Raw genomic sequence first — 57671 nt, 5'->3', positions numbered from 1 at the left:
CAGCTCGGTGCCGGACGGACGCATGGGAGAAACCGCGACCCCCTGGATGGTGGCCTCGGGGGCCAGATCGGCGACGGAAGACCTGATCGATTCGTAGGCTGCCGTAACAGCGTCCGCATCCCGCAACATCAATTTGACGCCGCCGACCTCGGTCTTATGGGCAATATCTTCAGAGGCCACCTTCAGCACCACGGGGTAGCCCAGGTCTTCGGCGACGGCGACAGCCTGTTCGGCCGAGCCCACGATGGTCGCCGGAACGTAAGGCACCCCGTGCTCACGCAGGAAGTCCCCGGTTTCGATTTCGGTCCACGTTTCCGTCCCGGAGGGTTTGGCGATGGCCGGCGCCTCGGGGAGCACGGGGTCGGAGGCCAGTTCTGCGGTGCGCTTCCCCCACCAGGCGCTGCGGGCCACGGCCGGGATGCCCCGGTCGAAGGAGTCGGAGGCGTGGGGGTAGCCGTATTCGGTCGCGAAGGCCCGCCCGAATTCGGTGACCTCGGTGGGCAGGAAGCTCATCGGGATCACCGGTTTGGGTGAGGAGGTGAGCTGGGCGAGCAGCGTGTCCTGAGTGGCCCTGCCCATATCTGCCATCATCTGGTTGGCCGGCCAGGAGGCGTTGATCACGACGAAGTCGAAGTTGGGGTCGTCGATGAAGCATTGGTTGGCCTTGGTCAGGATGGAGGGATCCACTGAAATGTATCCGGTGGTGTCCATGGGGTTGTTGACCGTCGAATATTCGGGCAGGCCGGCGTCGTGCAGTGCCTGGACGGTGGACGCCGAGGGGGCGGGCAGCTGGAGGCCGAGCGCTTCGGACTTATCGGCGATGAGGGCGCACATGGCGCCGGAGCCGGTGACCACGCCCATCCGGTTGCCGTCCACGGCACCGTAGGATTCGATGATCCCCGCGGTGGCAATCAGGTCCTCGATGTTCTCCACCCGGATCACCCCGAACTGCCGGCAGGCGGCATCGATCACGCTGTCGTCTCCGACCAGGGAGCCGGTATGGGCGGCGGCGACGCGGGCCGAGGCCTCGGAGCGTCCGGCTTTGAAGACCACTACCGGTTTGCCGGCCTTTCGGGCCCGTGCGGCGACGTCGAGGAACTGCGCGGGATTGGTGATTTGTTCGAGATAGGCGGCGATGACCGTGGTGTTCTCGTCATCGACCAGCAGGTCCATCACGTCGATGGCCGAGACCATTGCCTCGTTGCCAACCGTCACCGCGGTGGAGCAGCCCACCCCGCGTGAGGCCATATAGGGCAACAGGTAGATGGCCAGGGCACCTGACTGGCTGGCGATCCCGACACCACCGGAAATCATGGGCATCTGGGTCATATGGCTGAAAGCGGCGACCTTGGCATGCGCGTTGATGAAGCCGAGGTTATTGGGTCCCAGGATCAGCTGGTCTGCCGCCCTGGCCCGTTCGACCAGGCTGTCCTGCAATGCCTTGCCTTCGGCGCCGGCCTCGCTGAGCCCGGCGGCGAGCATCACGAGGTTGCGGATGCCCTTGAGCCGGGCGTCCTCCAAGATGGTCTCCAATGATTTGGTGCCGGTGAGCACGATGGCCAGATCGGGGGCAGTCGGCAGCTCGGCGATCGAGGTGTAGGAGGATTGTCCGTGGCATTCCTCGCCGCGGCGGTTGACCAGGTAGAGCTCACCGTCGAAGCCACCGGAGATGAGGTTGGTGTAGGTGAATTGTGACCAGGCTGACTTGCTGTTGGCGCCCACGATCACCACGGATCGTGGCTGGAGCAATTCGTGCAGTCGGTCGGTGGCGAGGGTTCTCACGTTCTGAGTATCGCGCGTCATCGTTGTCATGCGAAGGGTATCCTTTCGGGAATGGCTTGAGGTCTGGAGTCCTGCGGGGCGGTTTAGCCGCGCGGCAGGCCCAGGATGCGTTCGGCAATGACATTGAGCTGGATTTCCACGGTGCCCCCGCCGAGCAGCACCTGGGGGACGTCGAGTTGACGGGTCACCGCGCCGGCCGGGGCGTTGGCGAAGAGCATGGCCGGCCCGGCCAGGGCGGTCACCAAACTGGCTGCCTCGCGGGTCAGTCGGGCCTGGGCGACCTTGGCCAATGAGGAACCAACTCCCGGGTCGCTTCCATTGACCTGGCGCAGGGTTTCGCGCAGGTTCAGCGCGCCGATGGCCGAGCTGCTGGCCACGATCTTGCCCAGGGCGGTGAAGGCTTCGCGTTCGGTACCGATGTAGCCGTCTTCGCTGATCAGCTCGCGCATCGCGTCTTCGGTTCCTGCCGAGACGCCGGCGGAGATCTGGGTCCGTTCGTTCTGCAAGGTGGTGGCGGTGATGCGCCATCCCTGCCCCGGCTCCCCCAGCAGGTACTCATCGGGGACGAAGACCGCATCGAGGAAGACCTCGTTGAATTCCGAGGCGCCGGTGGGTTGCATCAGTGGGCGGACGTCGACGCCCGTGCTGCGCATATCAACCAGGAAGTAGCTCAGCCCCTTGTGTTTGCGCACCTCGGTATCGGTCCGGGCCAGGCAAATGCCCCAGTCCGCTTCGTGGGCCCCCGAGGTCCAGACCTTCTGTCCCTTCAGCTCCCAGCCGCCGTCGACGCGGGTGGCCCGGGTGGATAGTCCTGCCAGGTCGGAGCCGGCGCCGGGTTCGGAGAAGAGCTGGCACCAGGCCAGTTCCCCACGCAGGGTCGGCAGGGCGAACTGTTCCTTGATGGCCTCGGTGCCGTAGGCCAGGATCGTGGGCATCGCCCATTCCCCGATCACCGAGGTGGGCTGGACCAGGCCACGGCGGGCATATTCCTGCCCGATGACGACCTGTTCTGCCGGGGTGGCGCCGAGCCCGTAGGGGGCGGGCCAGTGTGGGGCGGCGAGCCCGTTCTCGGCTAGGAAGTTTCGTTGGGAGCCACGGGAGTACCAGCGGCCGCCGTCGTGCTCGTTGTCCAGTTGCGCCGCTTCATCGAGAAGTGCCCCGATGCGCGTGCGGAAGGCCGGGTCTTCGTCGGGGAGCACGATATCGATCTGCCGGTCGGCATCCAAGGCGGTGCGGCCCAGGGCTGCGACACTGTCGGCCACCGGGGCCACTTGTGCCGCGAGGCTCATGGCGCGGCGCCAGTAGAGGTGTGCGTCGTGCTCCCAGGTGAAGCCGATGCCACCAAAAATGGTGACGGCCTCGGTGATCGCCTCGACGGCGGGGACGATGGCCGACTGGATGGCCGATCCTGCGGCCAGGGCCTGCTGGGTACGGTCCTGGTCGAGTGAGACCACTGCCGACCAGGCGGCGGCGGTGGCCAGTTCGGAGGAAATGAGCAGGTTCGCGCATTTGTGCTTAATGGCCTGGAAGGAGCCGATGGGCTGGTCGAACTGTTCGCGGATTTTGGCGTAGTCGGTGGTGGCTTCCACCGCCCACCGCATGAGGCCAGACGCCTCTGCGGCGAGCAGGGCCGCCTTCAGGGCATCGACGTAGCTGGCCTCCAGTCCCTCGAGGATGGCTTCGTGCCCGATGGCCAGGCCGTCCAGCTCCAGGATTCCCGCATCGCGGGTGAGGTCCGAGGACGCTGCCACACGCTTGGTCAGACCGGCTGCCTGGGCATCGACCAGGGCGAAGCGGGTCACGTCCTCGGAGGTGAACCCGATGACCAGCTGTTCGGCGGAGAGCAACGAGGCGACGCCGATGCTGCCGCTGAGGAGCCAGCCCTCGGCCGAGGCGGCGACGGTCACGGCGGCGGTGGGCATCACCAGGGCGCCGGTGGCCCCATCGGCGAAGAGGTCCAGACCACTCGTGGAGGCCTTGCACTCGGTGGCCCCGGCCACGGCGGAGCTGGCGAGCACGGTGGAAACCAACGGGCCAGGGACGAGGCGGTGGCCGAATTCCTCCACCACGATCGCCGTGTCGGCCACGCTTCCGCCCTGGCCGCCACGTTCTTCGCTGATGTGCAGGGCGTGGAGTCCGTTATCCACGAGTTCGGCCCAGTGGTCGGGCCGGCCACCCGCGGCATAGGCCTGGAGGTGTTCGCGGGTTTCGAGGATATCGGCGAAGCGTTCGGCGAAGTCGGAGACTGCGGAGGCTAGGTCGGTGTGCTCTTCGGTGAGGGAAAGTGGCATCTGTTCACTCCAAAATCACGGACGATGCACTCCCCTGCGACGGGGAGGATCGTCGAGCTGTGCTTCAATAACTGAAACTAGACTCTAGTTTAATTTAGTGAGCCACGCAACACCCCCTCGATGCCCCTGCCTGCGGGGAGAATCGGTGGCAGTCGTGGAGATGTTTCCTGCCCGGGCCGCGACCACGCGATGTCGCCGAGCAGCCATCCCGGCGGTCACAACAAAAAGCAGGGCCCCCTCTGGAAAAAGTTCCAGAGGGGGCCCTGCTGTGATGCTGCTTGGTCCTCGAGGCGACTTAGAGTCGAGGACGCCTATCGCGTGGCTTCCACGGGCGTGGAGGGGTCTTGACGTTGGATGGAAGTGCCGTTTCAATCCGGTCGTCCACCTGCTCGCCGAAGCGCTCATCGAAGTTGTCCGTGAGCTCGTCGGTCACGCCTTCGCCGACCTCGCGGGCCAGCTCACGCCGACGCTGGCGACGTTCGGCCCGCAGGAGCACCTGATGTTCGGCGTTCAGGGCCTTGAAGGTGGCCAGGCACATCCCGATGATCACGATGCTGACCGGCAGCGCGGTGAGGATGGACGCCGTCTGGAGGGCGCCCAGACCCCCGGCCAACAGCAGCGCGATGGCGACGAGGCCTTCGAGGGACGCCCAGAGCACACGGCTCCACTTGGGCGGATCGGTATCTCCGCCGGAAGCCAGCATGTCGATCACCAGCGACCCCGAGTCCGAGGAGGTCACGAAGAAGATCGTCACCAGCAACACGGCGATGACCGACAACACCCCACCCAGCGGCAACTGGCTGAGCATGTTGAACAGGACATTCTCCGAGACGATGCCTTCCTTCTCGTCGAACAGTCCGCCGTTCATATCGTCCCAGGCGGCCTGGATGGCCGTTCCGCCCATGATGGAGAACCAGATGAAGCTGACGATGGTCGGAACCGCCAGGACGCCGAGGACGAATTCGCGCACGGTCCGGCCACGGGAGATCCGGGCGATGAAGACACCGACGAAGGGTGCCCAGGACATCCACCAACCCCAGTAGAAGATGGTCCAGTCGCCCAGCCACTCCTGACCAGCTGCACCGGTGTAGGTCGCGGTGTCGAGGGTCATGCCCAGGATGTTCTGCAGGTAGTAGCCCAGCGAGGAGATCAGGTCGCGGAAGATGAACAGGGTCGGGCCGAGCAGCAGGACGGAGATCATGAAGACCCCGGCCAAGCCCAGGTTGATGTTCGAAAGCCACTTAATGCCCTTGCCGACGCCGCTGACGGCGGAGACGAGCGCGAAGAGGGTGATGATGATGATCAACACCACCAACAACGTGTTGTTCACTTCACCGACAACGCCCATATGGGACAGTCCGGCTGAGATCTGCTGGACGCCCAGTCCGAGTGACGTCGCGATGCCGAACAGGGTGCCGACCACGGCGATCACGTCGATCGTGTCGCCGAGCCCGCCCTTGACCTTGTCCCCTAGCAGGGGTTCCAGGGTCCAGCGGATGGAGATCGGGAATCCTCGACGGTGGATGGCATAGGCCATGGCCAGACCGACGACTGCGTAGATGGCCCAGGCATGCAACCCCCAGTGCATGAAGGTCTGTCCCATGGCGGCCCGAGCAAGATCCGCCTCGTCCCCGGTCACGCCGGGTTTGGGGTTCACGAAGAAGGTCAGCGGTTCGGCGGCGCCCCAGAACACGAGGCCAATGCCCATGCCTGCGGCGAAGAGCATGGCGAACCATGACAGCAGGCCGAATTCTGCCTTCTCGTCGTCCTTGCCGAGCTTGATGTTGCCGTAGCGGCTCAAGCCCATCCAGATCGCGAAGGCCACGAAGGCTCCGACCACCAACATGTAGTAGGGGGCCAGGCCCTCCACCACTGCAGACTGCATATTGCCGAAGACCTTCGACGTGCCATCGGGGGCAATCATCGCCACGGCGACCAGCGCCACGATGACGGCTAGTGCGGGCCAGAAGACGCGCGGTGCGGGGATAATGGGCTTCTTCGCCTCCGTCGGGGAGGCACGCCTCTGGTCTAGATTCTCACCGCTGATTTCCGGTGGGGTGCTCATGACAGTCCTCAAATACGGGGTAGGGGGTACGAGTAAGTCCGTTGACCCACTTTACTGACAAGGCATCCACTGTCAATTTGCCGGTCTCTTCCCCCGGACCCGTCATCGGCGGCATCCCCGCTCGGCGGCGTGACGTCGCGGGCCTCCCCCACCACCGCCCGTCAAGCGGTTGACTAGCGCCTATTCACTCCGCGGCGGGCTCTTCGTACTTCGGGAAAATCGGCCTCGGGGCAGGCAGTTCGGCCCCCGGTTCAATGGCCGAGTCATAGGCGGCGAACGTGCGTGCCGCTCCCCCTGATTGGCCCAGGACGTCCAGCAGCTGGCTCCCCGCGGTGGGCATCACCGGCTGCACCAGCAAGGCGACCTTCCGCAGGATTTCCAACGTCACATACAGGACGGTTTCCATCCGGGCGGTATCCGTTTTGCGCAGCACCCAGGGCGCATTTTCTGCGAAATAGGCGTTCGTATCCCCCAGCACATGCCATACGGCCTCGAGCCCCTTGCTGAACTCCTGGCGATCGTAAGCGCCGCGGGACAGCTCCAGCAGTGCCTCGGCGTCGTCCAGTAGTTCCCTGTCGGCGTCGGTGAAGTCGCCCGGGGTGGGGACGAGTCCCCCACAGTTCTTGGCGACCATGGACAGGGAGCGTTGGGCCAGGTTGCCGAGGTTATTGGCCAGATCCGAATTCATCCGGGCGACGATCGCGTCGTGGCTGTAGTTTCCGTCGGCGCCGAAGGGGACTTCGCGCAGCAGGAAGTACCGCGTCTGGTCCAGACCGTAGTTTTCCACCCAGTCGGCGGGGGCCACGGTATTGCCCAAGGACTTGGACATCTTCACGCCGTTGTTGTGCAGGTGGCCGTGGATCATGATCCGGCGTGGCAATTCCAGCCCGGCGGACATCAGGAAGGCCGGCCAGTAGATGGCGTGGAAGCGGGAAATGTCCTTGCCAATGACGTGCAGGTCGGCGGGCCAGTATTTACGGAAGGAGGCCGAATCGGTGTCCGGGAAACCTACCCCGGTCAGGTAGTTGGTCAGCGCGTCCACCCACACGTACATCACGTGGGCCGGGTTTCCGGGTACGGGGATCCCCCAGTCGAAGGAGGTGCGTGAGACCGAGAGGTCGTTCAGCCCACCCTCAACGAAACGGATGACCTCGTTGAACCGGTAGTGCGGTGCCCCGAAGTCGGGCTGGTCGCGATAGAGATCCAGCAGTTTGTCCTGGTAGGCGGAGAGGCGGAAGAAATAGGATTCCTCTTCGGTCCAGATCACCTCGGTATCGGATTCGGTGGCGTACCGGATGCCGTCCTCGCGGACCTCGGTCTCGTCCTGACCGTAGAAGGCTTCGTCGCGCACCGAGTACCAGCCGGCGTACTTATCGAGGTAGATATCGCCGCGTTCCTCCATGCGCTTCCAGATGGCCTGGGCGGCTTCGAGGTGGTCCACGTCGGTGGTGCGGATGAACCGGTCGTAGCTGATCCCCAGTTCGTCCTGCGCCTCCTGGAAGACGTCCGAGTTGCGCTGGGCGAGCTGGCGGGGCGTGATGCCTTCCTTCTCGGCGGTCTGCAACATCTTCTGGCCGTGTTCGTCCGTACCGGTCAGGAAGAAGACGTCACCCCCGTCCAGGCGCTTGAAACGCGCCATGGCGTCCGTGGCAATGAACTCGTAGGCATGGCCGATATGCGGGTCGCCATTGGGGTACGAGATGGCCGTGGTGATGTAGAACGGGGTCTGATCCTGAGTTGAAGTCACCCCAGAAATCTACCGCACCACGGAGCTCGGGCGCCCATCGACGCTGTAGTAACCGGACTCATCGGCCCCGGCAAGCCCATCCGCAGCTTGCGACGCAGGGCGTGGGGTGCACCGACCATGCCGATGCCCCCCACGCCCTGCGGCGGGTTGATGCTGCGCGTGAATTACTCGGAGAGGTCTACTTCGCGGGCCGTGGTAGCGCTAATCGAATCCCTGACCTCATCCAGGACCCCGGCCGGCAGGGAGGAATCCACGGCGAGCACTGCCAGGGCCGGGCCGCCTTCCTCATTGCGGGAGACCTGCATGGCGGCGATGTTGACCCCGTGCTGGCCCAAGGTGCTGCCCAAGGTGCCGATGACCCCTGCCCGGTCCTGGTAGATCAACACGATCATGTGTTCGGCGATCGGGATCTCGAGTTCGTACCCGCCAATTCCGACCAGCTTCTCGATCTGCTTCGGCCCCGTCAGGGTGCCGGTCACCGAAATCTGCTGGCCGTCGGACAGGGCGCCCTTGAGGGTCAACGCGTTACGGTATTCGGGTGATTCGGTGGTGGTGACCAGCCGGGTGGAGATCCCGCGCTGTTCGGCCAGCACGGGGGCGTTCACATAGGAGACCTGGTCGGAGACGATATCCCGGAAGACGCCCTTCAGTGCCGAGAGTTCCAGGACCTTGACGTCGAGTTCGGCGATCTCCCCGGCCACCTCGACGTCCAGGGAGGTGAGCGAATCCACGGTTAGCGCGGTGAAGATGCGTCCGAGCTTCTCGATCAGCGGGATGCCGGGGCGGACCTGTTCGTCGATGACGCCGCCGGCGACGTTGACCGCGTCGGGGACGAGTTCTCCCGAGAGCGCCTGGCGAACCGATTTGGCGACCGAGACGCCCGCCTTTTCCTGGGCTTCCGCGGTGGAGGCTCCGAGGTGGGGGGTGACAGTGACGTTGTCGAAGTCGAAGAACGGAAGGTCGGTGCTGGGTTCTGAGACGTATACATCCACCCCGGCGCCGGCGATCTGGCCCTCTTTCAGCGCGGTATACAGGGCGTCCTCGTCGATCAGGCCGCCACGGGCGACGTTGACGACGTAGGCGCTGTCCTTCATTTTGCCGAAGGCCTCGGCACCGAGCATGCCCAGGGTTTCGGGGGTTTTGGGCATGTGGATGGTCACGAAGTCCGAGGTCGCCAGCAGTTCCTCGAGTTCAAGCAGGCGCACCCCCATCTGCTGGGCGCGGGCGCTGGTGACGTAGGGGTCATAGGCGACCACATCCATGCCGAAGCCCTGCAGCCTCGCCGCCACGAGGGCGCCGATGCGGCCCAAACCGATGATGCCTGCGGTCTTCTCATAGAGTTCGACGCCGGTGTAGGCCGAACGCTTCCAGGCACCGGATTTCAGCGAGGCGTTGGCCGCGGGGATCCTGCGGGCCAGCGAAACAATATGCCCGACGGTGAGTTCTGCAGCCGAGATGATATTTGAGGTCGGGGCGTTCACGACCATGACACCGGCCTGGGTGGCGGCCTTGATGTCCACGTTATCCAGTCCGACGCCGGCGCGGGCGATCACCTTGAGCTTGGTCGCGGCGGCGATGGCCTCGGCGTCGACCTGGGTGGCTGAACGAACCAGGATCGCCTCGGCGTCCACGATGGCCTCCAGCAGCTGGGTTCGATCGGAACCATCGGTGCTGCGGATCTCAAAGTCCGGGCCCAACGCCTGGACGGTGGCGGGCGAGAGTTCTTCGGCCAAGAGGACGACGGGCTTGGTTTCTGACACGGAGGTGGCACCTTTGCGATCGACGGATGCGGATCGGGGCCGGGTCGTTCGGTCCCGAAGGTCCAGATTATCGTCAGGGGCCTCCCCTGCCCGTGTGCAAGTGCGGATATTACGATCAGCGATGCCCGGGCCGGCGAATATGACGTGACGCTTCCCACACATGACCAGAAAAGGCGATCGCCCGCCCCGTCGGAACGGGACGGGCGATCGCCGTCGTGCTGTGGGTGCGCCGGGCGCTGTCGATCTAGCGGGCGGTGACGCCGTCGGTGTAGTCGTCGTCGGTCTGGATCCAGGAGAACAGCTTGCGCAGGTCCCGGCCGGTGGACTCGATCGGGTGATCCTCGCCCTTCTTGCGCAGCTCAAGGAATTCCTTCCCGCCGGCTGCCTGGTCATCCATGAAGCGCTTGGCGAAGGAGCCGTTCTGCACGTCGGCGAGGACGGCCTTCATGTTTTCCTTCACTTCGGGGGTGATCACCCGCGGGCCGGAAACGTAGTCGCCGTATTCGGCGGTGTCGGAAACGGACCAGCGCTGCTTGGCGATGCCGCCTTCGACCATCAGGTCGACGATGAGCTTGAGCTCGTGGAGGACCTCGAAGTAGGCGATCTCGGGCTTGTAGCCGGCTTCGGTCAGAACCTCGAAGCCGTACTGCACCAGCTGCGAGGCGCCACCGCAGAGCACTGCCTGCTCGCCGAAGAGGTCGGTTTCGGTTTCCTCGGTGAACGTGGTCTCAATGACGCCGGCGCGGGTTCCGCCGATGCCCTTGGCATAGGACAGGGCCAGTTCCTTGGCCTTCCCCGAGGGGTTCTGCTCCACGGCGATGAGATCCGGGACGCCACGGCCTGCTTCGAATTCGCGACGGACGATATGGCCCGGGCCCTTGGGGGCGACCATGGCAACGTCGACATCTGCCGGCGGCTGGATGTAGCCGAAGCGGATGTTGAAGCCGTGCCCGAAGAACAGTGCGTCGCCGGCCACCAGGTTCGAGGCGATCTCGTCCTGGTAGACCTTGGACTGGATCTGATCCGGTGCCAGGAGCATGATCACATCTGCTTCGGCTGCCGCCTCGGCGACCCCCACGACCCGCAGGCCCTCTGCCTCGGCCTTGGCGCGGGAGGCTGATCCTTCGCGCAGGCCGACGCGGACGTCGACGCCGGAATCGCGCAGGCTCAGCGCGTGGGCGTGGCCCTGCGAGCCGTAGCCGATCACGGCCACCTTGCGGCCCTGGATGATCGAAAGGTCTGCGTCGTCGTCGTAGTACATGTCGGTCACGGTGATAACTCCTTGGTGCTATTCGGTATCTGAGTCTGGAAGTATTTTGTTGCTGTTCAGGCGGAGACCGCACGCAGGGCGCGGTCCGACATCGATTTGGAACCGCGGCCGATGGCCAGGGTGCCGGATTGAACGATTTCGCGGACCCCGAAGGGTTCCAGGACGGCCAACAGCGCATCGAGTTTATCCGGGGTGCCGGTGGCCTCGATGACCACTGAGTCCGTGGCCACGTCCACGATGGAGGCCCGGAAGAGGTCCGCCGCCTGGGTGACTTGCAGCCGGGTGGCTGCGTCGGCACGCACCTTGACCAGGATGTGGTCGCGCTGCACCGAGGAATCGGGGGTCAGTTCAACGATTTTGATGACGTTGATCAGCTTATTGAGCTGCTTGGTCACCTGCTCGAGGAGGTCTCCTTCGGCGTCGACCACGACGGTCACCCGAGACATCCCGGGCACTTCGGTGGGGCCGACGGCCAATGAGTTGATGTTGAACGCCCTGCGGGCGAACAGGCCGGCCACGCGGGTCAGGACGCCGGGGACGTCCTCCACGAGCACTGAAAGGGTATGGCGTGCCATGGTCCTAGTCCTCCTCTTCCCATTCGGGGGTCATGCCGCGGGCGATCTGGATCGCATCATTGCTCACGCCGGTGGGGACCATCGGCCACACCATGGCGTCGGCACTGACGACGAAGTCGATCACGACCGGACGGTCATTGATTTCCAGCGCCTGCTGGATCGTGGCGTCGATGTCCTCATCGCGTTCGCAGCGCAACCCCACGCAACCGTAGGCGTCGGCGAGTTTGACGAAATCGGGCACCCGCGCCGTTCCGTGACCGGTGTTCAGGTCGGTGCTGGAGTAGCGGCCGTCGTAGAACAGGGCCTGCCATTGGCGGACCATGCCCAGGGAGGAGTTGTTGATGACCGCCACCTTGATCGGGATCTTGTTGATCACGCAGGTCGCCAGTTCCTGGTTGGTCATCTGGAAGCAGCCGTCGCCGTCGATGGCCCAGACCACGCGGTCGGGGTTGCCGACCTTCGCGCCCATGGCCGCCGGGACGGCGTAGCCCATCGTTCCCAGGCCACCGGAGTTCAGCCACTGGTGGGGGCGTTCGTATTTCACGAACTGTGCCGCCCACATCTGGTGCTGGCCGACCCCTGCCGCGTAGACGCCTTCGGGCCCGGTCAGGGCACCGATGCGTTCGATGACCCGTTGCGGTGCGGTGAGGCCGTCCTCGGTTTCGGTGAAGCCGATCGGGTAGGTCTTGCGCAACCGGTCCAGGGTCGACCACCACTGGGTCAGATCCGGGTGGCCGTCGCTGGCGAACCGTGCCCGGCAGGCTTCGGTCAGCTCGGGCAGGATCTCCTTGACCGAGCCGACGATCGGAACATCGGCGGTGCGGTTCTTGGAGATTTCGGCGGGGTCGATATCGGCGTGGATGACCTTGGCATACGGGGCGAAGGTGGACAGCACCCCGGTGACGCGGTCATCGAACCGGGCGCCGAGGGTGATCAGCAGGTCAGACTGCTGCAGGGCCGTGACCGCCGAGACCGAACCGTGCATGCCGGGCATCCCCACGTGCAGGTCATGCGAGTCGGGGAAGCCGCCGCGGGCCTGCAGGGTGGTGGCCACCGGGGCACCGACCAGTTCGGCCAGCTCGATGAGCTCGGCCGAGGCATGGCCCTTGATGATGCCGCCGCCGACGTAGAAGGCCGGGCGTTGGGAGGCGCCGATCAGCTTGGCGGCCTCGCGGACCTGCTTGGCATGACCACGCACGACGGTGCGGTAGCCCGGCAGGTCAATCTTTGGCGGCCAGGAGAAATCTGCCTTGCCCTGCTGGGCGTCCTTGGTGATGTCCACCAGGACCGGCCCCGGCCGTCCCGTGGCGGCGATATGGAAGGCTTCGGCCATCACCCGCGGGATATCGGCGGCCTTGGTCACCAAGAAGGAGTGCTTGGTGATCGGCATGGTGATGCCGACGATGTCCGCCTCCTGGAAGGCGTCCGTGCCGATGAAGGCCGAATGCACCTGTCCGGTAATGGCGACCATGGGGACCGAGTCCATATGGGCGTCGGCAATGGCGGTGACGAGGTTGGTGGCGCCGGGGCCGGAGGTGACGATGCATACCCCGACTTCCCCGGTGACCATGGCGTAGCCCTGTGCCGCGTGGCCTGCGCCCTGTTCATGGCGGACCAGGACATGGTTGAGCCTGGTCGAGTCCATCAGTGGGTCGTAGGTGGGCAGGATAGCCCCTCCCGGCAACCCGAAGACGTCCTTGACGCCCAGTTCTTCCAGCGAGCGGACGATGGCTTGTGAGCCAGTCATCTCAGTGGGTGCCACGGTGTTATTCGGACCCTGGACAGGGTTCGAGGCATCCACGGTGGAAGAGACAGGAGCATGATCCTTGGCACGGCCGGCGGCCTGGGCCACCAGTGACGGACTGATGGGTGTTCCGTTACTCATCGGATATTCCTTCTCTTCTCTAGTTCTGCGCATAAAAATACCCCGCTGGCCATCATGGCTTCAGAGGGGTTCGCGCGTCACCGTGTCCTACAAACGAGGCTTAGGCTCCGCGCTTGGTAACTAGTAGGACTTCGGTTCGGATCTGCATGTCTTCAGTTTCCCCGGTGCTGCGGGGGCTGTCAACGAAACCCACTGCCTGTCTCAATATGTGGACGCGACGTCCAGTCCGTGGACACGTCCGGTGGCCGGACGTCGCATCCCGTTGCCTTAGTTAGCCACAGTAGGCTCCCGTGCTGGCGGACTTCACGAGCTTGGCGTATTTGCCCAGCACGCCGGTGGTGAACTTGGCCGGCAGCGGCTCCCAGCCTTCACGGCGGGATGCCAGTTCCGCTTCGTCGACCAACAGGTCGAAGGAGCGGGCGGCAATGTCCACGCGGATCCTGTCCCCGTCCTTGACGAAGGCGATGGGGCCGGCGTCCACGGCTTCGGGTGCCACGTGCCCGATGCACAGGCCGGTCGTCCCTCCGGAGAACCGTCCGTCGGTCAGGAGCAGTACGTCCTTGCCCAGTCCTGCCCCCTTGATGGCTCCGGTAATGGCGAGCATCTCGCGCATCCCGGGTCCACCCTTGGGCCCTTCATAGCGGATGACGACGACGTCGCCAGCCTTGATCTCACCCTGATCCAGCGCGTCCAGGGCACCCTGTTCGCGCTCGAAGACGCGGGCGCTGCCCTCGAAGACGTCAGCGTCGAATCCGGCACTCTTGACGACCGCACCCTCGGGAGCCATCGACCCCATGAGCACGGTGATCCCGCCGGTGGCGTGGATGGGGTTGTCCAGCGCGCGCAGGACGTGTCCATCCAGTGCCGGGGGCTCAATATCGGCCAGGTTCTCGGCCACGGTTTTACCGGTAACTGTCAGGCAGTCCCCGTGGATCAGGCCCGCGTCGAGCAGTGCCTTCATGACCACCGGAACGCCGCCGATCTTATCGACGTCGTACATCACGTATTCGCCGAAGGGCTTCAGGTCCCCCAGGTGCGGGATCTGATCGCCGATGCGGTTGAAGTCCTCGAGCTTGAGGTCAACGTTTGCTTCGCGGGCGATGGCGAGCAGGTGGAGCACGGCGTTGGTGGAGCCGCCGAAGGCCATGGTCACGGCGATCGCGTTCTCGAAGGCCTTGCGGGTCATGATGTCGCGGGCGGTGATGCCCTTGCGCAGCATGTTCACCACGGCTTCGCCGGATTTGCGCGCGAACATATCGCGGCGGCGGTCCGCCGAGGGCGGGGCTGCGGAGCCGGGCAGGGACATGCCCAGTGCCTCGCCGATGCAGGCCATCGTGTTGGCGGTGTACATGCCGCCGCAGGCTCCTTCGCCCGGGCAGATGGCCCGTTCGATGGTGTCCAGATCCTTTTCGCTCATCTTCCCTGCAGCACAGGCCCCAACGGCTTCGAAGGCGTCAATGAGAGTGACTTCCTTCTCCGTGCCGTCCTCGAGTTTGGCGGTGCCGGGCATGATCGATCCGGCGTAGACGAAGACGCTGGCCAAATCGAGCCGTGCCGCGGCCATCAACATGCCGGGTAGGGACTTATCGCAGCCGGCCAGCAGGACCGATCCGTCGATGCGTTCGGCCATCATGACTGTTTCCACCGAGTCGGCGATAACCTCACGCGAGACGAGAGAGAAATGCATGCCCTCGTGGCCCATGGAGATGCCGTCGGAAACCGAAATGGTGCCGAACTGCATGGGGAAGCCGCCACCTGAGTGGACACCTTCTTTGGAGGCCTGCGCCAACCGGTTCAGGGAGAGGTTGCAGGGAGTAATTTCGTTCCACGAGCTGGCCACGCCAATTTGCGGCTTGGCGAAGTCGTCGTCTCCCATGCCGACCGCGCGGAACATTCCGCGGGCCGGGGCCGCATGGATGCCGTCGGTGACGGCGCGGCTGCGTGGCTTGATGTCTATGGTGCTGTCCTGGCTCATAAACCAGAGTCTAGAACTCCCCGGCAAACGCAACGAACCCGTGACCTGCTTTTGAAACATTTGCCCTGAACTATCAGTCCATTCCCTTTAGGATGGACGGCATGGGGAAAACAGACAGTGACGTCAGCGCGCCCGAGACGACGGAAGACTCGACGCTCAAGGCCCATCTGCACCGCGCCTTCGATCAGCAGATCCCTAATTTCGGTAGCTACAACCTCGTCTATGCGACGGGGCGTGCCGGTGAAGGCGGCAAATATATTGTCGGATACCGGCGCGAGCCGATGGAAATCCTGGTTGCCCCCTTGCATGCAGGGACCTTGGCTGCCCTTGAACCAGCCGTGGCGATCAACCTGACCAACCTCAGTCATTTGGCCGAGGATCGTGCCGGTGGCCACGAGGTGGGGACCAGCACCGGCCGCGTCTACCGCTTCGAAGTCGCCCCGGAAACGACAGTCGATGCCCCGCCAGCTGCAACCAGCGCCCCGGGTGCCCGCGTCAGGCTCCAACAGCACCACGATGCCGAAGATTTCTCAGCATTTTTCGATGAGTTCCTGACCCTTTTGGACGGGTTCGGTGAGCCGGAGAACGTCGAGAGCGACCAATAGTCACAGCCCTGACTACCCAATGGCCCTCGGATATCCACACGGAATTTGCGCCTGCGGGCCGCAGACCATACGTTGAAAGCTCGAACTATCGTATTGCCATTAGCCGAAGGAAAAGGGCGGTGCCATAGCGGCCTTGACGGACTTCTCCCAAGGCTTCACGACGTCAAGTACTGGGGCACCATGTTTCAAGAGCACGAAGGCAGAAAATCCCTGACCGAACTGGATCACCCCCGCAGTTCCAGAAGTGTTCCCGTGGCATCTCAGTCTGGCGACAAGCACTTTTCTGGCGCCACCACGGCATGCTCGCTTGAGCGCATCCTCGGTCTACTCGAGGTGCTGGGGTTCGAAATCGATCAGTTCATGCGTTTTAATGCACGGCCCGACGACAAGGATGACGAAGTTGCCTTGTCCTGGATGCATACAGCGATGGAAGACATGTCGGCCACCCTCGTTGGCGTCTCAGCAGATCCGCATCATCGCAACGAAGCCTGATTCACCAGCTGCCGACGTCGCTGCATTTCGCGCCTGAGCGCCCTATCAGCCCTGCTGGATCGGCGCCCTCCCCTGGCTAGAGCGACGAGGCGCCACACCTGCGCTAAGCATCCGACGTGTCTTCGCAGGTCACCATCAGTTGATTCTTTTAGTGCTGGATCGCCTCGAACACGGAGTTGTGGATAACTATTCAACACGGTTGATTTTCGGGTTAGGGTGCTTTTACGCCCGTTTTCATTGTCGAACCCGGAGGCCTCATGCCGGTCACGATCGCAAGAAAGACGCTCAGCAGATTCGCCGTTGGAGCAGCCATCGCCATCGCCCTCAGCGCTTGCTCGCCCACAGACGGCGCAGAAACCACGGCTTCCGGAGACGACGAGTCCTCCTCATCCCCAGCCACACAGTCAACAGGTGATAAGGACAGCAGCACTGCTGCCTCCCCCACGACGAAGTCCTCCTCGGCAACTCCGATAGCCGCAAGCTCCGATGGCCCCGCCAAGAATTGGCCCGTGCCAAAAATGCCTGCAAAGGCCAAGAAGCACGACCTTGAGGGCGCAGCCGAATTCACCAAGTACTACTTCGAACTTATCGAATACACCTCGGTGACCAACGAGTCGAAACCCATCAGCAAGGTTTCCTCCTCGGACTGCGAACTATGCGACGAGGCCATTATCGAACCTGCAAAACACAACAAGGAAAAGGGCGGCTGGAACACGGGCGGCGCGTTCGATCTTTCAATCAGCTCTGCTCAAAAGGAGGGACCAGATGAAGTCTGGGTCTCCTTCACATACTTGCAAGCAGGAGGCCAAGTTTACGATCCAGACAAAACCGTACGGACGACTCTCGAGGAAACCTCAACGCCCGTCGTCGGTTCCTTCTTTTTGGGATGGAAAGATGGATGGCGCGTCAACTCGGTGGAGTTCCCTGAATCATGAGCGTCCAACAATGAACACCAAAGTCGGTTGTTTTCGCCCCGTTCGGGCCATTATTTTTGCGTTCGCGCTGGCACTAGTATTCGGCGGGAACGCTGCCTTCGGCGCCCCTCAGTCAAGACAACCTAATGATGACTCTGGGGCGATAATTGGATTCGAGAATCGGCATGCTACAGCGACAAAAGACGCGTCTATCGCTCCTCGAAAACGCCACCAAAACAAGGTGGGGAGTACGCGTAAGACCGACGTTTTGCCAAATACACCACCAAAAGGACGTGCTGGTGGAGCTAAGAAATCAACGGCAAAGGCTCCTTCGAACTCTATGAAATACAGAGTCTCGTATTCGACTACCTGCGCCCTACAGCTTGGTGGCAATGGAAGCTGCAAGACATTTGATGAAGCTCCATGCCCTGACAATCAACCGCTGAAAGTCCGCACTATTCGGACCCCGGCCGGCGCACTCGTATCCCGGGACACCTATTGCAAGACGGAGCCTCCACCGCAAGCACCCGAAGGTTCACCTGCGAAACCAGAAGATCTTCAGCGCGCAGTCCAGGAGCAAAGGACCATCGAAGTCACTCCTGCAGAGTTTCAGAGTTTTCCCATTCGTGGTTCTCAGGTTAAGAGTCAGCCCTCAGGATTCTCCTTGCGGAATGGTCACGCACATATGTACGCCGCTCCAAACCCTCAGACATTCAGCGTCGACATTTATGACGAGCCTGTTCGTGTCCGGGCAATCCCCCAGTCCTACCTCTGGAACTACGGCGACGGCCACAGCAGAAAACTGCAAAAACCCGGAAAACCCATCCCGAATCACACCTTCGATCAACCGACGGACACCAGCCATGTGTATGACGAGACCGGCGATTTCACCATCCAACTGAGCACCGCCTATCGCGGCGAGTACTCCGTCGATGGCGGGCCATGGATGCCAATCCCCGGTACGGCTAGCGTCCCGAGTGACCCCATGCCCATGAGCGTTTGGCGCACCAAGAAACTCTTGGTCGACCAGGACTGTGCCAATAATCCCGGTGGCCCGGCCTGTGATTCCCCGTTCCTCCGAGAGAAGTCCGCGGCAAAATAGTCATCCGTTCGCTAGCTCGACGGAACACCACAGGTCTTGACGGGAGCCATGCGTCGACCTAGAGCAGGTGCTCACCCTGATGCACGAGATTCTTCGGCCGCTCCCCCGCAGCCATGCTGGCCATCTGCTCACGAAGCAGCTGGGCGATCCGGGGTGGGAAGGCTTCAGTATTACCGCCGACATGCGGCGTGATCAATGCATTCGGGAGCTTCCATAGCGGGTGATCGCTGGGTAAAGGCTCGGGGTCGGTCACGTCGAGGGCACAGTGCAGTCGCCCTGATGCTACTTCGGCTGTCAGCGCATCGGTATCGACGACCGGGCCACGGGCCACGTTGACGACCACTGAGCCGTCGGGCAAGGCGGCCAAGAGTTCCCGACCCAACAGGTGGTGGGTTGAATCGTTGAGCGGAACGATGGCAATAACGGCTTCGAGCTCGGGGGCAAGCTCCATCAGCTCGTCCAGACCGTGCACCGGCCCGTGTTCGTCGGTTCGAGCGTGGGTGCCGATACGAACCAGGTCAATCTCGAAGGGGTCCAACCGGCGTCGAATTTCCTCGCCGATTCCGCCCACCCCGATCAAACCGACCCGGCGATCGGCCAGCCCCTTCCAGCGTGCCGAATCCCAGGTGCCAGTCAGCTGGTTCCGTGCCGCTTGGCCCATTCCACGCAAGGCCGCTATCAGCAGTCCGACGGCCAGTTCCGCGGTGGCCGCTGCGTGGACTCCGTGCGCCGAGGCAATGGCGATGTCTTCGCCTACTGCGTCCATCACGCCGTCGTAGCCCGTGGATTGGGTGTGGACCAAGCGGAGATTGGATGCTTTCCGAACGTTTCCCCACCGCTTCTTTGAGGCCATCGAGTACGGCAAGACCACCGCTCCGATGTCTTCCAGCGCCACTCCCTGCGGTTCGCTGTCCAAATCCCACACTCCGCAACGCACGCCCGCAGGCAGCGGCGAGCAGGCATCGAGCAGGTAGTGGTCAGGGACAGTAAAGGTAGAGATGGGTTCCATGCACACAGCTTAGGATTCATCCCCGGCAAGACCGCCAATTCGGGTCTGAAAATTCCTAAAAATGTGACACGGAACCCATTCAGGGAAGCGATTTTGCGCGGTCGGAAAAGTGCTGGTAATGTTTCATCTCGTTGCAAAGCGCGGCCTCGCAAGGGATTCGCAGGAAGCAATAATGCACCTCTAGCTCAATTGGCAGAGCAACTGACTCTTAATCAGTAGGTTTCGGGTTCAAGTCCCGAGGGGTGCACAACCGATAAAAGAGGCCGGCCGCGAGGCTGGCCTCTTTTTATATATCCGGACACTTGGAGGAAGCCCATGACCACCCCATCCCAGCGCCTCGCCGTCGGCGATCCAGCGCCCGCTTTCACCTTGACCGCCGCGGACGGCTCCGAGGTTTCGCTCTCTGACTATGCCGGACGGAAGGTCGTCGTCTACTTCTACCCGGCGGCCATGACCCCCGGCTGCACCAAACAGGCCTGTGACTTCCGTGACTCGCTCTCCTCGCTGGCCTCCGCCGGCTACCAGGTGCTGGGAGTGTCACCGGATTCACCGACGAAACTGGCGAAGTTCACCGAGAAGGAAGCGTTGACGTTCCCCGTGCTTTCGGATGAGGACCACTCCGTCGCCGCCGCCTTTGGCGCCTGGGGCGAAAAGAAGAACTATGGCCGCGTCTATGAGGGCCTGATCCGCTCGACGATCGTGGTCGGCGAAGACGGAAAGGTCCAGCTCGCCCAGTACAACGTCCGCGCCACCGGCCACGTGGCAAAACTGCACCGAGATTTGGGGCTCGACACCGTTTCTTAAGTGCGGGCGCCAATTCACGGTTCTTGCAAGGGGTTCCGTTACACTGGTTGAGGCCTTCCGCATGTAGAGGGCCTCAGCGAGCGTGGCGGAATTGGTAGACGCGCTGGATTTAGGTTCCAGTGTCTTAGGACGTGGGGGTTCAAGTCCCCCCGCTCGCACCAGGTGATGATGCACGACGACAACGAAGCACCCATCGGCTCGTCGCAGGACCGTCATTGGCCCCGCAAAACACAACGGGATGCGCCCCTAGACAAGGAGCAAGTGAGCGTGGAGTCCACCAACCGCCCCGGCGACGTTCAGGGCCCTGGTACCTCGTTCTCCCGGGGAATCCGCCCCTCGCGCCGCACGGTGTTGGGCCTCGGCTCCATCGCCATGGCGGGGCTGGTCGGCTGCACGAAGGCCACGACACCCGAAGAACTGCCCACCGCTGCACCTCCCTCGACGTCGATCGTGAAGAACCTGGAAATACGGTTCGGCACCCCCGCGGCACCGGCCATCCTGGATCCGGCCCTCGCCTCGGATAACGAATCCTTCCGGGTCACCCGACAAATCTTCGAATCCCTGATCAGCGTTGACCCGGATACCGGGGCCCCCACCCCGGGGTTGGCCACCGAGTGGAAGATCAGCAAAGACGGACTCACCTACACCTTCACCTTGCGCGACGGGGTTTCCTTCCACGACGGCACGGAGTTCAATGCCGATGCCGTCGTTCACAACTTCGAACGATGGGCCAACCTTCCCCAGGATCTCGGAGGAAAGGTCGGTCAGGCTTTCGAATCGGTCTTCCACCACACCGAGGTGCAGCCGGCCGGGGACACCGGCATTGCGCAGGACTCCCAGGCGGCCACCCAATCCATGCTGCGCTCCCCCAACGTCCTCGGTGGGTTGAAGCTGACCAAGGATTCCGGCAAGGACTCGGCTCCGAAGGACAAGTTCGAGACGGTGACGGCCAGTTACTACGACAGTTGCCGCGCCGTGGACTCCCACACGTTCGTGTTGAAATTGACCAAACCGATCACTGGTTTGATCGATGCCCTGACTCTCCCGGGTTTCGGCATCGCTTCCCCCTCCGCGCTCCGCAAGTACAAGGCCGACGAGGCGAAGAAGGATGCTTCGGGCAGTCTCAGCACCGGTTTCAGCCGGCATCCGGTCGGCACCGGCCCCTACCTCTTTGATGAAGCAGAAGCTGAATCGGTCACCGTGGTCGCCAACGAGGACTACTGGCGACACAGTACGCAGATCGGCAGGGCGACCTTTGCCGTGCTGCGGGATCCCTCCTCGCGTTTGCAGTCCCTGCGGAGGCAGAAGATCGCCGCCTATGACATGGTCACCGTCGGCGAGTTGCGTGAGCTTGTTCGTGAGGGCCAGCAGATCCTGCAGCGTGACCCGTTCTCCATCCTGTATTTGGGGATGAACCAGTCCAACCCCTTGCTGGCGGATCGAAAGATCCGTCAAGCAGTGGCGCACGCCGTGAACCGGCAAGAGCTCATCCAAAAGTTTTTCATCTCCGGGACGAAGGAAGCACGGAGTTTCGTACCGCCGAGCCTCGGGGTGCCCGACGGCCAGACCTACTTCGGCTATGACGTCCCCAAGGCCAAATCCTTGCTGAAGAGCTCCTCATACGACGGCGAGCCGATCCCCTTCACCTATCCGTTGAATGTCACCCGCGCCTACCTGCCGATGCCCGAACGGATCTATGCCGAAATCAGCGCTCAGTTGACCGCCGTAGGTTTCAACATCAAGCCGTACCCGATCGATTGGGAAGACGGCTATATGGACAATGTCGTCAACGGACGGCGTCCCGGCTTCCACCTGTTGGGCTGGAACGGCGGCTACCGGGATCCGGACAACTTCATCGGTACCCTCTTTGGCACCACGTCACCGGAATTCGGTTACGACGCCCCGAAGGTGCGCGCAAAGATCGTCAAGGCGCGTTCGATGCCCAACGGGGACCCACGGGCCACCACCTATCAGCAGATCGGCGAGCAGCTGGCGAAAGATCTGCCCGCCCTTCCGCTGGCTTACCCGATTTCCGCCGTCGCGGCCGACGATTCGGTCATGCATTACCCCACCAGTCCCACCCTGGACGAGCCCTTTGACCGGGTGAGGCTCGCCACCTAGGGCGGCTCAAGGAACCCCCTGATTTCATGGCGGTGATCTGACCGCGCTAACCTTGGCTTAAGCCACCAGAGTCGTCGGATGGAGAATCCTGTGCCGAGCCAAACCACCTCATCGAACGTTGATATTGCCCTGATCGGCGGTGGGGTCATGAGTGCAACGCTGGGAACGCTCATCAAACAGCTGGAACCCAGCTGGGATATCGCCCTGTTCGAGAACCTTGATCAGGCGGGCCAGGAAGCCTCCGACCCGTGGAATAACGCGGGTACCGGCCACTCGGCACTGTGCGAACTGAACTACTCCCCACTCGGCGCCGATGGCAAGGTCAACCCCGCCAAGGCAGTGGGCATCAACGAACAGTGGCAGGTCTCCCGCCAGTTCTACTCCCATCTGGTGGACCAGAAGCGGATTTCCACTCCCAGCTCCTTCATCAACCCGCTGCCGCATATGAGCTTCGTCCACGGCTCCGACAGCGCCGACTACCTCCAGAAGCGTTACGACTCGCTGCGCACCCAGCCGCTCTTTGAGCAGATGGAGCATACCGAGGATCTCGCCACCATCGCCGAATGGGCTCCGCTCGTGGCCGAAGGCCGCAACCCCGGCGAACGGGTTTCCGCTTCCCGAGTTCTGGGCGGCACCGACGTCGACTTCGGCTCGCTGACCCGCCAGCTGGTTGCCAACTTGGGTGAGGACGGGGTCGATCTGAACTTTGGCCATAAGGTCACCGGGCTGGAACGCAACGGCGCCGGCTGGACGCTGACCGTGAAGAACAGGGCCACCGGGGACAAGCAGACCGTGAACGCAAAGTTTGTGTTCGTCGGTGCCGGTGGCGGCGCCCTGCACCTGCTCCAGGCCGCCGGCATCCCCGAGGCCCATGGCTTCGGTGGTTTCCCGGTCTCCGGACAGTTCCTGCGCAGCACCAACGAAGATGTCATTTCCCGCCATCATGCCAAGGTCTACGGCCAGGCGTCCGTGGGCGCCCCGCCGATGTCTGTCCCACACCTGGACACGCGCTTCGTCAACGGCAAGCGTTCGCTCATGTTCGGCCCGTACGGCGGATTCTCACCCAAGTTCTTGAAGTCGGGTTCCTACCTGGACCTGGTCGCCTCGGTTCGTCCCGGTAACCTCATCCCGATGCTCGCCGTTGCCAAGGACAACCTCGGCCTGGTGAAGTACCTGGTCACCGAGGTCCTCAAGAGCCGCGAGGCCAAGAACGAGGCCCTGCGCGAGTACTACCCCAATGCCTCGGGAGACGGCTGGGAACTGATCACCGCCGGCCAGCGCGTACAGGTCATCAAGAAGGATAAGAAGCGTGGCGGTATCCTGCAGTTCGGTACCGAAGTCATCACCAGTGCCGACGGCTCGATCTCGGGGCTGTTGGGCGCCTCCCCGGGCGCTTCGACCGCTGCACCGATCATGATCGAGGTCCTGCGTCGCTGCTTCCCGCAGAACTTCGCCGGCTGGGAATCCAAGCTCACCGAGATCGTCCCCAGCTTCGGGGTCAAGCTCAACGAGAACCCCGACCTGCTCGCCGAGGTCACCGCGGCAACGAATAAGTCGCTCGCGCTCACATAGGTTGTCGGTGTTTTCAACGGTGGGACGGGTCAGACCCGTCCCACCGTTCGTTAACGGCAGACCCTTTCACCGCGTCGCCACACCATCGGGCCCCGGGACACGGGAATACCCAAGAGATGACTGATGTTCTTATATGCAAATGCATATATCTTCTGACATACTGAAGGTCGGATCCACGAAGGAGCACCATGGAAATCGGCGTCTTTTCGGTTAGTGACATCACGGCCGACCCCACCACCGGTCAGCTGCCGACCGAGCATGAACGCATTACCGCGATGGTGGCGATCGCGCGGAAGGTCGAAGAGATCGGGATGGATGTCTTCGCCATCGGCGAGCATCACAACCCACCGTTCTTCTCGTCTTCGCCCACCACCGAGCTGGCCTATATTGCCGCCCACACCGAACACATCACCCTCTCCACGGCCACGACGCTGATCACCACCAACGATCCGGTGAAGATTGCCGAAGATTTCGCGATGCTCCAACATCTATCCGGAGGCCGCACGGATCTGGTCCTGGGGCGAGGGAACACCGCCCCGGTCTATCCCTGGTTCGGGAAGAGCTCGGCGGATGCGGTGGAACTGACCGTGGAGAACTACCACCTGCTGCGCCGGCTCTGGGACGAAGAGAACGTTTCCTGGTCCGGTAAGCACCGCACGGCGCTACAGAACTTCACCTCCACTCCCCGCCCGTTGGATTCCGTTGCCCCCTTCGTCTGGCACGGTTCGATCCGCACACCCGAGGTTGCCGAAATTGCCGCCTATTACGGTGACGGGTTCTTCGCCAACAACATCTTCTGGCCCAAGGAGCACTACCAGGAACTGATCGGCCTCTACCGTCAGCGCTTCGAACACTATGGTCATGGCCGGGCCGATCAGGCCTATGTGGGTCTCGGCGGTCAGTTCTACCTGGCAGAGAACTCCCAGGATGCCGTGGCACAGTTCCGTCCCTACTTCGACAACGCCCCGGTTTATGGCCATGGGCCCTCCCTGGAGGACTTCACGTCCCAGACCCCGCTGACCGTGGGCAGCCCGCAGCAAATGATCGAGAAGACGCTCACGTTCCAGGAGTACTTCGGGGACTACCACCGTCAGCTCTTCCTCGTCGATCACGCCGGCCTGCCGCTGAAAACCGTGCTGAACCAGTTGGACCTGTTCGGCGAACGGGTGCTGCCCGAGCTGCGTGCCGAATACGCCAAACGCAAACCCGCAGACCACCCCGAACCCCCGACCCACGCCAACCTGCTGGCTGCTCGGCGGGCAGGCATCAAGCCGGCCACCGCCCGCAACGAGGTCCCGGTGCCTGAGAAGACCCCCGCGGAGTCCCATGTCTAGGCCCGCCACCCTCCGTGAGACCACCCAGGCCTGGGAGTCCTTGTTCCGGGCCCAGGTGACCATCATGCGACGACTCCAACGCCATCCGGCGTTCAAACGGTTGACGATGCGCGAATACGACGTGCTGGTCACCCTCGAACGCTGCCCCGAGGGTGGGATCCGTTTGGGTGAGCTCAACGAGAACGTCCTGCTCAGCCAGCCGAGCCTGAGCCGGATGGTTGACCGGCTCGAGGCCAAGGGTTTCATCGCCCGTGCCGCCGACCCGCAGGACCAGCGCGCGATGCGGCTCTGGCTGACCGAGGCCGGCAGCACCATCCAACGCGAGATCGGCCGCGAACATGTCCGCCATATCCACGAGGTGTTGGGCTCCGCCCTGGACGTGACCGAATTCGCGGAACTGACCCGGCTGACCCGCAAACTCGGCGCCTCGGTCCAGGCCAGGGACTGAGGGCAGGCGGCGACCGGTCGGGACCGGGGGTGAAGCGTCCTTAGAATGGTGGGATGAGCGCCCACCTCGTGGCCAAGGACCTCTCCGGAGGCCATGCCCACCGCACCCTGTTTTCGGATCTGAACTTCACCGTTGCGCCCGGCGACGTGGTGGGGGTGGTCGGCGCCAACGGGGCCGGTAAATCCACGCTGCTGCGCCTGCTCGCCGGCCTCGACACCCCCCAGGGCGGATCGGTGGCCGCATCCCCGCAGGGGGCCTTCATTGGCTGGCTGCCCCAGGAGCACGAACGCCTCCGGGGAGAAAGCATCGCCGCCTATCTGGACCGACGGACCGGTTGTGCGCAGGCCACCGCGGACATGGAATCCAGTGCAGAGGCACTCGGTTCCGGCATCCGCGGCGCCGACGACGCGTACTCCGCGGCCTTCGACCATTGGATGGCGTCCGGCGCCGCCGATCTCGAGGACCGAATCGCCCCGGTGCTGGCCGAACTGGGCCTGCTGGTGGACCCCACGACCTTGATGACGTCGCTCTCCGGCGGTCAGGCGGCACGAGTAGGGCTGGCGGCGCTACTGCTGAGCCGCTTCGACCTGGTCCTCCTCGACGAACCCACCAACGACCTGGACCTGGCCGGACTGGAACGGTTGGAGGCCTTCGTGCGGGGGCTGCGCACCGGCGTCGTGCTGGTGTCCCACGACCGCGAATTCCTCTCCCGCTGTGTGACCCGGATCGTGGAACTGGATCTGCCGCAGCAGAAGGTCTCGGTCTACGACGGCGGCTATGACGCCTATCTCGCCGAACGCGAGGTCGCCCGCCGTCATGCCCGCGAAGCCTACGACGAGTTCGCCGAGAAGAAGTCGGATCTGGTCTCCCGGGCCAGGACCCAACGCGAATGGTCCTCCCAGGGGGTACGCAATGCGATGCGCAAGGCACCCGACAACGACAAGATTCGTCGTCGGGCCAGCGCCGAGTCGTCGGAGAAGCAGGCGCAGAAGGTCAGACAGATGGAGTCGCGCATCGCCCGGCTGGACGAGGTGGAGGAGCCGCGCAAGGAATGGGTGCTGCAGTTCTCCATCGGCGCCGCCCCCCGCTCCTCCTCGGTGGTGGCCACGCTCAACGACGTGGTACTCACCCAGGGGTCCTTCACCTTCGGGCCGGCCTCGCTCCAGGTCAATGCCGGGGACCGGATCGGTATCACCGGGCCCAACGGTGCAGGAAAGTCCACACTGTTGCGCCTGCTCTTGGGATCCACCGCCCCCGAGTCGGGGACGGCGTCGCTGGGTGCCAGCGTGGCGATCGGCGAAATCGACCAGGCCCGCGGGCAGCTGGACGAGTCCCTGGACTTGGGGGCAGCCTTCGAACGGGTGGTCCCGGAGATGGGGTCCGGGCAGATCAGGACCCTCCTGGCCAAATTCGGTTTAAAGGCCGATCAGACGGCCAGCCTGGTGGGCGACCTCTCCCCCGGCGAAAGGACCCGGGCGTCACTGGCACTCCTGCAGGCCCGCGGGGTGAACCTGCTGGTCCTGGACGAACCGACCAACCATCTGGACCTGGCAGCCATCGAACAACTCGAGGAGGCGTTGGAGTCCTACAGCGGGGCGCTCCTGCTGGTCACCCACGACCGCCGGCTCCTGGAGAACGTGAGTCTGGACCAACGCTGGAGCGTGGAGAACGGGCGGGTCGGCGTCGAAGTCGCCCGCTAGCCTGCGTGCCAGCGGATAGCATGAAGGGGTGATCTCTCCCGACGCAGGACTGCAAAGCCCCAACGCCGCACAAGCTCCGACCAGCACGACCGGCACGACCCCGGATCGTACTGAATTTCGGGCGCCGGTCCTCCTGCGGGGACGAATTCCCCATCTGCCCGGCCTCACGCGTGCCGGCGATTTCCTCGCCCTCCTCACCCCGCAGCCCGTGGCGCAGGTCGGCCCTCGGTCGTTCTCCTTGGATGGCGCCGCGATCTGCGGCGAACGGGTGTTGATCAATAGCTCCGACGTGGCGGCAGTGATCCCGGGCTCAGTTGTCTCGGGTGACGCGACGAGTCTGGCCAACTGGTGGTCAACCAACATCGCGAACCCCTCATGTTTGTTCATGATCGACGAGCACACGCAAGAGGCCTTATGTCTTCCGGACCCCCTCGGCGGTTCGCTGGTCTTCCACTATTCAGCGGGAGGTACCGAATTCATCTCGAGTGACATCGTTTCACTGATCCGCGCTGCCAATGCTGCCGGCAGCTTTCCCTCCAAGAGCGTCGATTATCAGCTCGAACGCCTCGTGCTCGGCAACGGTGGCCTGACCCCCTCCAGCTACGACGGTGTCGACAGGCTCGACCTCTTCACCTATTGGGAGTTGGACCCCAGCGGCGCCCGGAGGCGCGAGTATGCGTTGGCCGAAGAGATGCGTAGCCCGGAAGTGTCCTACGTTCAGGGGCTTGAACGCGTCCGCAGGCGTGTTCTGGAATCTGTCGTGGCCATTTCCAAAATGCCCAGCGAGTTCCGCGTCGCCCACCTCACCGGTGGTTTCGATTCACGGCTCGTCCTGGCGGCCATGGTCGAGGCCGGTTGCACTGACCGATTCAGCTTCTTCTGCTCCGGGCCGGAGGGCACGACAGATCGGCAAATTGCCGATGGACTCGCTGGGGTCTTCAACCTCCAGCGGACGCTCAATGGAGGCCTCACCGCGGCGCCGGCCTCCGGCGTTCATGAACGGTTGCTGGCCCCCTTGTTCTACAGCGGTGGCATGACCTCCACCGGACCGACGGGTCGTGAACTAACTTCCTCGGTGGTCGCCGCAGGCGGCGGCTATGGGGAAGTACTCAGGACGTTCTACGGGCCCCGATTCAGGAATCTTGACGAGAGTGGATTCACGGGACTCGATTTGATGAATAGCATGGTCCCCCACGTTCCAGACCGGAAGAAGATCTATACCAGTGCGGCGGAGAAAAGCATCGGCACCCGCCTGCACCAAGAGTGGATGAAACTGTCGACCAGTGGTGTACCCACCGATTTCATCGGCGACGCGATGTACTCCCAAGTACGGAACCGCTACCACATCGGGCAGAATTCGGTTCTGTGGAGCCGGATTGGATCACGTCTGGACCCGCTCTACTCCGTGGATGCCTACCGGCTGGCCAGTTCGATCCCGTTAGAGGCCCGAGAAGCAAACGTGATCGGCTTCGACCTCATGGATACTTTCGCCGGTGATCTCAAGGCATATCCCTTCGACAGGAACAGGTTTTCCTCGGCCTACGGTTCCATGCGCCGCGTCCCGTCTCCAAAGTCCTGGGGCAATGGAGCAAACCTTCGCAAGCCCACACGGTTTCAGGCACCCTTCGCGGAGGGAGACGTCCTTCCCGCTCACTTGGAAAACCTCGAGGTCCCCGAGCCAACAGTTACCGCGGAGCAGCGTAAGGAATTCGTCGCCACCGCGAATCGAATCGGCGTGAACTACTGGCAGGTATCGACTCTGACCGCAGCGCAGAAAGCTCTGAGTACCGCTATGGAAAAGAACGATAGCACCCAGTTCACGGACGCCTTGGATGGTGAATACCTCACGAAATTGGCCACGACAAAGCTGGCCAGACGCCAAGAGATCCGTGACGTCTACTCGGCCTTGGGCCTAATGGCTTGGCTGAGCAGCTGATCCGCCCGGTAGGCGCCGCCAGCGGTTAGTAGTGTCCCGGGTGGCGGCGCTTGGTCATCCCGATGACCCCGAAGATCACCATGACGAGACCGACAATAACGCCGAGCCAGAGCGGGGTATGGGTCTGGTCCACGAAGGGGTTCTGCACCAGCACTGCTGAGATCCCGTAGATCGCCATGATCACGATTCCCAGCACAAACCAGACGATGCCCGTGCGGTCACGGCTCTTCGTTGTCGTATTATTCGTTGCCATGGCAGGCTCCCTTCCACCAGTGGAAGAGGCGGCCGGCTGATCCGGGAGTCTCTTCGTCATGCCATTCGGAGCCGTCACCGCACCTAGGGTGCGGTGACGGTCGATACTTTTAAACTACGCCTCCGAGGTGGGTGCGGCAACGTGGGGGCCTGCGTCGGTCACCGTTTGCACCGCCGCGATGACGGCGCGGGCCGCTGTGGTCAGTTGCACCTCGGTGGTCTCGGCCGTGAAGCTCAACCGGACGGCGGTGCGGGCCAGATCGGGGTCCAGCCCCAACCCCAGCAGAACCGGTGAGGGTTCGGCGGATCCGGCGGCGCAGGCCGACCCCGAGGAACAGATGATACCGCGCCGTTCCAGTTCCAGCAGGACCGTTTCCCCGTTGGCCCCGGGGAAGGTGAAGGAGACGATGCCCGGCACCCGCTGCTGGCGGTCTCCGGTGAGCACCGCGGCCTCCTCCCCGGGGCGCCTTCCGGTGTTGAGCCCTTCCAAGACGGTGTCGATCAGATAGTTTGCCTTGGTTCGGGAGTCCTCGAAACCCGCCGCCGCCGAGGTGGCCAACCGTAGTGCGGTAGCCGTGGACACGGCGCCGGCCACGTTTTCGGTTCCCGAACGGCGTCCGCGTTCCTGCCCGCCACCGTGCAGTCCCGGTTCCACGGCCAGTTTCCCGCGGATCATGGCCAGCCCGGCCCCCTTCATCCCCCCGAGCTTATGACCCGAGACGCTGAGGGCGTCCAGGTGTGTGGCCAGTTCGACAAGCGGCAACCAGCTGGCGGCCTGGACGACGTCGCTATGCATCAGCGCTCCGACGGCTCGGGCGGCGGCCGAAATCTCGGCCAGGGGTTGGATGGTCCCGATTTCGTTATTGACCGCCATGACCGTGACCAGCGTCGTGTCCTCGCGCAGCAGCCCCGAGAGCACCGCGGGATCCACCAGGCCCTCGGAACCCACGGGGACGACGTCGATGCTGAACCCGTGGTGACGGTGCAGGTAGTCGCAGGCTTCACGAACCGAGGAATGTTCGATGGCGGAGCGCACCACGTGCCTGCCGCGCGGGTTGGCCAGGGCCAGACCAATGATCGCCAGGTTATTCGCCTCGGTGCCGCCCGAGGTGAACACGATGTCCCCGGTGCGCACCCCCAGGGTGCTGGCCGCCGTCGTGCGGGCATAGGTCAGGGCCCGGGCAGCGGTCTCCCCGAGAGAGTGGGTGCTGGAGGGGTTACCGAAATCGCGGGCCATCAGCGGCCAGATCAGTTCGAGGATTTCCTGCTTCACCGGTGTGGTGGCTGCGGCGTCGAGGTAGATCACGTCCGCACCGTTCCCTGCCCCGCCACGGCGTCGGTAGCGGCGGTGGTGGCTGCGGCGCCGCCGATGCGGACATCGAGCCCCAGGTCCAGGGACCTGACCGAATGGGTGAGCGCACCGGAGGAGATGACGTCGACCCCGGTGGCTGCCAGTTCGGCGACGGTTTCCAACGTGACGTTCCCCGAGGCCTCCACATAGGCGGCCCCGTTGATGCGGCGGACCCCTTCGATGAGGTCGGCCGGGGTGAAGTTATCGAGCATGATGGTATCCACCCCGGCGTTCAGCACCGCGTCGAGCTGGTCGAGCCCATCAATTTCCACCTCGAAGTGCACCGTATGCCCCAGCCGGGCACGGGCCGCACGCAGGGCCGCCGTCAGCTCGGCACCGGTACCCAGCAGGGCCAGATGGTTGTCCTTGGCCATCACTGCCTCGGAGAGCGACCCACGGTGGTTATGCCCACCGCCGCAGCGCACCGCATAGCGTTCCAGGGCACGCAGCCCGGGGGTGGTTTTGCGGGTGTCGGCGATCCGCGCCGCGGTCCCGGCCGCGGCGTCGACGAAGGCTCGGGTGAGGGTGGCGATCCCCGAGAGGCGTTGGAGCAGGTTCAACGCGACGCGTTCACCGGCAAGCACCGAACGGGCCGACCCACTGACGGTGGCCAGGACGTCTCCGGCGGCAAAGGGCTGCCCATCGGCGAGCGCGAGGTCCACGGTGAGGGCCGGGTCGGTCAAGACCATGGTGGTGGCGAAGACCCCCAGGCCGCTGGCGATGCCCGGTTCCCTGGCGATCACGTCGGCGATGGCCGTGGCATCTGCGGGCAGCAGGACATTGCCGGTCAGGTCGCCGGTGGGGTTGTCTTCGGCGAGCGCGGCTTCGACGATGTTCTCCACGACGCGTTGCGGCACGGGCATCGGTTCGGTCACGGCGACTGAAGGGGCCGCGGGGGTGGGTCCGTGGTGCACAGTGGTCATTCGTTCCTCAGGAGTTGGGGGTGCCGGTGAGCAGCAGGTGGTTGTCCTCTGCCCCGGTGCCGGTGAAGGGTGGCGGCGGTGTCGGGGCTGCCCGGACGAAGCCGGTCCGCACCCGTGGCCCGTGGGTCACGGCATCGGGGGTATCGGTGCGGTAGTGGGCGCCGATGGAGGTGGTGCGGGCCAGGGCGGCTTCCGCGATGAGGCGCCCCACGGTGATCAGGTTGCGCAGCTCCGCCTCCTTCCGCGTGGCGGCCCCCGACCCGGCCAGGGCACCGGCCAGTGTTGTTGCGGCCTGGGACAAGCCCTCCCCGGTGCGTTCCACGCCCAGCTGGGCGGTGGCCAGGTCCTGGAGCCCTTCCCGGGTCAGCGGAACGGCCGGCGTTTCTCTACACCCCCCATCAAGTTCGAACACATATTCGAATTCGATGGGAGTGGAGGCCTGCCGGGCGTCTGCGGCCCCCAGGGTGGAGGCCGCGGCGAAGCCGTGCACGAGTGCTTCGAGCAGGGAATTGGAGGCGAGCCGGTTGGCTCCATGGGTTCCGGTGCAGGCCGTCTCCCCCGCGACCCGCAGTCCGGGGACGGTGGTGCGCCCCCTGGCGTCGGCGTAGACCCCGCCCATCCAATAGTGCTGGGCCTCGGTGACCGGGACCGGTTGGACGGCCAGGTCCAGGCCCAGGGCGGCCAACCGGGTGGTGATGGAGGGGAACCTCCGGGCCAGGTACCCCCGTCCCTTCGCTGCCTCCACGGCGCGGGCGTCCAGGAACACCTGGCCACCCATGGCGTAGACGTGATGAATGGCCCGGGCAACCACGTCGCGGGGAGCCAGTTCGGCCGCCGGGTGCACCTCTTCCATGAAGCGCCGCCCGTTGCCGTCAATGAGTACCGCACCTTCTCCCCTGACGGCTTCGGAAACCATGAACCTGCCGGCGCGCACCAGGGTGGGGTGGAACTGCACGAACTCGGCATCCACCACCAGGGCTCCTGCCCTCCACGCCAAGGCGGCCCCGTCACCGGTGGCCCCAGCGGGGTTGGTGGTCCATTCATACAGTGAGCCGATCCCCCCGGTCGCCAGGAGTACGACGTCGGCCTGAACTCGGTGGCATTGCCCGGCCTGGAGGTAGTGCACCCCGGTGATGACACCGTCGTCGTCCACCAGGTCGGTGACGAAGGCGTCCTCGAGGATGCGCAGGCTCCCCTGTCCGGCCAATCGGCGGCAGACACCGATCAGGGTGGAGGCGATCACCTTCCCGGTGGAGTCTCCTCCGGCGTGCAGGATGCGGGGGTGGGTGTGGGCGGCTTCGAGCCCCAGGGCAGGGTGGTCCCCCGCGGGGTCGGCGTCGAAGGTGGTTCCCAGCCCGATCAACGCTTCGATATGCTCCCAGGCGGAGGAGCACACGGACCGCACCGCGGCCGGGTCGTTCAGCCGGGCCCCTGCGGTGAGGGTGTCCTCGATATGGCTGGCCACCTCATCCCCGCGGGATGTCCCCCGGGGTCCGACGGCGGCGATCCCACCCTGGGCGTACCAGCTGTTCGAGTCGGCCAGCGCGTCCTTGGTGAGCAGGGTGACCTGGTGGCCGTGTTCGACGGCGGTGATCGCGGCATAAAGTCCCGCGACCCCCGACCCCACGATCACCAGGTCCAAGGACTCCTTCACGGAGCGGCTGCTCATGGGCGCGCCGCCAGCATCCGTTCCAGGGCCACCCGGGCGTTGGACGCCACGGTTTCGGGGACGGAAATCTGGTTCACCACGCGTCCGGCAACGAGTTCCTCCAGGACCCAGGCCAGGTAGCCCGGGTGGATCCGGTACATCGTGGAGCAGGGGCAGATCACCGGGTCGAGGCAGAAGATTCTGTGCTGCGGGTACTGGTCGGCAAGCCGGTTGACCATGTTGATCTCGGTGCCGATCGCAAAGGTGGTCGGTTCCGTGGCGGCGGCGATGGCCTTCTGGATGAAGTCGGTGGACCCTGCCGAGTCGGCGGCGTCGACGACCTCCATGGGGCATTCGGGGTGGACGATGACGTTCACTCCCGGGTATTCGGCCCGCGCCTTGTCAATCTGACCGGTGTTGAACCTGCGGTGGACCGAGCAGAAACCATGCCAGAGCAGGACCTTCGCCTCGGCCAGTTCCTCGGCGGTGTTCCCGCCCAGGGGTTTGGCCGGTGACCACAGTGGCATCTGCTCCAGGGGGATGCCCATGGCCTTGGCGGTGTTCCGGCCCAGGTGCTGGTCGGGGAAGAACAGCACGCGCTGGCCGCGTTCGAACGCCCATTCCAACACGCTCGTGGCATTGGATGAGGTGCACACGATCCCGCCGTTCCGGCCGACGAAGGACTTCAGGGCCGCCGAGGAGTTCATATAGGTCACCGGAATCACCGGGACCCGCCCCGCGGCGTCGGGTTCGGTGCCGTAGAGGTCTTCGAGTTGTTCCCAGCACTCCTCCACAGAGGACTCATCGGCCATATCGGCCATCGAGCAGCCGGCGGCCAGGTTGGGCAGGATGACCTGCTGGTGGTCCTGGGAGAGGATGTCGGCGGTCTCGGCCATGAAGTGCACCCCGCAGAACACGATGTATTCGGCCCTCTCGCGGTTCAGCGCCTGGTTGGCCAGCTGGAAGGAGTCACCGATGAAGTCCGCGTACTGGACGACCTCGTCGCGTTGGTAGAAGTGCCCGAGCACCACCAACCGTTCGCCCAGGGTTTCCTTGGCGGCGCGGATGCGTGCGTCGAGTTCGGCGTCGTCCGCATTCCGGTACTTTTCCGGGATCACCCCTTGTTGCGGGGTGTCGGCCGGGGCGACGTCATCCATGGAGGAACCGGGCCCATAGGAGCGCAGCCCGGTATCGAGGTCCCAGGGGGACTTCACCAGGTCGGTGGCGCAGACCCCTGAGTCCGCCCCGTCCCCGACAGGAGTCAGGCTCAGTTGTTGGATGGTGCTGTTGACACTGGTCATGATCTATCCCGCTGTTCTTCCGTGTTGGTGGTCTCTTGAGGTACGACGGCGGCATCCCCCGCGTACCGGTACAGGCGTGGTGGGCGGTGTTTGCCCCCGTGCAGGTATTCATCGGTGGCCTCGATGCCGGAGGCTCCGCGCAGGTGGCGGCGGAAGTTCGCGGCGTCGAGGCGGCGGTCCAGGACGGCCTCGTAGACGTCCTGGACCTGGGCCAGGGTGAAGCGTGGGCCCAGGAAGCGGTGGGCGATCGAAGAGTATTCGACTTTATTCTGCAGTCGCCACAGCGCGTAGCGCACGATCTCGGCATGGTCGAAGGCCAGCGCGTCGATCACGGCCTCGTCGCGGGCGGGGAACCAGGCGACATGGGGGTCCTTCACCAGTTGCGGCGCGTCGGGATGTTCCTCACGGACCAGGGCCCAGTAGACGATCGAGACGACCCGGTGTGCCGGGGACCGGTCAAGCCCGCCGAAGGCGTAGAGCTGTTCGAGGTGGCTAGGGGCCAGGCCGGTGGTGGCCCTGAGGTTGCCGGCGGCGGCATCCTGCAGGGTTTGCCGGACGCCCAACGGGCCACCCGGCAGCGCCCATTGGCCGCGGAAGGGTTCGCGCGTCCGGCGGATCAGCGGCAGCCAGAGGGTCCGGCGTCCGGTCGGTTCCCCGTCCCGGAGTTCATCACGCAGGGCGAAGATCACCGTCGAGACGGCCAATTCCGGGCTCATGGCTTGGCGTTCGGAAACATTGGCGAACTCCATCCCTGCTCCTTCCCGAGGCGATTAAGAGTTATTGTCGAATTGACAATAAGTCAGCATACGTCGGTGGACGGGCATTTCCAACACCTATGACGCGTATTTTTCCTCGGGACCCACGCCTTTTATTGACCGGCGGTTTCTTCGTCGTCAAGGATGACGTCTTCTAGGCGCACGGCGCGGAACGGGGAGATGCCCAACAGTGCCGTGCCCACTGCAATGAACCCCGCGGCGACCCACAAGGCAGTACCGACGCCTGCGGAGGTGGCGATGAAACCGCCCAGCGGGGCCCCGAGAACGATCATGCCTCGGTTGGCCGAACGCCGGACCGAGGTCATCCGGGCGATCATCCCATCGGGCGTCAGCCCCTGCCAGAAGCCCATCTCCAAGGGACTCTCGACCCCCATGGCCACGCCCCAGAGCAGTTGCGCGGCTCCCAGACACACCAAGAGGGTGACGCGATCTCCCGACGCGGGCCCCAGCTGCGGCAGCAGCGCGGCGATGCTGGCCACCGCGACCACTGAGACGACTTCGAGTCCCCGGGACAGGACGATGATGCGGCCCGTTCCCCACCGCTCGCCGCACCGGGCCGAGGCGCTGGTGCCCACCACTGCTCCGACGCCCGCGCAGCTGAGAACCACCCCCAAATCGAAGGGACCCAGCCCGGCAGTCTGCAGGATGAGCACCGGCAGGACCGTACCCACCATCGCCGATCCGATGAACCAGACATGCGTGCTCCAGGCCAGCGGGCCCAAGTAGTAGTGCCCATAGAGCCAACGCACCGATTCGACCACGCGGGCACGCAGGCTCGGAGTCGCACCGTGATTCGTGGCCGGAGCGGCCTTCCCCGTGGGTCGCCCGGGCAGAGTGGCGACCACGACCCCGGAGAACAAGAAGCTGCCGGCGTCCAGCAGCAGGGCCCAGGGGGCGGTGAGGACGGCGACCAGGCTGCCGGCCACGGCGCCGCCTACGGTCTGGGCCACCGTGTCGCTCTGCTCCAGGCGGACGTTGGCCCGCACCAACAGCTTCCGGGGCACCAGCTGCGGGATGAAGGATTGGTAAGCGGCATCCCCCACCAGCGACAGGGCCCCGAAGCCGAAAACCAACGCAATGACACCGGAAACGGACAGCCACCCGGACACCCCTCCGATACACAGCACCCCCAGCAGGACCGCCCGCCCCAGGTCGGCAACCATGAGGGCACGACGTCGGCTGAAGCGATCCACCCAGATGCCGGCCACGAGCCCAAAGATCAGGTACGGCGCCCATCGTGCGGCACTAACCCACCCCTGATCCTGAGCATTTCCGTCCAGGGTCACCAGGACCAGGACGGCGAGTGCGACGGAGGTGACGTAGGTGCCGAAGTCCGAGACGGTGGAAGCGGCCCAGAAGCGGACGAAGGGCGCGTGCCTGCGCAATCCTCCGGGCCCGCCTGCCGTGCTCATGGTTTCGAGGCTACTGCACGGCTTCGCCGACCCACCCGGGGCCGTTGGCCCGGGACGCAGGCAACATCCCGGCCACCGGTTCCCCTGATCCGCCCCCTGCCTGGGTCGCGGCTTCGGGTGTGCTGCCGGTCGATGGGACTCATCCGGCGGCACCGTACCGGTGGCCCGGGACATCGACGAGGTGCAACATGCCCTCGTCTCGACGCCCGGAGTAGCCTTGAACATGGTGCGAGTTTCATGTTGGTCCCCGCTGGGACACCGGCTGCTGCGATGACATCTGCCCTACCTCAATGTTAAGAACCCTTCATCGCCCGAACCAGCGAAGCTTCCCCCTGTTTTTCGCGGCAGAAACACTTGTTCACTGCCCCTGGGTACTCGAATTCCTCAGCCGCCGAACCCCGGCTCGTATTTCCACGCGTCCTCGAGGCAGTGCCGCTCCCCCACGGGGTGGCCCGGGTGCTTCTCCAGCCAGGCCTGTTGGGCGAGGAGCAGTTCGGCGGTCGCCTCCCAGGTCTCGCTGGTCGAGGGTGGGTGCACTCCTGCAGCCCGGGCGATGGACCGCAGTTCCTGCTCGGTGTACACGGCCAGTTCCTCGGGTCCCAGGTGGCGATCCCAGAGGTAGCGTGCGAGCGTCTTGGCCTTGGTACTGCGGTTATTCACTGCACGGGCAGTGGATCTGAAGGTACTCGGGTCCTGGCTCATGCCGCATTCCTCTCACCGGGGAGCAAGAAAGCAGCCTACCAAGCGAAGACGAGCCTGCTGAGCATGGCCCGAGTCCGGGCTTACCCCCAGAGGGCGGAGTATCCCCTGATCCACCCACCGGCGACACCCAGGCCCAACACCACCGCCAAAACGCTGAGCACACCGGTAGCCATGATCCAGTCCGCTCGTTGGAGTCTGATGGGCTTCCAGATGGTTCGGGGAGTCAGTCCCAGACCGCGGGACTCCATGGACTGGGCCATGCGCTCACCCCGGCGCAGCGAGACCACGAGCAGGGCGAAGGAGGCATGCCCGAACTCCCGGATCGTGGGGCGACGCAGCCCCGGAGCCAGCTCGGGAGCCCGCACCCCATGGGCCTGCCGGATCGTCTGCCAGGTGCCCGGCAGATCTTGGAGCATCTGGTATCCGGCCAGGACGGCATGGGAGAGACGCGGACCCAGTCTGGCCTGTTGATGCAGGCTGTCGGTCAGGGCCACGGCATCGGTGGAGAGGACGAAACCGATCGACAACACCCCCAGAACGAACGTGCGCAGGGCCAGGGAAGTCCCCAGGTTCACCCCCTCGACGCTGACCTGCAGGCCCAGCACCGTGAAGAGTTCCTCCCCCGGCCGGGTGATGGCATTGATCATGAGCATCCCGAGGGCAAAACCCAGGAACGGGATATGGGCCAGCAGCAGCATCCGGGGCGAGGGCCGGCCCCAGATCAGCACGGCGGCCAGCGCCAACGGATAGAGCAGGGCCGGGGTCAGCGGGTCGAAGACGAAGAGCAAGGCGAAGGAGACCACGAAGAGCAGGGCGAGCTTCATGGTGGGGTTGCGACGGCCCAAGGGCGTGGTCGTGACCACCCACGGAAAGGGGGCCGCGCTCACGAGGGCACCTGCATCCGTGCCGCAGGCGCAACTTCGCGATCCAGAGCATCCAGGATGTTCTTGATCTGCTCCGGACTCTTCCCGAGGCCCAGCAGCCAGTCCAGCAGCGGGGGCAGCACGATCCCTGCCCTGGCCAAGACGTCTCGGTCGCCCAGCACGTCAAAAATCGGCCCGTCGGCGATGATGGTGCCCTCGGCGATGACGATTCCCCGGTGGGCCAGGCTCGCGACACTGCGTAGATCGTGGCTGGAAAACAGGATCGACTGTCCGTCGGCCGCCGCGTCCCGGAAGGCTCCCATCATCGAGATGGTGGCTTTCCGGTCCAACCCGTAACCCGGTTCGTCGGCCAACAGGACGTTGCGGGAATGAGCGAGCATGGCCGCAACGCTGAGCCGCCGCTTTTCCCCGCCCGAGAGTCGGAACGGGTTGCTCGCGGCCAGATGCGTCAGCCGGTGTTCGGCCAGCAGGTCATCGATCTTCTCCTGGGCAGGACGACCATTGATGAGCGCCGGCAGGCCATGGCCAACTTCTTCTCGGACCGTGGTGGCCACGAATTGGTGTTCGGGGTTCTGGAACACCAGCCCGGGGCGGTCCCCCGATATCGTGCCGGCAAGTGGTTGCAGCAGCCCGGCGAGCGCGAGCAACAGACTGGTCTTGCCCGTCCCGTTGGCGCCCAACAGGGCGACGATCTCCCCGGAGCGTAGTTCCAGGTCGATGCCTTCAAGTTGGGGGCTGATCACCGCGGGTTCGCGGCGTCGTTTCCGGGCAGGGATTGGCGCCCGGGTGATCGAGAGGCCCCGGGCTGAGAGGACCACGCTGTCGGTGGCCTGCGTCGGCTGCGGAACCGTTGGTTGGCCCTCCGCCCAGTGCAGCAATTCTTCGCGGACGATGGGCGATGCCAAACCGCCTTCGGTGCCGCATGCAGCCTGCAGCTCGGTTTCCAACGGTGTCCAGCACCCGGCGTCCACGAGCTGGCGTGCCGATTGTTTTAACACGGTCCGTGTGGGGCCGTCAGCGATCAGGGCCCCTTCGGCGTCGAGCACGATGGCCCGTCCGGGAAGCCCCGCCACACCGTCGGCTCCCGCATACTCGTCGATGCGGTGTTCCACCAGCACCACGGCGGGGCCACGGTCGTGCACCGCCCGGTCGATGGACCGGCGCACCGAGGAGATGCCTTCGGCGTCAAGCATCGAGGTGGGTTCGTCGAGCAGCAGCACCGGCGGCTCCACGACCAGACTGGCCGCCAAGGCAACCCGTTGACCTTGGCCACCGGAGAGTTGCCGTGTTGACCTGTCCTTGAGGCTGGCTCCGTTGACCTGTTCCAGCACCTCATCGATCAGGCCCTCGATCTGTCGTGGGGGTACCGCATGGTTCTCCAGTGGAAGGGCGATCTCCCGCTGCACATCGGGCATGCACATCGCCGATTCGGGGTCCTGGGCCAGGACGCCGACGGTCCGTGACAATTCGGCGACGCCGGTGTGAGCGGTGTCCTGACCAGCGACGAGGACCCGGCCAGTGAACCGTGCCGCCACCGAATGCGGGATGACCCCGGTCATCAGGTTTAAAAGCGTCGACTTTCCGGCCCCCGAGGGCCCCAGGATGATGACCTGTTCGCCTGCTTCGAGACTCAAGGTCACCCGATCCAGGACCGGCACCTGCCTTCGGGGGTAGGTTACGGTCACGTTCTCAAGCACGACTACCGGCGTGCTTGCCGGTTTCATGCTCCCTCGGCGGTTGGCTGGTCCCGGCCGATGGCGTAGTTGTCCACGACGCCGGTTTTAGCCAGGGCGTTAACGGTCTTGCGGGCCAGGAGACCGCCGAGAATGAGCCCGGAGAGCAGTTGAACGATGAGCCGGATGACAAAGAAATCCTGGCCGTACCACCCGAAACGGAAGGCCGAGACGGCGAAGGCCAATCCTGCTCCGAGTAGTCCGGAGCAAGCGTAGGTGAGCCAGCTGAAAGACCGGTAGCGACGCAGGGCGAAGGGAAGTTCGCTGCCCAGACCTTGGATGGCGGCCACCAGGAAAAGCATGGGTCCTGCCGTCGAGCCGAGGAAAACGACCTCCACCCCACCGGCAATGACCTCCGCGAGGATCCCGGCGAAGGGTCGTCTGATGATGGCGACGGCGATCGGGGCCACGATGAGCCACCCGCCGAAGAGTAGATGCGAGGAGAGGTCCCCGAACGGGCCCATCAGCAGGGTCAGCCCGGCCGATGCCTGGACCAACGCCCAGTAGAGGAATCCGAAGACGACCCCCAGGACCACGATGAGCACCAGGTCCTTGAGGTCGAAGGAAAAGCGTCGTCGCGCCGGTAGTGGCGTGGTGGATGGCGGCGTTATTGAGTGCACTGTCGTGCCCCTTCTGTTGAGTGAACAGGGCACGGGATTTAGAGTTTTGCCTCCCTGCGCTGGCATGACCCAGATCAGGTTCGACGGTCGAAGCTTGATCAGCTTCCTCTCAGCCCGGCTCACCGGACTCCCGTGTTCAGCACAGACTGTACACGTGGACACGAAGTTGTCGAATCGCTGCGTGAAGTGTGTAGGGTGTGGTGCAGTGACACGGGGTGCCATGATTTCTGGCTGAGAGAACACCCGTTGAACCTGATCTAGTTCGAACTAGCGAAGGGATGTTGCAGGTGCTTCTTCACCTAAACCTCCATGTTGGAAGGTCCTGCCGGACCGCCACCCCACGGCCCGATGTCGCCATGCGTTGGTTGCGTCCACCCTGGCGCTCCGCATCCTGCCGTGCCGTCTCTCGGCCAGCGGTTTAGCCTCTGCCCGCCAGCTGCGGCCCAGCTGAAACCTCTCCTGCGCAGCCTGCTCTCCACCGTCGGACACCACAGCACGACCACCGTGCTCCCCGCGTGTCTCACGGGGCCCTCACCTCTCTCCCCCGGGCGATGCTGCCCGCAACGATCCCCTTCATTTCCACCACCACCTGCCCTCGGCAGCCATGAAAGCGAGACCAAATGAACCTCTCAGACCAGATTGTCCTTGTCACCGGGGGCGCCCGCGGTTTGGGCCGTCATATCGTGCAGGCCTTCGCCGCACAAGGCGCCCGCGTCGTCATCAACTACCGGCAGTCCGCCGAAGCCGCCGAGAAACTTGCTGCCGGTCTGGGGCCCGACCGTGCCCTGGCAGTCCAGGCAGATGTCACCGATCCGGCGCAGGTCACCGCCATGCTCGTGGCCTCCCAGGCCCATTTCGGTTCCCCCGTGACCACCGTGGTGAACAACGCGCTGGCCGATTTCTCCTTCAATGGCGAGGCCCGATCCTCGGCCGCAGAGATTGGTTGGGAGGAGTTCACCACCCAGTTCTCCGGTAGTGTTCGCGGCGCACTGAACACCGCCCAGGCGGCGCTGCCGGGGATGCGTAAACAGGGCTTCGGGCGGATCATCAACATCGGCACCAACCTCTTCCAAAACCCCGTGGTCCCGTACCACGACTACACCGCCTCCAAAGCCGCCCTGCTGGCCCTGACCCGAACACTCGCCGCCGACCTGGGCCAACACCAGGTCTCGGTGAACATGGTCTCCGGTGGTCTACTACGCACCACGGACGCCAGCGCCGCGACCCCCGAAGAGGTCTTCGACTTCATCGCCTCCTCCACCCCCTTGCGCAAGGTCACCACACCGGCCGAATTCGCCGACGCCATCCTGTTCTTCGCTTCCCCCTGGGCCCGTGCGGTCACCGGGCAGAATCTGGTGGTCGACGGCGGACTGGTGATGAACTAGAGATGAGCACACACCCCATCAACACAGCCGAAACGGCACCACGCCAACTACATTTCAACGCCTTCCTCAACGCCTGCGGGCACCACCAGGCAGCGTGGCGCCACCCGGACTCTGCGGTTGAGCAACTGGGCAGCATCGAGCATTACGAACGGTTGGCCCAAACCGCCGAGGCCGGCCTCTTCGATGCCGTGTTCTTCGCCGACGGACACTCGGCGGGAAACCCGGCAGCCGGCCCCCGGTGGTTCTTCGAACCGTTGACGGCGCTGGCCGCCATGGCGCGGAGCACCAGCCGCATCGGGCTGATCTCCACCGTCTCCACGACCTTCTACACCCCGTACCACGCTGCCAGGATGCTCGCCTCGCTGGATCACCTCAGCGCCGGGCGCATCGGGTGGAATGTGGTCACCTCGATGTTCGACGCCGAGGCGCGCAACCACTCGATGGATTCCATGCCGGCCAGTCCCGAACGTTATGCCCGGGCCGCCGAATTCATCGACGTCGCGCTGGCCCTCTGGGATTCCTGGGCCGATGACGCGGTGCTCGCCGATCGTTCGGGGTTCTTCGCCGACCCCGAGAAAGTCAGGCCCATCAACCACGACGGCGAGCATTTCGGTGTTGCCGGGCCGCTGAACGTGCCCCGGGGCCCGCAAGGCCGGCCGGTCCTGTTCCAGGCCGGGGCCTCGGAATCCGGTCGCCAGCTAGCGGCACGCCATGCCGAAGGGATCTACGCGGTGGCCTACGATCTGGCCAGCGGGCAGGACTACTACGCGGATCTGAAGCAGCGCATTGCCGCCGAAGGCAGGGACCCGTCGAAGGTCGCGATCATGCCCGGACTGGTCACCTACCTCGGATCCACCGAAGTCGAGGCGTTGGCGCGGCAGGCAGAGGTGGATGCCCTCCTACCGACCGAACAGTCGCTGGCCCAGCTGGGAATGTTCATCGGGCAGGATTGCAGCGAGTGGGACCTCGACGCACCGGTTCCGGCTCTGCCACCGGCGAGCGAATTCACCGGCCCACAGGGCAGGTACGCCACGATCCTGCGCATCGTGGAAGCCGAACGCCCCACGGTCCGACAGCTGCTGGGTCGACTCGCTGCCGGCGGCGGCCATTGCACGATGGTGGGGACCCCGGAGCAGGTCGCCGACTCCATCGAACGCTGGTTCACCTCGGGCGCTGCCGATGGCTTCAACCTGATGCCGCCGATGCTGCCTGATTCCCTAGAGGAGTTCGTGGACCGGGTGGTTCCAGTGTTGCAACGTCGGGGGCTCTACCGCACCGAATACTCGACTCACACGTTGCGGGGTCATCTGGGGCTGGAGCGGCCGGAGGCCTGAACGGCCCAGCGACCCTGAGGGCTCAGCCCCTCTGGGCCGCGGCCCGGGCCAGGGGCAGCATGCGCAAGGGGATCGGTGAGTTCAGCACCACCAACGAGGAACTGCGCAGCACGGTCCGGGTCGCGATGATCGCGTCCAGGACCCGCTGCAGATCGTCGTTCGACGTGGCCACAATGCAGGCCATGAGATCACTTTCACCCGAAACGGTATGCAGTTCGAGCACCTCGGGGACCTGGGACAGGGCGGCGGCCACGCCGTCGTGCCCTGCGTCCTGATCGATCGCCAGGGAACAGTAGGCACGCACCGGATATCCCAGCCCTTCGGCCGAGAGATGCGGCCCCCAACCGGTGATCACGCCCTCCCGCGTGAGCTTGTCCAGCCGCGACTGCACCGTCGCCCGGGCCACCCCCAGAACCCGCGACGCCTCCAACACCGACATCCGCGGGTCCGAGGAGAACTCCCCCAGGATCCGTGCATCCAATGCGTCGATTTTCATGGACGCTCCTTAACTAGACAATATGTATAGATGACTCGGTACCAGCGTAGACACTCTGCGCAGATTGTTGGTTATTGATTGATGCGATTGCGCATGAAACAGGTGGTAACTAGGGTCACAGCAAGCCCACCTCACCGAATCCACTGGGAGTCGAACATGACCGATGCACCCCGGCTTGAGCCGCACGCCGACGAGCTCGGCACCGATGAACTACTTGAGCTGTACCGCCTGATGGTGCGCACCCGGCAGCTTGATGTCGCCGCCATTGCCTGGCAGCGACAAGGCATCCTGCCGGGCTATGCCCCGGAACTAGGCCAGGAGGCAGCCCAGGTGGGCAGCGCCTACGCACTGGACTTCACCCGCGACTTCGCCTTCCCCACTTACCGCGAGATGGGCGTCGCTCTGGCCGCAGGGATCGACATGGTGGATTACATGTCCACCCATAAGGCCTCCTGGCATGGTGGCCTGTGGAATCCCGCCGAAACCCATGTGGCCCCCATTCAGGCCGTCGTGGCCGGTTCGGTGCTGCACGCCGTGGGCTGGGCCCACGGACAAACCGTTGACGGCACCGGCAACGTGGCCCTGACCTATTTCGGTGACGGCGCCAGCTCGCAGGGCGACGTTCACGAGGCCATGAACTTCGCCTCGGTCTTCAAGGCCCCGGTGGTTTTCTTCACGCAGAACAACGGGTGGGCCATCTCGGTTCCCACCGAACGCCAGGTCGCCGGCGGCTCGGTCTCCGCCCGTGGTGCCGGCTACGCGATCCCCTCGATCCAGGTCGACGGCAACGACGTCGTCGCCGTGGTCCGTGCCGTGCGTGCCGCCGTCGAACACGGCAGGGCCGGCAACGGTCCGGCGGTGGTGGAGGCCATGACCTACCGCCGCGGACCGCACTCCACCTCGGATGATCCGGGACGCTACCGCAGCCTCGACGACGAACGGCGTGACGGCGGCGAGGACCCGCTGAACCGCCTCGAAGCCACCCTGCGTGCCGCCGGTACCCTCGATGACACCTCCGTCGCCGCCATCAGCGAGCAGGCCGGCGAATTCGTCGAGCAGGTCCGTCTCGGCGTCGACGCCCTCGACGCCCGCCCGGGCACCGAGATGTTCGACTTCGTCTTCCAGGAACCCACCGAAGCACTAGCAGCCCAGGCCGCGAACTGGCGAGAGGAATCCGAACATGTCTAACCCGGCCACCGCAACCGTGCAGGAGCGTCCGATGGAAAACACCGTCATCGAAATGTCCATGCAGAAGGCCCTGAACCGCGGCCTGGACGAACTGTTGACCGAAGACCCGCGTTCGATGATCTTCGGCGAGGACGTCGGCGGCCTCGGCGGCGTCTTCCGCATCACCGACGGACTGCAGGCCAAGCACGGCAGCAGCCGCGTCTATGACACCCCGCTGGCCGAATCCGGCATCCTGGGCATGTCCATCGGACTGGCCATGGCCGGCTGGCATCCGATCCCCGAAGTACAGTTCGACGGTTTCGCCTATCCGGCGATCAACCAGATCGTCTGCCAGCTGGGGCGGATGAACTACCGTTCACGCGGCACCCTGCCGATGCCGGTGACCTTGCGTGTCCCCTCCTTCGGTGGCATCCGCGCCCCCGAAATGCACACCGAGTCCCTCGAGTCGCTCTTCGCCCACGTGCCCGGGCTCAAGGTCGTCTCCCCGGCGAACCCGCACCAGGCGTACCACCTGCTCAAGAAGTCGGTCCTCATGCCCGATCCGGTCATGTTCATGGAACCGAAGTCCCGCTACTGGCAGAAGGGCGAGGTCGACACCGAGAACCCCGGGGATCTGGAAGGTTCGGTCATCGCCCGCGAAGGCCGTCACCTGACTCTCATCGCCTGGGGTGCCATGGTCGCCCGCTGCCTGCAGGTCGCCGAATTGGCCGAAGAGGATGGCATCAGCATCGAGGTCCTGGACTTGCGCTGGCTCAAGCCCATCGACGCCGCCGGTCTGGCCGCCTCGGTGTCCAAAACCAAACGCGCCGTCGTCGTTCATGAGGGGCCTCGCACCGCGGGCCTGGGCGCCGAAGTCGCCCAGCTGGTCTCCGAATCCTGCTTCGGTGTCCTCAAGGCACCCGTTGAGCGGGTGACCGGTTTCGACGTACCGTATCCCTCAGGTGATCTGGAGGACGAGTACATCCCCAACATCGACCGCATCCTGTTCGGCATTCAACGAGTATTGGAGTACCGCCGTGGCTGAAATTTCCTTCCCACTACCCGATCTGGGTGAAGGCCTCATCGATGCCACCGTGCTCGAGTGGATCGTGGCCGTCGGCGACCAGGTCGAACGCAACCAGCCGCTCGTCGAGGTCGAGACGACCAAGAGCTCACTCGAGCTGCCCTCCCCGCAGGCGGGCAAAGTGCTGCGCATCCACGGAGAACCCGGTGACACGATCAACGTCGGTGAGGAACTCATCGTCTTCGAGGTGGCCGATGACACCGCAGGCATCGTGGGCACCGTGCCGCAGGAGGCCGCCCCGAAGCGCCGGGTGCGCCTGAGCGCAAACCTGGATGAGGACTGATCGTGGCTCCAGCCGAGAACGGCACGGCGGCAGCCACGGCCCACCACGAGGCCGAGCACCGGGTCGAGGGCACCGAGAACTCCCTGACCGTACGGATCTTCTCCGCAGGGGATGATTCCGGAGCCCGCCCGGTCCTGCTCATCCACGGCTTCGCCTCCTCCACCGAGCTGAACTGGGTCGCCACCGGGTGGATCACCGCCCTGAACGACGCCGGCCGCAAGGTCATCGCCGTGGATTTGCCCGGGCATGGGCTCAGCCCGGCACCGGATGATCTGGATGCCTACACCCCCAGCAGGATCCGTGCCGAGATCCTGCAGATCCTGCAGGACCAGCACGTCAGGCCGCTGGCCGAGGAGGATCCAGCCTCGGGGGTGGACGTGTTGGGCTACTCGCTGGGTTCACGCCTGGGGTGGGAGTTCGCCGGCACCCAACCCCAGCTGGTGCACCGCCTGGTCCTGGGCGGACCGGCGCGCAACGACCCGCTCTCGGACTTCGACCTCGACGCTGCCCGGGAGCACCTCTCCGGCGGAGAAGAGATCGAGGATCCGACAACGGCGGAACTGGTGCGCATGGCGCAGCTGGTGCCCACGAACAACATGTTCTCCATGCTGTCCCTGATCGAAGCCATCAAGTCAGAGCCGTTCGACCCGTCCGAGGCCGTGCCCTCGATGCCAGTGCTGCTGGTGGCCGGCGAGCGCGACGAGCTGGCGGCGACCCTGCCGCAGCTGGTGGAGCTGGCTCGGAAGCACCAGGGCGCCGAGGCGGACGTCCGCGAGCTGCTCCTGCCGGTGCGCACCCACGCCAATGCGGTGACCTCGCGGGCTTATAAGCAGGGCGCGGTGGAGTTCATCAACGGCTGACACTCCGTCTCCGCGGGACCGACGATGATCGATGGCCACCCCTGAACCGGGCGGTCATCAGCGTTCAGCGGCCCAGCGGCTGCTCGAGGCGTCGCCCCAACGCCAGCAGCGCGCGGTCGGCAAAGCACGCCCCCTGCACCGTGATCCCCACGGGAAGGCCGCCGGCCGCGACAGAGGACGGCAGGGTCAGCATCGGTGCCCCGAGCATCGTTCCCTGCCCGGTGTTGCGCGTGTAGAGGCCGAAGGTGGATACCGGCCCGCCGAGGTGTTCGACCGTCTCGTCCTGCCCCAGTAGCGGTGCCGGGGCCGGAGTGCCGGGGAACATCAAGCCGTCCACGGAGTGCCGCGCCAGCAGCTGCGCATACGCGATGCGAGCCCGGGCCACCTCCGCCTGGGCGCGGGCGTATTCCTCGGTCGTGACCGGATGCGCCAGCTCGGCGTCGAGGACGGCGCGCACGTCGGGGCTGACGACGGATTCGACCAGACGTTTGAACGCTGCCTCGGGCGGCAGGTCGTAGTCCCGGGCGGCGACGTCGGCCAGCAGGCGATGGGACTCCCACAACACGATCGGCATCTCGGCGGCCCGTGTCAGGTCAAGAACGCGGCCCAGCTCCAGGTCAACGGGCTCGATGGACTTTCCCCACGAGTCAAGGGCCGCGGAGAACGCGGATGCGGTGGCCGGATCCAGTTCCTCGACCAGCTCCTCCGGTATCCCCAGACGTGGACGGGAGGTGGGCGTGCCACCGTCGGTGCCCGGCGCAACGACTGCGTCGAGGCGATCGATGTCGGCCACGGTGCGAGCGAACAGGCCCGGGGTGTCCCGCGTCCAGGACAGGCCGACCAAACCGGCAGCGGGCCACCGGCCGGTACTTGGCCGGAAACCGACCACCCCGCACAGGCTGGCCGGGATCGTCACCGATCCCCCGGTGTCGGTACCCAAAGCCACCGGCACGTCGCCGCGGGCCACGGCGGCAGCACTGCCACCGGAGGAACCGCCGGCCGCGCGGGTGGGATCGACGGGGTTCCTCACCGGACCGAAGACGGCGTTTTTCGACGTGATCCCGAAGGCGAGCTCGTGCATGTTCGTGATGCCCGCGACGACGGCGCCTGCCTCCCGCAGTGCGGCCACGACGGGGGCGTCGGCCTCCTCGGGCCCGAGGTCCAGGCCACGGCAGCCGGCCGAGCGATGGAACCCGCGCACAGCGATGTTGGCCTTGACGGCGATCGCGAACGGCTCGCCGGTCCGTGGTTGCGCCTGGATCTGGGATGCGGAGGCGAGCTGGGTCCAACCACCGGCCTCCGGGCGCTCAATGGGGCGGATGTCGTTCATGCGGTGGTCTCCTCAGGGGCGGGTCGGACGAGCCTAGCTGCAGTATCGCATCGGGGCGAGATCGGACCGGGAATCCATGGTGGCCTCCTCGGCGCCATCTTGACCGTCGACGGTGTTCCGCTGCGGCTTCGCCCTTGATGGGCCCTGCGGGGCGCGTCTCCTGTCCCCCAACGACGACCTGCCGCCGCAGCTCACCGAGACGGTAGGCAGCGAACCTGTCCACTCTTCAGCGAAGGGGCCACCGCAACGTGTCCGCAGCCTTGAGCGCCATCTGCTCCACGGAAACGTGGGTCAACGGCCGCGAGAGGCTCGGAGCTGCCGGAAAGGCTGTGGCCGCGCGGGCGAACAATACGACCACGGGATTCCCCGTCAACGTGGAAGGCACGTGGAGTCCGTCGATTCGGCTCCCCAACTCGACATGGATTCTTTCTGCCCAGTTTCGACAGGTGCTTTTCGGCGCTGCCGGTAATGATGCGGACGCGCCGTGATGCAGCGCCCAGTGGTTTGCCGTCAGGTCGAGCAATTCCAGACTCCGTGACGGCATCCAGGCGGTCAACACGTACTGATCCGTCAGGGTGACGGCGCGGCGCCCTTGGAACACCTCGGCAAACGCCGTCGTAGGGTCGATCGCCGTGTACGAGATGCCAACACCAGGATGATGTCCTCTGGGTAGGGGATGCGGTTCCCAGCGAAACTGTTGAAGTGGACCAAAATCGCGAAGTCCATTCCAAGCCATCCGGTGGGTCCCGTTGACTCGATGGATGCGCCAGAGTGGCCCGACGTGTTGGCAGATGTCCCCGAGAGCCAGTGTCAACGGCCGGTCCGGCCGTTGCGGATTCTTGGCTGTCACGCCCAACCCAGCACGTCGGCGATCCCGACCACGGTTTCCGGTTCCCCGCCTCCCGACAACCACTCAACCGGCGAACGACCGCCAAGTGGCTCCTGCGGGTCAACCATAAATGCCTCCACATCGAGTGGGTGGTAGTCGTCAGGAAGAGCAGTCAAAATGTGACGAAGACCGGGCAGGATCCGCCCATCCCCAGTGATCTGCCATTCCGGGAACAGGCGCTCCCTACTCGTCGTGGCTGAGCCAACGCTGTACAGATCTCCCCTCGCGAGGGAGCGACGCACATTCGACGGCTCCCGGCCGAGCAAACGAGCCACCTCAGAAGTCGTCAGCGCCCGGTCCCGAGCCTGCCTCACCGCTTCCGTCTGGCGCTTCGCGACTTCCAAACGTGAGAAGTTTCCTGCCTCGGGCGTGAAGTCTTCGCTCGTGGCCCCGCCATGCTCGATGAGGAACTCCCGCTCACCTGCCGTGAGTCCTTCAGAAGTACCGAGCGCTTCGTCGAGGACCTCCAGAACAACATCGGCTGAAATCGCAGCGTGACGATGTTCTAGTGCACGCGCAATGCGGTCACGAACGATGTCCATCGAGCTCTCCGTGTTCATGGCCTCCATCCCCCAATGATACGCGGGTTTACGGCGCATCACAACGCATCATCTACGACGTCACTCGCCCCGCCGGACCCGCGACAGACGGGAGCAACAACAAGCCCTGCAGTCCTTGACGTGACCTGGTCCACAGGGCATGATAGATCGTATACGATTTCGTACATTACAGGAGGAACCGTGGCGTTGGAGCAGAACCCCGTAGCGAACACCGGCGAACAGGGCGCAGCCGGGACCGTCCCGGTCGACGAGTCCATGATCGACGCGGTCGGCAAGGTGCTGGCCGTCCACCTCAGCTATGCCTCCCGGGCCGCCCAGCGCGGGCGCACCCCGGAGCATCCTTCCTACTTCATGAAGGCCGCTTCCTCGCTTTCGGTCTCCGGCACCGGGGTCGAACGCCCCGCCGGCACCGAGGCCCTGGCCTTCGAAGGCGAGATCGCCTTGGTCATCGGCACCACGGCCCGCCGGGTCTCCCCCGATCAGGCCTGGGCCCACGTCGGCGGGGTCACCGCGTCGAACGATCTGGGCGTCTACGACATGAAATACGCGGATAAAGGCTCCAACGTCCGCTCCAAATCCGGCGACGGCTTCACCCCCATCGGCCCGGCCCTTCTGCCGGCGGCCTCCATCGACCCGTCGAACCTGCGCATCCGCACCTGGGTCAACGACGAACTCGTCCAGGACGACACCACCGCGGGACTGATCTTCGACTTCGCCCGCATGGTCGCCGACCTCTCCCAGCTGATGACGCTGGAACCCGGGGACGTCATCCTCACCGGCACCCCCGCCGGCTCCTCGGTCATCGTCCCCGGGGATACCGTCGAGGTCGAGGTCGACGACCCGGCCTCGGGCCTGAGCACCGGCCGGCTGTCCACCCCGGTCACCCAGGGCACCACGGCGATGGGCAGCTTCGGGAATCAGCCCCGGCTCTCCGAAACCGACCTCATCGACGCCTACGGCTCCCGCGAGGCAGCCTCCACCGCCGGAGCCCTCTCCCCCGCAGCCGACGACTCCACCGAGCAGTCTCCTGCCGTCGTCCTCACCGATGAGCTCAAGGCGAAGCTGAACGCCGTGGCCACCGCCACGATCTCCGCCACGCTGCGCAAGCACGGGCTGAACAACGTCTCGATCGATGGCCTGCACCCGACCAAGACCGGACGCAAGGTCATCGGCACCGCGCGGACCCTGCGCTTCGTCCCCAACCGCGAGGACCTGTTCAAGTCCCACGGTGGTGGCTTCAACGCCCAGAAGCGGGCCATCGACTCGGTGAACGAGGGCGAGATCCTGGTCATGGAGGCCCGCGGCGAAAAGGGCTCCGGCACCCTGGGCGATATCCTGGGCCTGCGCGCCCAGGTCCGCGGCGCGGCGGCCATCATCACCGATGGTGGGGTCCGTGACCTCACGGCAGTCTCCGAACTGGAGATCCCCGCCTATTACAGCGGCGCCCACCCGGCGGTCCTGGGCCGCAAGCATGTGCCGTGGGATACCGACCTCACCATTGCCTGCGGCGGCACGACCGTGCAGCCGGGGGACATCATCGTCGCCGACGACGACGGCATCCTGGTCATCCCGCCGGCACTGGCCGAGCAGGTCGCCGACGAGGCGATGGAGCAGGAACGCAAGGACGAGTTCACCTTCGAACAGGTCCGGCAGGGACACCAGGTCGAGGGACTGTTCCCGATGAACGCCGCCTGGAAATCCATGTACGACGCCTGGATCGCCTCCGGCGGTTCCACCGTCGGCCTCGACCCGAAGTAGGACCCCGTGATTGCCACGAGTAAATCCGAGCAGGCCTACACCCTGCTCAGTGACCGGATCGCCTCCGGCGCCCTGGTACCTGGCTACCGCCTGGTCCTGGGGACCATCGCCGCGGAACTGGGCTGCAGTGTGGTCCCGGTGCGGGAGGCGATCCGCAAACTCGAGGCCGAGGGCCTGGTCCGTTTCGAACGCAATGTCGGGGCCACCGTCGCCTCGCTGGATACCGACCTGTATCTGCACACCATGCAGACCCTCTCGATCATCGAAGGGGCGGCCACCGCCCTGGCCGCCCCGCTGCTGAGCACCGAAGACCTGGCCCGGGCCCGGGAGATCAACGAATCCCTGCGCCGGACACTCACGGACTTTGATCCGCGCCGCTTCACCGAGCTGAACAACCAGTTCCATGCGGTGCTCTACGAAAACTGCCCCAATCCACACATCCTGGACCTCGTCCATCGTGGCTGGGCCCGATTGGCTGCCATGCGTTCGACGTCCTTCGGCCAGATTCCCGGCCGGGCACATCATTCGGTGGCCGAACATGATGCCCTGCTGGATCTCCTCGCCACCGGGGCCCCGGCCGAAGAGATCGAAAAAGCGGCCCGCGCCCACCGCACCAACACCCTCAACGCCTACCTCGCAGCCGCCGGCCAACCGCCGTCGGCCCTCTAAACCATCCGTCCACGGAAGGAACACCCCTTGAGCAAGCATTTCGTCCCCGAAAACCTGCCCACCCACCTGCAGCATTATATTGGCGGGAAGTTCGTCGATTCCGTCGGCGGCGAGACCTTCGAGGTCCTCGACCCGGTCACCAACACCACCTACGCCACTGCCGCTTCCGGTCAGCAGGCAGACATCGACGCAGCTGTCGCCGCCGCCCGTGAAGCCTTCACCCACGGCCCCTGGCCAACCATGAAGCCCCGCGCCCGGGCCAAGGTCCTCTACGCGATCGCCGACGCCGTCGTCGCCCAGGAGGACCGTCTGGCCGAGATGGAGACCTTCGATACCGGTCTGCCGATCACCCAGGCGCGTGGCCAGGCCCAGCGCGCTGCCGAGAACTTCCGGTTCTTCGCCGACCTGATCGTTGCCCAGCACGATAACGCGCTGAAGGTCCCCGGGGCACAGTTGAACTATGTGAACCGCAAGCCGATCGGCGTCGCAGGGCTCATCACCCCCTGGAACACCCCGTTCATGCTCGAATCCTGGAAGCTGGCCCCCTCCATCGCCTCGGGTTGCACCGTGGTCCTGAAGCCCGCCGAATTCACTCCGCTCTCGGCCTCGCTGTGGGCGAAGATCTTCGAAGAGGCGGGCTTGCCCGAAGGCGTCTTCAACCTGGTCAACGGCTTCGGCGAATCCGCAGGGGACGCACTGGTGAAGCACCCCCAGGTCCCGCTGATCTCCTTCACCGGCGAATCCACCACCGGCCAGACGATCTTCCGCAATTGTGCTGAGGGCCTGAAGGGCATGTCGATGGAACTCGGTGGCAAGTCCCCCGCCATCGTGTTCGACGACGCGGACTTCGATGCGGCCATCGACTCCACCGTCTTCGGGGTATTCTCGCTGAACGGCGAGCGCTGCACGGCCGGTTCGCGCATCCTGGTCCAGCGCGGGATCTACGACCAGTTCGTCGAGGCCTACGCGGCCCGTGCGAAGAACATCGTGGTGGGCGACCCCCACGATCCCGCCACCGAGGTCGGAGCGCTCGTACACCCGGAGCACTATGACAAGGTCATGTCCTACGTCGAGATCGGCAAATCCGAAGGCCGGCTCGTGGCCGGCGGTGGCCGCCCCGAAGACCTTCCCGAAGGCCAGGAAAACGGTTCCTACATCGCCCCGACGGTCTTCGTCGACGTGGCCCCCGACGCTCGGATCTTCCAGGAGGAGATCTTCGGACCCGTCGTGGCGATCACTCCCTTCGACACCGAGGAGGAGGCCCTGGAACTGGCGAATAACACCAAGTACGGGCTGGCCGCCTATGTGTGGACCAACGACCTCAAGCGCAGCCACAACTTCGCTCAGGCGGTCGAGGCCGGCATGGTGTGGCTCAACAGCCATAACGTGCGTGACCTGCGTTCCCCCTTCGGGGGCGTGAAGTCCTCTGGCCTGGGCCATGAGGGCGGCTACCGTTCGATCGATTTCTACACCGATCAGCAGGCTGTGCACATCACGCTCGGCGAGGTCCACACCCCCAAGTTCGGCGCCTGAACGCCGGCAACGACGCCGCCGTTGACCCCACTTCCTAAGGAACCATCATGAGCATCTCAACCGTCACCACCTCAGTTCCCGCACCGGATATCGTGCGCTGTGCCTATATGGAGATCGTGGTCACCGATCTGGCCCGCTCCCGCGAATTCTATGTGGACCTGCTGGGCCTGCACGTGACCTACGAGGACGAGCACGCCATCTACCTGCGTTCCTTCGAGGAGTTCATCCACCACAACCTGGTGCTGACTCTGGGGCCGGTGGCCGCCGTGGCAGCCTTCGCCTACCGGGTGAAGTCACCGGCAGAGGTCGACGCCGCCGAGGCCTACTTCAAGGAACTCGGCTGCCGCACCGAACGCCGCCAGGACGGGTTCGTCCGGGGCATCGGCGACTCGGTCCGGGTGGAGGACCCGCTGGGTTTCCCCTACGAGTTCTTCTACGACGTCGAGCATGTCGAGCGTCTGCACCAGCGCTACGACCTCTACTCCGCCGGTGAGCTGGTTCGTCTGGACCACTTCAACCAGGTCACCCCCGATGTCCCGCGGGGCCGCGACTACCTGGAGGGGCTGGGCTTCCGCGTCTCGGAGGACATCCAAGACGCCGATGGCGTCACTTATGCGGCCTGGATGCACCGCAAGCAGACGGTCCATGACACGGCCCTGACCGGTGGGGATGGACCGCGGATGCACCACGTCGCTTTCGCCACCCACGAGAAGCACAACATCATCCAGATCTGCGACAAGATGGGCGCCCTGCGCATTTCCGACAGGATCGAACGCGGCCCCGGCCGGCATGGGGTGTCCAACGCCTTCTACCTGTACATCCTGGATCCGGACGACCACCGGATCGAGATCTACACGCAGGACTACTACACCGGGGATCCCGATAACCCCACGATCACCTGGGATGTGCACGATAACCAGCGTCGCGACTGGTGGGGCAACGCAGTGGTCCCCTCCTGGTACACCGAGGCCTCCCTGGTCCTGGACCTGGACGGCAACCCGCAGCCGGTCACCATCCGTGAGGACAAGTCCGAGATGGCGGTGACCGTCGGTGCCGACGGTTTCTCCTACACCCGGGCTCCCGGGGACGGAGCAACCGAGGAGCCGGGCGAGGACGTCGGTTTCAAGATGGGCCACCAGCTCTAAAACCCGGGAACCAGGGGTGCGGCGTCATGGACGTCGCACCCCTTTTCCGTGTTCCTGCCCCGCTAGGCTGTGAACCTATGAGGCTCCTTCGGCTCTATTCCGGCGCATGCATCCTGGCCCTGGTGGGTATCCCCGCGTGGATGCTGCTGGACAATCCTGCCGTATTGCGTGGACATCCGCTGCTCCCGGCGCTCTGTGCCGTGGCACTGCTCGGCGGCATCATCTGGGCCACCGTCCTGTTCATAGGCCGCAGCCGATCGGCCAGATCTCATCCGAAACGCCGTGTCTTGCACCTGATCGGGGCAGTGGCCATCCGCACCCTGGTCTTGATGCTGCTGGCCGGACTCCTCTGGCTCAATCCCTTCAGGGCGGTCGCTCTGGAACAGGGGCTACCTGACGGCGTCGTGATGCGCGAGAGCCCCACTAGCATCACTCTGAGCGCGCCCAACGCTTCCTCGACTGGTTTCGTCTTCTACCCTGGTGCGCGGGTGGAGGCGTTGGCCTACCGCGATCTATTGGCACCCCTGGCAGCAGAGGGAATCACGGTGGTCATCCTCAAGGAGCCCTTGGGACTGTCGATCATCGATTCCGGCCAAGCCGGCCCACTGCTGTCCAAACATCCACTGATCACCCGTTGGGCCGTGGGCGGCCATTCCCTCGGCGGGGTTTCAGCAGGAATTTTCGCCGAGGACGAGCCACAAGTCTCCGGGCTCATCCTGTGGGGTTCCTACCCCGTTTCGGACCTTTCCCGAATCGACCGGCTGTCCGGCCTGAGCATCTCGGGATCCGACGACGGCCTGAGTACACCTGCCACGGTCCGCGACGCCGTACCGCTCCTCCCCCGGCCCACCACCTCAGTGGTTATCGACGGGGGCATCCATGCCTACTTCGGGAACTACGGTCCCCAACCCGGGGATGGAACCCCGCAGACCGGCCGGGCCTCGGCGCAGGAGCAAATCCTGGGGGCCACGCAGGAATTCCTAGCCGGGCTGGGCACCTAGACGGGCTGCTGTTGCCGTCGACGCTGATCCGCCAAGGCAACGGCCAGCGTCACCAGCACCACGATCCCGATCACCGAGAATGCCGCGGTGAAGGCTGTCGTCCAATCCGTGAGCGCCAGGATCGCGAAGAACACGGCAGTAACCAGGGCCAGCCCCACCGCGGTCCCGATGCGCTGGCCGGTTTGCAGCACTCCCCCGGCGCTGCCAGCATATTCTTGCGGGACCTCGGCCAGGGTCAGCGCCTGGTTGGGGGAAATAATTGACCCCTGCCCCAGGCCCACAAAGCACATCGAACCCAACAGCCACCAGATACTCAGGATGCCTGCCGCTTCCAGTTGGACGACCAGGACCGTGAGCAACAGCCCCACGAAGGCACTGATAATGCCACCGATGACAATCTTCCGCCCGAAATCCATGACACGTTTCCCGGCCCAGTTCGAACTCACCGCTGCCAGCAGTGCCGCGGGAAGACCCAGCAGGCCCGTCTGGAGGGCGCTGAGCCCCAAACCGTCCTGCACGTAGAGGGCGATCAGCACCCAAACGCTCGTCACCCCCAGGAAATACAGTCCGGCAATAATGGTCCCCAAGGTGAAGCTGCGGGTCCTGAAGAGTTCCAAATCGACCATGGGGCTACCGCCGCGCTGTTTATAGGACCGCTCCCACATGATCCACAGTCCCAGCAGGGCCATTCCCACCGGCAGCAGCAGCCACGCCCACGCAGAGCCCTCCGACTCGACGAAGGGCAGCAGCAGACCCAACACGCTGAACCCCAACAGCAGAGCACCCACCGGGTCCAAATCGAATTTTTGTTTCGGTTGAACGCTCGAGAGTTCCTTGCCGGTCTTCGGTGCCGCACTGCGACGGATCAGGAGCGGCCGCGGGAACCATTTAAGCGCCAGCACCACCGCGACGATCCCCACCGGAACGTTGACCAGGAAGGTCCAACGCCACCCGGTTTCGGCACCGAAGGTCTCGATGATCAGGCCGCCCATCAACGGCCCGAAGGCCACCGAGACCCCGACCACGCTGCCCAGGGCCCCGAAGGCCCGCCCGCGTTCGCGGCCCCTGAAGTATTGCTGGATCATCCCCACGACCTGGGGGTTCAGCAGCCCGGAGCCGACGCCTTGGACGAACCGGGCAATGTTCAGGCTCGTCGGGTCCGGGGCCAGGCCGGCAGCGACCGCCGAA

Annotated in this window: 48 protein-coding genes, 2 tRNA genes and 2 riboswitches (2 of these 52 running past the window's edge); of the genes, 24 read left to right on the top strand and 26 right to left on the bottom strand. The window is 64.8% G+C overall.

The features are described 5' to 3' along the window. From FM101_RS09040 to ilvD, 9 genes are all read right to left on the bottom strand, one after another. Positions 1-1812 carry the 5' portion of an acetate--CoA ligase family protein gene (locus tag FM101_RS09040; protein ID WP_086998576.1) on the bottom strand. The gene continues 345 nt to the left of window position 1, outside the view, so the window shows 1812 of its 2157 coding nt (coding positions 1-1812); it begins with the start codon at positions 1810-1812; its stop codon lies off the left edge, out of view. A 53-nt stretch (positions 1813-1865) separates the two neighbouring features. Continuing rightward, positions 1866-4073 (bottom strand): acyl-CoA dehydrogenase, encoded by a 2208-nt coding sequence (locus FM101_RS09035; protein WP_086998573.1) that lies wholly within the window; start codon positions 4071-4073, stop codon positions 1866-1868. A gap of 295 nt (positions 4074-4368) precedes the next feature. Beyond that, positions 4369-6138: a BCCT family transporter gene (locus FM101_RS09030; protein WP_086998570.1), complete on the bottom strand. Its 1770-nt coding sequence runs from the start codon at positions 6136-6138 to the stop codon at positions 4369-4371. Positions 6139-6322: 184 nt separating this feature from the next. Further along, positions 6323-7885, bottom strand: coding sequence for a methionine--tRNA ligase (gene metG / locus FM101_RS09025; RefSeq protein ID WP_086998568.1), 1563 nt, complete (start codon positions 7883-7885; stop codon positions 6323-6325). Positions 7886-8049: 164 nt separating this feature from the next. Next, positions 8050-9645 (bottom strand): phosphoglycerate dehydrogenase, encoded by a 1596-nt coding sequence (serA, locus tag FM101_RS09020; protein ID WP_245806666.1) that lies wholly within the window; start codon positions 9643-9645, stop codon positions 8050-8052. Positions 9646-9889: 244 nt separating this feature from the next. After that, positions 9890-10915 (bottom strand): ketol-acid reductoisomerase, encoded by a 1026-nt coding sequence (ilvC, locus tag FM101_RS09015; protein WP_179204284.1) that lies wholly within the window; start codon positions 10913-10915, stop codon positions 9890-9892. Between the two features lie 56 nt (positions 10916-10971). Continuing rightward, the gene (gene ilvN, locus FM101_RS09010; RefSeq protein WP_086998562.1) at positions 10972-11490 is read right to left on the bottom strand and encodes an acetolactate synthase small subunit; all 519 of its coding nucleotides are present in this window, start codon (positions 11488-11490) and stop codon (positions 10972-10974) included. A 4-nt stretch (positions 11491-11494) separates the two neighbouring features. After that, a complete protein-coding gene (locus FM101_RS09005) occupies positions 11495-13375 on the bottom strand; it encodes an acetolactate synthase large subunit (protein WP_086998561.1) in 1881 nt (626 codons plus the stop codon). A 271-nt stretch (positions 13376-13646) separates the two neighbouring features. Further along, positions 13647-15350, bottom strand: coding sequence for a dihydroxy-acid dehydratase (gene ilvD, locus FM101_RS09000; protein WP_086998558.1), 1704 nt, complete (start codon positions 15348-15350; stop codon positions 13647-13649). A 101-nt stretch (positions 15351-15451) separates the two neighbouring features. On the opposite strand from ilvD, the gene FM101_RS08995 reads away from it, so the two are divergent. From FM101_RS08995 to FM101_RS15590, 4 genes are all read left to right on the top strand, one after another. Then, the gene (locus tag FM101_RS08995) at positions 15452-15955 is read left to right on the top strand and encodes a hypothetical protein (RefSeq protein WP_086998555.1); all 504 of its coding nucleotides are present in this window, start codon (positions 15452-15454) and stop codon (positions 15953-15955) included. A 180-nt stretch (positions 15956-16135) separates the two neighbouring features. Beyond that, a complete protein-coding gene (locus FM101_RS08990) occupies positions 16136-16447 on the top strand; it encodes a hypothetical protein (RefSeq protein WP_143269260.1) in 312 nt (103 codons plus the stop codon). A gap of 257 nt (positions 16448-16704) precedes the next feature. Further along, entirely contained in the window at positions 16705-17382 is a 678-nt protein-coding gene (locus FM101_RS16065) for a DUF6318 family protein (protein WP_281255511.1), read from the top strand. Positions 17383-17392: 10 nt separating this feature from the next. After that, a complete protein-coding gene (locus FM101_RS15590; protein WP_143269258.1) occupies positions 17393-18463 on the top strand; it encodes a hypothetical protein in 1071 nt (356 codons plus the stop codon). A 58-nt stretch (positions 18464-18521) separates the two neighbouring features. On the opposite strand, the gene FM101_RS08970 is transcribed toward FM101_RS15590, so the two are convergent. Next, the gene (locus tag FM101_RS08970; protein WP_086998540.1) at positions 18522-19472 is read right to left on the bottom strand and encodes a 2-hydroxyacid dehydrogenase; all 951 of its coding nucleotides are present in this window, start codon (positions 19470-19472) and stop codon (positions 18522-18524) included. 174 nt (positions 19473-19646) lie between these two features. Between FM101_RS08970 and FM101_RS08965 the strand changes: the two genes are divergently transcribed. From FM101_RS08965 to FM101_RS08925, 9 genes are all read left to right on the top strand, one after another. Next, positions 19647-19719, top strand: a tRNA-Lys gene (locus FM101_RS08965). 68 nt (positions 19720-19787) lie between these two features. Then, entirely contained in the window at positions 19788-20276 is a 489-nt protein-coding gene (gene bcp, locus FM101_RS08960; RefSeq protein WP_086998535.1) for a thioredoxin-dependent thiol peroxidase, read from the top strand. Positions 20277-20352: 76 nt separating this feature from the next. Further along, positions 20353-20437, top strand: a tRNA-Leu gene (locus FM101_RS08955). 106 nt (positions 20438-20543) lie between these two features. Next, positions 20544-22397 carry an ABC transporter substrate-binding protein gene (locus FM101_RS08950; protein ID WP_179204283.1) on the top strand — a complete coding sequence of 618 codons (1854 nt, stop codon included), beginning with the start codon at positions 20544-20546 and terminating at the stop codon, positions 22395-22397. A gap of 78 nt (positions 22398-22475) precedes the next feature. Further along, entirely contained in the window at positions 22476-23969 is a 1494-nt protein-coding gene (locus FM101_RS08945) for a malate:quinone oxidoreductase (RefSeq protein WP_245806665.1), read from the top strand. A gap of 188 nt (positions 23970-24157) precedes the next feature. Next, on the top strand, positions 24158-25303 hold the full coding sequence (locus FM101_RS08940; RefSeq protein WP_086998527.1) for an LLM class flavin-dependent oxidoreductase: 1146 nt from the start codon (positions 24158-24160) through the stop codon (positions 25301-25303). Beyond that, complete coding sequence (locus tag FM101_RS08935; protein WP_086998524.1) at positions 25296-25751, top strand: MarR family winged helix-turn-helix transcriptional regulator; 456 nt, start codon at positions 25296-25298, stop codon at positions 25749-25751. Before FM101_RS08940 ends, FM101_RS08935 begins: the two co-directional genes overlap by 8 nt. A gap of 53 nt (positions 25752-25804) precedes the next feature. Beyond that, on the top strand, positions 25805-27451 hold the full coding sequence (locus FM101_RS08930; RefSeq protein ID WP_086998521.1) for an ABC-F family ATP-binding cassette domain-containing protein: 1647 nt from the start codon (positions 25805-25807) through the stop codon (positions 27449-27451). A 28-nt stretch (positions 27452-27479) separates the two neighbouring features. Then, the gene (locus FM101_RS08925) at positions 27480-29387 is read left to right on the top strand and encodes a hypothetical protein (protein ID WP_086998518.1); all 1908 of its coding nucleotides are present in this window, start codon (positions 27480-27482) and stop codon (positions 29385-29387) included. Between the two features lie 25 nt (positions 29388-29412). Here the strand turns inward: FM101_RS08925 and FM101_RS08920 are convergent, their stop codons facing one another. The 11 genes from FM101_RS08920 to FM101_RS08870 form a co-directional block, all read right to left on the bottom strand. Continuing rightward, positions 29413-29640, bottom strand: coding sequence for a hypothetical protein (locus FM101_RS08920; RefSeq protein WP_086998515.1), 228 nt, complete (start codon positions 29638-29640; stop codon positions 29413-29415). A gap of 114 nt (positions 29641-29754) precedes the next feature. Then, the gene (locus FM101_RS08915) at positions 29755-30945 is read right to left on the bottom strand and encodes a cysteine desulfurase family protein (protein ID WP_086998512.1); all 1191 of its coding nucleotides are present in this window, start codon (positions 30943-30945) and stop codon (positions 29755-29757) included. After that, the gene (nadC, locus tag FM101_RS08910; protein ID WP_086998751.1) at positions 30942-31853 is read right to left on the bottom strand and encodes a carboxylating nicotinate-nucleotide diphosphorylase; all 912 of its coding nucleotides are present in this window, start codon (positions 31851-31853) and stop codon (positions 30942-30944) included. Before nadC ends, FM101_RS08915 begins: the two co-directional genes overlap by 4 nt. 67 nt (positions 31854-31920) lie before the next feature. Continuing rightward, on the bottom strand, positions 31921-33582 hold the full coding sequence (gene nadB, locus FM101_RS08905) for an L-aspartate oxidase (protein ID WP_086998509.1): 1662 nt from the start codon (positions 33580-33582) through the stop codon (positions 31921-31923). Further along, positions 33579-34862 (bottom strand): quinolinate synthase NadA, encoded by a 1284-nt coding sequence (gene nadA / locus FM101_RS08900; protein ID WP_086998507.1) that lies wholly within the window; start codon positions 34860-34862, stop codon positions 33579-33581. Before nadA ends, nadB begins: the two co-directional genes overlap by 4 nt. Continuing rightward, positions 34859-35611 (bottom strand): NUDIX hydrolase, encoded by a 753-nt coding sequence (locus FM101_RS08895; RefSeq protein WP_086998504.1) that lies wholly within the window; start codon positions 35609-35611, stop codon positions 34859-34861. Before FM101_RS08895 ends, nadA begins: the two co-directional genes overlap by 4 nt. Before the next feature lie 119 nt (positions 35612-35730). Continuing rightward, positions 35731-37050 carry an MFS transporter gene (locus tag FM101_RS08890; RefSeq protein ID WP_158225924.1) on the bottom strand — a complete coding sequence of 440 codons (1320 nt, stop codon included), beginning with the start codon at positions 37048-37050 and terminating at the stop codon, positions 35731-35733. A 384-nt stretch (positions 37051-37434) separates the two neighbouring features. Next, positions 37435-37752: a hypothetical protein gene (locus FM101_RS08885; RefSeq protein ID WP_086998498.1), complete on the bottom strand. Its 318-nt coding sequence runs from the start codon at positions 37750-37752 to the stop codon at positions 37435-37437. A gap of 80 nt (positions 37753-37832) precedes the next feature. Continuing rightward, the gene (locus tag FM101_RS08880; RefSeq protein ID WP_086998495.1) at positions 37833-38639 is read right to left on the bottom strand and encodes an energy-coupling factor transporter transmembrane component T family protein; all 807 of its coding nucleotides are present in this window, start codon (positions 38637-38639) and stop codon (positions 37833-37835) included. Further along, on the bottom strand, positions 38636-40321 hold the full coding sequence (locus tag FM101_RS08875; protein WP_158225925.1) for an ABC transporter ATP-binding protein: 1686 nt from the start codon (positions 40319-40321) through the stop codon (positions 38636-38638). The genes FM101_RS08880 and FM101_RS08875 overlap by 4 nt, the downstream gene beginning before the upstream one ends. Before the next feature lie 35 nt (positions 40322-40356). Further along, on the bottom strand, positions 40357-40989 hold the full coding sequence (locus FM101_RS08870) for an ECF transporter S component (RefSeq protein WP_241895363.1): 633 nt from the start codon (positions 40987-40989) through the stop codon (positions 40357-40359). Between the two features lie 34 nt (positions 40990-41023). Beyond that, positions 41024-41133, bottom strand: a riboswitch (TPP riboswitch). A gap of 57 nt (positions 41134-41190) precedes the next feature. Next, positions 41191-41285: riboswitch (TPP riboswitch) on the top strand. A 324-nt stretch (positions 41286-41609) separates the two neighbouring features. Here FM101_RS08870 and FM101_RS08865 point away from each other — a divergent pair. Beyond that, complete coding sequence (locus tag FM101_RS08865; RefSeq protein ID WP_086998489.1) at positions 41610-42374, top strand: 3-oxoacyl-ACP reductase; 765 nt, start codon at positions 41610-41612, stop codon at positions 42372-42374. A 2-nt stretch (positions 42375-42376) separates the two neighbouring features. Continuing rightward, the gene (locus tag FM101_RS08860) at positions 42377-43708 is read left to right on the top strand and encodes an LLM class flavin-dependent oxidoreductase (RefSeq protein WP_086998486.1); all 1332 of its coding nucleotides are present in this window, start codon (positions 42377-42379) and stop codon (positions 43706-43708) included. Between the two features lie 22 nt (positions 43709-43730). Here FM101_RS08860 and FM101_RS08855 read toward each other — a convergent pair whose 3' ends face one another. Then, complete coding sequence (locus tag FM101_RS08855) at positions 43731-44204, bottom strand: Lrp/AsnC family transcriptional regulator (protein WP_086998483.1); 474 nt, start codon at positions 44202-44204, stop codon at positions 43731-43733. Between the two features lie 156 nt (positions 44205-44360). Here FM101_RS08855 and FM101_RS08850 point away from each other — a divergent pair, with 156 nt between their 5' ends. Genes FM101_RS08850 through FM101_RS08835 form a run of 4 tightly spaced genes read left to right on the top strand, consistent with a single transcriptional unit; the run spans position 44361 to position 47598 of the window. Continuing rightward, positions 44361-45392 (top strand): thiamine pyrophosphate-dependent enzyme, encoded by a 1032-nt coding sequence (locus tag FM101_RS08850; RefSeq protein WP_086998480.1) that lies wholly within the window; start codon positions 44361-44363, stop codon positions 45390-45392. Next, complete coding sequence (locus FM101_RS08845; RefSeq protein ID WP_179204282.1) at positions 45385-46416, top strand: alpha-ketoacid dehydrogenase subunit beta; 1032 nt, start codon at positions 45385-45387, stop codon at positions 46414-46416. The genes FM101_RS08850 and FM101_RS08845 overlap by 8 nt, the downstream gene beginning before the upstream one ends. Continuing rightward, positions 46409-46738 (top strand): biotin/lipoyl-containing protein, encoded by a 330-nt coding sequence (locus FM101_RS08840; RefSeq protein ID WP_086998474.1) that lies wholly within the window; start codon positions 46409-46411, stop codon positions 46736-46738. The genes FM101_RS08845 and FM101_RS08840 overlap by 8 nt, the downstream gene beginning before the upstream one ends. 2 nt (positions 46739-46740) lie before the next feature. Then, a complete protein-coding gene (locus FM101_RS08835) occupies positions 46741-47598 on the top strand; it encodes an alpha/beta fold hydrolase (RefSeq protein WP_086998472.1) in 858 nt (285 codons plus the stop codon). 64 nt (positions 47599-47662) lie between these two features. Here the strand turns inward: FM101_RS08835 and FM101_RS08830 are convergent, their stop codons facing one another. From FM101_RS08830 to FM101_RS08820, 3 genes are all read right to left on the bottom strand, one after another. Beyond that, complete coding sequence (locus FM101_RS08830) at positions 47663-48928, bottom strand: amidase family protein (RefSeq protein ID WP_086998469.1); 1266 nt, start codon at positions 48926-48928, stop codon at positions 47663-47665. 226 nt (positions 48929-49154) lie between these two features. Beyond that, positions 49155-49778 (bottom strand): RES family NAD+ phosphorylase, encoded by a 624-nt coding sequence (locus FM101_RS16200; RefSeq protein ID WP_428844152.1) that lies wholly within the window; start codon positions 49776-49778, stop codon positions 49155-49157. Further along, the gene (locus tag FM101_RS08820; protein WP_143269256.1) at positions 49775-50386 is read right to left on the bottom strand and encodes a hypothetical protein; all 612 of its coding nucleotides are present in this window, start codon (positions 50384-50386) and stop codon (positions 49775-49777) included. The genes FM101_RS16200 and FM101_RS08820 overlap by 4 nt, the downstream gene beginning before the upstream one ends. A 177-nt stretch (positions 50387-50563) precedes the next feature. Between FM101_RS08820 and FM101_RS08815 the strand changes: the two genes are divergently transcribed. The 5 genes from FM101_RS08815 (at position 50564) to FM101_RS08795 (ending at position 56483) form a co-directional block, all read left to right on the top strand. Further along, complete coding sequence (locus FM101_RS08815) at positions 50564-52135, top strand: fumarylacetoacetate hydrolase family protein (RefSeq protein WP_281255513.1); 1572 nt, start codon at positions 50564-50566, stop codon at positions 52133-52135. A gap of 9 nt (positions 52136-52144) precedes the next feature. Then, positions 52145-52804 carry a GntR family transcriptional regulator gene (locus tag FM101_RS08810; RefSeq protein WP_086998746.1) on the top strand — a complete coding sequence of 220 codons (660 nt, stop codon included), beginning with the start codon at positions 52145-52147 and terminating at the stop codon, positions 52802-52804. A 27-nt stretch (positions 52805-52831) separates the two neighbouring features. Beyond that, a complete protein-coding gene (hpaE, locus tag FM101_RS08805) occupies positions 52832-54337 on the top strand; it encodes a 5-carboxymethyl-2-hydroxymuconate semialdehyde dehydrogenase (RefSeq protein WP_086998459.1) in 1506 nt (501 codons plus the stop codon). 47 nt (positions 54338-54384) lie between these two features. Further along, positions 54385-55482 carry a 3,4-dihydroxyphenylacetate 2,3-dioxygenase gene (gene hpaD, locus FM101_RS08800; RefSeq protein WP_086998456.1) on the top strand — a complete coding sequence of 366 codons (1098 nt, stop codon included), beginning with the start codon at positions 54385-54387 and terminating at the stop codon, positions 55480-55482. A gap of 77 nt (positions 55483-55559) precedes the next feature. Next, positions 55560-56483 carry an alpha/beta hydrolase gene (locus FM101_RS08795; RefSeq protein WP_179204281.1) on the top strand — a complete coding sequence of 308 codons (924 nt, stop codon included), beginning with the start codon at positions 55560-55562 and terminating at the stop codon, positions 56481-56483. Here the strand turns inward: FM101_RS08795 and FM101_RS08790 are convergent. Then, positions 56480-57671, bottom strand: the 3' portion of a protein-coding gene (locus tag FM101_RS08790; protein WP_086998743.1) for an MFS transporter. The gene runs 206 nt beyond the window's last position; only the last 1192 of its 1398 coding nucleotides appear in the window; its start codon lies beyond the right edge, outside the window; it ends in the stop codon at positions 56480-56482. The two genes, FM101_RS08795 and FM101_RS08790, sit on opposite strands and share 4 nt — an antisense overlap.

It is taken from the genome of Arthrobacter rhombi (genome assembly GCF_900163545.1).
Lineage (GTDB): Bacteria > Actinomycetota > Actinomycetes > Actinomycetales > Micrococcaceae > Arthrobacter_H > Arthrobacter_H rhombi_A.
The sequence above is the reverse complement of the archived record's forward strand: the minus strand, read 5'-3'. Positions and strand labels throughout refer to the sequence as shown.

Excerpts from the sequence above, each read along its gene's own strand:
- FM101_RS08990 (WP_143269260.1), top strand. The coding sequence starts at position 16,136 with ATGTTTCAAGAGCACGAAGGCAGAAAATCCCTGACCGAACTGGATCAC.
- FM101_RS08845 (WP_179204282.1), top strand. The coding sequence starts at position 45,385 with ATGTCTAACCCGGCCACCGCAACCGTGCAGGAGCGTCCGATGGAAAAC.
- FM101_RS08860 (WP_086998486.1), top strand. The coding sequence starts at position 42,377 with ATGAGCACACACCCCATCAACACAGCCGAAACGGCACCACGCCAACTA.
- FM101_RS09030 (WP_086998570.1), bottom strand. The coding sequence starts at position 6,138 with ATGAGCACCCCACCGGAAATCAGCGGTGAGAATCTAGACCAGAGGCGT.
- hpaD (WP_086998456.1), top strand. The coding sequence starts at position 54,385 with ATGAGCATCTCAACCGTCACCACCTCAGTTCCCGCACCGGATATCGTG.
- FM101_RS08920 (WP_086998515.1), bottom strand. The coding sequence starts at position 29,640 with ATGGCAACGAATAATACGACAACGAAGAGCCGTGACCGCACGGGCATC.
- bcp (WP_086998535.1), top strand. The coding sequence starts at position 19,788 with ATGACCACCCCATCCCAGCGCCTCGCCGTCGGCGATCCAGCGCCCGCT.
- FM101_RS08850 (WP_086998480.1), top strand. The coding sequence starts at position 44,361 with ATGACCGATGCACCCCGGCTTGAGCCGCACGCCGACGAGCTCGGCACC.
- FM101_RS09005 (WP_086998561.1), bottom strand. The coding sequence starts at position 13,375 with ATGAGTAACGGAACACCCATCAGTCCGTCACTGGTGGCCCAGGCCGCC.
- FM101_RS08865 (WP_086998489.1), top strand. The coding sequence starts at position 41,610 with ATGAACCTCTCAGACCAGATTGTCCTTGTCACCGGGGGCGCCCGCGGT.
- FM101_RS08895 (WP_086998504.1), bottom strand. The coding sequence starts at position 35,611 with ATGGAGTTCGCCAATGTTTCCGAACGCCAAGCCATGAGCCCGGAATTG.
- ilvN (WP_086998562.1), bottom strand. The coding sequence starts at position 11,490 with ATGGCACGCCATACCCTTTCAGTGCTCGTGGAGGACGTCCCCGGCGTC.
- nadB (WP_086998509.1), bottom strand. The coding sequence starts at position 33,582 with ATGAGCAGCCGCTCCGTGAAGGAGTCCTTGGACCTGGTGATCGTGGGG.
- FM101_RS08795 (WP_179204281.1), top strand. The coding sequence starts at position 55,560 with ATGAGGCTCCTTCGGCTCTATTCCGGCGCATGCATCCTGGCCCTGGTG.
- FM101_RS08885 (WP_086998498.1), bottom strand. The coding sequence starts at position 37,752 with ATGAGCCAGGACCCGAGTACCTTCAGATCCACTGCCCGTGCAGTGAAT.
- FM101_RS08930 (WP_086998521.1), top strand. The coding sequence starts at position 25,805 with ATGAGCGCCCACCTCGTGGCCAAGGACCTCTCCGGAGGCCATGCCCAC.
- FM101_RS15590 (WP_143269258.1), top strand. The coding sequence starts at position 17,393 with ATGAACACCAAAGTCGGTTGTTTTCGCCCCGTTCGGGCCATTATTTTT.
- FM101_RS16065 (WP_281255511.1), top strand. The coding sequence starts at position 16,705 with ATGCCGGTCACGATCGCAAGAAAGACGCTCAGCAGATTCGCCGTTGGA.
- nadC (WP_086998751.1), bottom strand. The coding sequence starts at position 31,853 with ATGCCCGTGCCGCAACGCGTCGTGGAGAACATCGTCGAAGCCGCGCTC.
- FM101_RS08935 (WP_086998524.1), top strand. The coding sequence starts at position 25,296 with ATGTCTAGGCCCGCCACCCTCCGTGAGACCACCCAGGCCTGGGAGTCC.
- FM101_RS08830 (WP_086998469.1), bottom strand. The coding sequence starts at position 48,928 with ATGAACGACATCCGCCCCATTGAGCGCCCGGAGGCCGGTGGTTGGACC.
- FM101_RS08970 (WP_086998540.1), bottom strand. The coding sequence starts at position 19,472 with ATGGAACCCATCTCTACCTTTACTGTCCCTGACCACTACCTGCTCGAT.
- FM101_RS08890 (WP_158225924.1), bottom strand. The coding sequence starts at position 37,050 with ATGAGCACGGCAGGCGGGCCCGGAGGATTGCGCAGGCACGCGCCCTTC.
- FM101_RS09035 (WP_086998573.1), bottom strand. The coding sequence starts at position 4,073 with ATGCCACTTTCCCTCACCGAAGAGCACACCGACCTAGCCTCCGCAGTC.
- nadA (WP_086998507.1), bottom strand. The coding sequence starts at position 34,862 with ATGACCAGTGTCAACAGCACCATCCAACAACTGAGCCTGACTCCTGTC.
- FM101_RS08945 (WP_245806665.1), top strand. The coding sequence starts at position 22,476 with ATGGAGAATCCTGTGCCGAGCCAAACCACCTCATCGAACGTTGATATT.
- FM101_RS08855 (WP_086998483.1), bottom strand. The coding sequence starts at position 44,204 with ATGAAAATCGACGCATTGGATGCACGGATCCTGGGGGAGTTCTCCTCG.
- FM101_RS08820 (WP_143269256.1), bottom strand. The coding sequence starts at position 50,386 with ATGGAGGCCATGAACACGGAGAGCTCGATGGACATCGTTCGTGACCGC.
- FM101_RS08940 (WP_086998527.1), top strand. The coding sequence starts at position 24,158 with ATGGAAATCGGCGTCTTTTCGGTTAGTGACATCACGGCCGACCCCACC.
- FM101_RS08995 (WP_086998555.1), top strand. The coding sequence starts at position 15,452 with ATGGGGAAAACAGACAGTGACGTCAGCGCGCCCGAGACGACGGAAGAC.
- ilvD (WP_086998558.1), bottom strand. The coding sequence starts at position 15,350 with ATGAGCCAGGACAGCACCATAGACATCAAGCCACGCAGCCGCGCCGTC.